The sequence below is a fragment of the Nocardia sp. NPDC024068 genome, from assembly GCF_040638875.1.
Lineage (GTDB): Bacteria > Actinomycetota > Actinomycetes > Mycobacteriales > Mycobacteriaceae > Nocardia.
Genome location: NZ_JBEZYU010000003.1, coordinates 342,708 through 400,378 on the forward strand (window position 1 = coordinate 342,708; position 57,671 = coordinate 400,378).

Annotated in this window: 54 protein-coding genes (2 of these 54 cut by a window edge); 36 read left to right on the top strand and 18 right to left on the bottom strand. The window is 67.6% G+C overall.

The genetic code is table 11. From position 1 onward, the window contains the following. The 6 genes in view from AB0F41_RS06655 to AB0F41_RS06680 are tightly spaced (at most 44 nt apart) and all read left to right on the top strand, a layout consistent with a single transcriptional unit that may run on beyond the window. Positions 1-583, top strand: the 3' portion of a protein-coding gene (locus AB0F41_RS06655) for a TauD/TfdA family dioxygenase (RefSeq protein ID WP_357421712.1). It extends 260 nt beyond the left edge of the window; only the last 583 of its 843 coding nucleotides appear in the window; the start codon falls outside the window, past its left edge; it ends in the stop codon at positions 581-583. A 44-nt stretch (positions 584-627) separates the two neighbouring features. Next, entirely contained in the window at positions 628-1,902 is a 1,275-nt protein-coding gene (locus AB0F41_RS06660; protein WP_357421713.1) for an aromatic ring-hydroxylating dioxygenase subunit alpha, read from the top strand. Continuing rightward, positions 1,899-2,228, top strand: a complete 330-nt coding sequence (locus AB0F41_RS06665) for a hypothetical protein (RefSeq protein WP_357421714.1) — start codon at positions 1,899-1,901, stop codon at positions 2,226-2,228. Before AB0F41_RS06660 ends, AB0F41_RS06665 begins: the two co-directional genes overlap by 4 nt. Beyond that, complete coding sequence (locus AB0F41_RS06670; protein ID WP_357421715.1) at positions 2,225-3,478, top strand: amidohydrolase family protein; 1,254 nt, start codon at positions 2,225-2,227, stop codon at positions 3,476-3,478. Before AB0F41_RS06665 ends, AB0F41_RS06670 begins: the two co-directional genes overlap by 4 nt. A 34-nt stretch (positions 3,479-3,512) precedes the next feature. Continuing rightward, a complete protein-coding gene (locus AB0F41_RS06675; protein WP_357421716.1) occupies positions 3,513-3,833 on the top strand; it encodes a hypothetical protein in 321 nt (106 codons plus the stop codon). A 12-nt stretch (positions 3,834-3,845) separates the two neighbouring features. After that, positions 3,846-5,291 carry an aldehyde dehydrogenase gene (locus tag AB0F41_RS06680; protein WP_357421717.1) on the top strand — a complete coding sequence of 482 codons (1,446 nt, stop codon included), beginning with the start codon at positions 3,846-3,848 and terminating at the stop codon, positions 5,289-5,291. Between the two features lie 96 nt (positions 5,292-5,387). On the opposite strand, the gene AB0F41_RS06685 is transcribed toward AB0F41_RS06680, so the two are convergent. Continuing rightward, a complete protein-coding gene (locus tag AB0F41_RS06685) occupies positions 5,388-6,188 on the bottom strand; it encodes an IclR family transcriptional regulator (protein WP_357421718.1) in 801 nt (266 codons plus the stop codon). Positions 6,189-6,236: 48 nt separating this feature from the next. On the opposite strand from AB0F41_RS06685, the gene AB0F41_RS06690 reads away from it, so the two are divergent. From AB0F41_RS06690 to AB0F41_RS06705, 4 genes are read left to right on the top strand one after another with little or no spacing between them, the layout of a single operon-like run. Further along, on the top strand, positions 6,237-7,454 hold the full coding sequence (locus AB0F41_RS06690; RefSeq protein WP_357421719.1) for an FAD-dependent monooxygenase: 1,218 nt from the start codon (positions 6,237-6,239) through the stop codon (positions 7,452-7,454). Between the two features lie 34 nt (positions 7,455-7,488). After that, positions 7,489-8,373, top strand: coding sequence for a fumarylacetoacetate hydrolase family protein (locus tag AB0F41_RS06695; protein ID WP_357421721.1), 885 nt, complete (start codon positions 7,489-7,491; stop codon positions 8,371-8,373). A 4-nt stretch (positions 8,374-8,377) separates the two neighbouring features. Continuing rightward, a complete protein-coding gene (locus tag AB0F41_RS06700; protein ID WP_357421722.1) occupies positions 8,378-9,745 on the top strand; it encodes an MFS transporter in 1,368 nt (455 codons plus the stop codon). Between the two features lie 46 nt (positions 9,746-9,791). After that, on the top strand, positions 9,792-10,859 hold the full coding sequence (locus AB0F41_RS06705) for a cupin domain-containing protein (protein ID WP_357421723.1): 1,068 nt from the start codon (positions 9,792-9,794) through the stop codon (positions 10,857-10,859). A gap of 87 nt (positions 10,860-10,946) precedes the next feature. Here AB0F41_RS06705 and AB0F41_RS06710 read toward each other — a convergent pair whose 3' ends face one another. Next, entirely contained in the window at positions 10,947-11,867 is a 921-nt protein-coding gene (locus AB0F41_RS06710; protein WP_357421724.1) for a LysR family transcriptional regulator, read from the bottom strand. A gap of 136 nt (positions 11,868-12,003) precedes the next feature. Between AB0F41_RS06710 and AB0F41_RS06715 the strand changes: the two genes are divergently transcribed. Genes AB0F41_RS06715 through AB0F41_RS06740 form a run of 6 tightly spaced genes read left to right on the top strand, consistent with a single transcriptional unit; the run spans position 12,004 to position 18,006 of the window. Further along, the gene (locus tag AB0F41_RS06715) at positions 12,004-13,134 is read left to right on the top strand and encodes an FAD-dependent monooxygenase (RefSeq protein ID WP_357421725.1); all 1,131 of its coding nucleotides are present in this window, start codon (positions 12,004-12,006) and stop codon (positions 13,132-13,134) included. A gap of 48 nt (positions 13,135-13,182) precedes the next feature. Beyond that, positions 13,183-14,121, top strand: a complete 939-nt coding sequence (locus AB0F41_RS06720; RefSeq protein WP_357421726.1) for a VOC family protein — start codon at positions 13,183-13,185, stop codon at positions 14,119-14,121. 8 nt (positions 14,122-14,129) lie between these two features. Continuing rightward, entirely contained in the window at positions 14,130-15,104 is a 975-nt protein-coding gene (locus AB0F41_RS06725) for a fumarylacetoacetate hydrolase family protein (protein ID WP_357421727.1), read from the top strand. Continuing rightward, positions 15,101-15,850: an SDR family oxidoreductase gene (locus AB0F41_RS06730; RefSeq protein ID WP_357421728.1), complete on the top strand. Its 750-nt coding sequence runs from the start codon at positions 15,101-15,103 to the stop codon at positions 15,848-15,850. The genes AB0F41_RS06725 and AB0F41_RS06730 overlap by 4 nt, the downstream gene beginning before the upstream one ends. A gap of 12 nt (positions 15,851-15,862) precedes the next feature. Then, a complete protein-coding gene (locus AB0F41_RS06735; protein ID WP_357421729.1) occupies positions 15,863-17,032 on the top strand; it encodes an alpha/beta hydrolase in 1,170 nt (389 codons plus the stop codon). After that, on the top strand, positions 17,029-18,006 hold the full coding sequence (locus tag AB0F41_RS06740; RefSeq protein WP_357421730.1) for a cyclase family protein: 978 nt from the start codon (positions 17,029-17,031) through the stop codon (positions 18,004-18,006). The genes AB0F41_RS06735 and AB0F41_RS06740 overlap by 4 nt, the downstream gene beginning before the upstream one ends. A gap of 28 nt (positions 18,007-18,034) precedes the next feature. On the opposite strand, the gene AB0F41_RS06745 is transcribed toward AB0F41_RS06740, so the two are convergent. After that, entirely contained in the window at positions 18,035-18,631 is a 597-nt protein-coding gene (locus AB0F41_RS06745) for a TetR family transcriptional regulator (protein WP_357421731.1), read from the bottom strand. Between the two features lie 70 nt (positions 18,632-18,701). Here AB0F41_RS06745 and asnB point away from each other — a divergent pair, with 70 nt between their 5' ends. Next, positions 18,702-20,546: an asparagine synthase (glutamine-hydrolyzing) gene (gene asnB, locus AB0F41_RS06750; protein ID WP_357421733.1), complete on the top strand. Its 1,845-nt coding sequence runs from the start codon at positions 18,702-18,704 to the stop codon at positions 20,544-20,546. Here asnB and AB0F41_RS06755 read toward each other — a convergent pair. After that, a complete protein-coding gene (locus tag AB0F41_RS06755) occupies positions 20,533-20,847 on the bottom strand; it encodes a hypothetical protein (RefSeq protein ID WP_357421734.1) in 315 nt (104 codons plus the stop codon). The two genes, asnB and AB0F41_RS06755, sit on opposite strands and share 14 nt — an antisense overlap. A 124-nt stretch (positions 20,848-20,971) precedes the next feature. Between AB0F41_RS06755 and AB0F41_RS06760 the strand changes: the two genes are divergently transcribed. From AB0F41_RS06760 to AB0F41_RS06770, 3 genes are read left to right on the top strand one after another with little or no spacing between them, the layout of a single operon-like run. After that, positions 20,972-21,805: an NAD(P)-binding domain-containing protein gene (locus tag AB0F41_RS06760; RefSeq protein ID WP_357421736.1), complete on the top strand. Its 834-nt coding sequence runs from the start codon at positions 20,972-20,974 to the stop codon at positions 21,803-21,805. Beyond that, positions 21,802-23,346, top strand: coding sequence for a coniferyl aldehyde dehydrogenase (locus AB0F41_RS06765; RefSeq protein ID WP_357421737.1), 1,545 nt, complete (start codon positions 21,802-21,804; stop codon positions 23,344-23,346). Before AB0F41_RS06760 ends, AB0F41_RS06765 begins: the two co-directional genes overlap by 4 nt. Before the next feature lie 43 nt (positions 23,347-23,389). Continuing rightward, a complete protein-coding gene (locus AB0F41_RS06770; RefSeq protein WP_357421738.1) occupies positions 23,390-25,063 on the top strand; it encodes an acyl-CoA synthetase in 1,674 nt (557 codons plus the stop codon). 245 nt (positions 25,064-25,308) lie between these two features. Here AB0F41_RS06770 and AB0F41_RS06775 read toward each other — a convergent pair whose 3' ends face one another. The 5 genes from AB0F41_RS06775 to AB0F41_RS06795 all read right to left on the bottom strand — a co-directional run bounded on the left by AB0F41_RS06775 (position 25,309) and on the right by AB0F41_RS06795 (position 33,495). Next, entirely contained in the window at positions 25,309-26,505 is a 1,197-nt protein-coding gene (locus AB0F41_RS06775) for an acyl-CoA dehydrogenase family protein (protein ID WP_357421740.1), read from the bottom strand. 316 nt (positions 26,506-26,821) lie between these two features. Further along, positions 26,822-28,492 (bottom strand): class I adenylate-forming enzyme family protein, encoded by a 1,671-nt coding sequence (locus AB0F41_RS06780; RefSeq protein ID WP_357421741.1) that lies wholly within the window; start codon positions 28,490-28,492, stop codon positions 26,822-26,824. After that, positions 28,485-31,781 (bottom strand): AMP-binding protein, encoded by a 3,297-nt coding sequence (locus AB0F41_RS06785; protein WP_357421742.1) that lies wholly within the window; start codon positions 31,779-31,781, stop codon positions 28,485-28,487. Before AB0F41_RS06785 ends, AB0F41_RS06780 begins: the two co-directional genes overlap by 8 nt. Continuing rightward, on the bottom strand, positions 31,781-32,608 hold the full coding sequence (locus AB0F41_RS06790; protein WP_357421743.1) for an enoyl-CoA hydratase/isomerase family protein: 828 nt from the start codon (positions 32,606-32,608) through the stop codon (positions 31,781-31,783). The genes AB0F41_RS06785 and AB0F41_RS06790 overlap by 1 nt, the downstream gene beginning before the upstream one ends. An 83-nt stretch (positions 32,609-32,691) precedes the next feature. Further along, entirely contained in the window at positions 32,692-33,495 is an 804-nt protein-coding gene (locus tag AB0F41_RS06795; protein ID WP_357421744.1) for an enoyl-CoA hydratase-related protein, read from the bottom strand. Between the two features lie 116 nt (positions 33,496-33,611). Here AB0F41_RS06795 and AB0F41_RS06800 point away from each other — a divergent pair, with 116 nt between their 5' ends. Both AB0F41_RS06800 and AB0F41_RS06805 read left to right on the top strand, forming a co-directional pair. Further along, positions 33,612-34,304: a hypothetical protein gene (locus tag AB0F41_RS06800; protein ID WP_357421745.1), complete on the top strand. Its 693-nt coding sequence runs from the start codon at positions 33,612-33,614 to the stop codon at positions 34,302-34,304. A gap of 59 nt (positions 34,305-34,363) precedes the next feature. Further along, entirely contained in the window at positions 34,364-35,269 is a 906-nt protein-coding gene (locus tag AB0F41_RS06805; protein ID WP_357421746.1) for an enoyl-CoA hydratase/isomerase family protein, read from the top strand. Between the two features lie 47 nt (positions 35,270-35,316). Here the strand turns inward: AB0F41_RS06805 and AB0F41_RS06810 are convergent, their stop codons facing one another. Beyond that, positions 35,317-36,198, bottom strand: a complete 882-nt coding sequence (locus tag AB0F41_RS06810; protein WP_357421747.1) for a sigma-70 family RNA polymerase sigma factor — start codon at positions 36,196-36,198, stop codon at positions 35,317-35,319. A 308-nt stretch (positions 36,199-36,506) separates the two neighbouring features. Between AB0F41_RS06810 and AB0F41_RS06815 the strand changes: the two genes are divergently transcribed. The 4 genes from AB0F41_RS06815 to AB0F41_RS06830 all read left to right on the top strand — a co-directional run bounded on the left by AB0F41_RS06815 (position 36,507) and on the right by AB0F41_RS06830 (position 38,973). Then, positions 36,507-37,670 (top strand): serine hydrolase domain-containing protein, encoded by a 1,164-nt coding sequence (locus AB0F41_RS06815; protein ID WP_357421843.1) that lies wholly within the window; start codon positions 36,507-36,509, stop codon positions 37,668-37,670. A gap of 38 nt (positions 37,671-37,708) precedes the next feature. Then, the gene (locus AB0F41_RS06820; RefSeq protein WP_357421749.1) at positions 37,709-38,152 is read left to right on the top strand and encodes a DoxX family protein; all 444 of its coding nucleotides are present in this window, start codon (positions 37,709-37,711) and stop codon (positions 38,150-38,152) included. A 46-nt stretch (positions 38,153-38,198) separates the two neighbouring features. After that, positions 38,199-38,711 carry a carboxymuconolactone decarboxylase family protein gene (locus AB0F41_RS06825; protein WP_357421750.1) on the top strand — a complete coding sequence of 171 codons (513 nt, stop codon included), beginning with the start codon at positions 38,199-38,201 and terminating at the stop codon, positions 38,709-38,711. 76 nt (positions 38,712-38,787) lie between these two features. Beyond that, complete coding sequence (locus AB0F41_RS06830) at positions 38,788-38,973, top strand: hypothetical protein (RefSeq protein WP_357421751.1); 186 nt, start codon at positions 38,788-38,790, stop codon at positions 38,971-38,973. 35 nt (positions 38,974-39,008) lie between these two features. Here the strand turns inward: AB0F41_RS06830 and AB0F41_RS06835 are convergent, their stop codons facing one another. The 4 genes from AB0F41_RS06835 to AB0F41_RS06850 form a co-directional block, all read right to left on the bottom strand. Further along, positions 39,009-39,713 carry a TetR/AcrR family transcriptional regulator C-terminal domain-containing protein gene (locus AB0F41_RS06835; protein WP_357421753.1) on the bottom strand — a complete coding sequence of 235 codons (705 nt, stop codon included), beginning with the start codon at positions 39,711-39,713 and terminating at the stop codon, positions 39,009-39,011. 25 nt (positions 39,714-39,738) lie between these two features. Continuing rightward, positions 39,739-40,539 carry an enoyl-CoA hydratase-related protein gene (locus tag AB0F41_RS06840; RefSeq protein ID WP_357421754.1) on the bottom strand — a complete coding sequence of 267 codons (801 nt, stop codon included), beginning with the start codon at positions 40,537-40,539 and terminating at the stop codon, positions 39,739-39,741. A gap of 47 nt (positions 40,540-40,586) precedes the next feature. Beyond that, entirely contained in the window at positions 40,587-41,798 is a 1,212-nt protein-coding gene (locus AB0F41_RS06845; protein WP_357421755.1) for a cytochrome P450, read from the bottom strand. 197 nt (positions 41,799-41,995) lie between these two features. After that, complete coding sequence (locus tag AB0F41_RS06850) at positions 41,996-42,781, bottom strand: coniferyl-alcohol dehydrogenase (RefSeq protein ID WP_357421756.1); 786 nt, start codon at positions 42,779-42,781, stop codon at positions 41,996-41,998. Positions 42,782-42,937: 156 nt separating this feature from the next. On the opposite strand from AB0F41_RS06850, the gene AB0F41_RS06855 reads away from it, so the two are divergent. After that, positions 42,938-44,173 (top strand): cytochrome P450, encoded by a 1,236-nt coding sequence (locus AB0F41_RS06855; protein ID WP_357421757.1) that lies wholly within the window; start codon positions 42,938-42,940, stop codon positions 44,171-44,173. Positions 44,174-44,193: 20 nt separating this feature from the next. On the opposite strand, the gene AB0F41_RS06860 is transcribed toward AB0F41_RS06855, so the two are convergent. After that, complete coding sequence (locus tag AB0F41_RS06860; RefSeq protein WP_357421759.1) at positions 44,194-45,012, bottom strand: enoyl-CoA hydratase-related protein; 819 nt, start codon at positions 45,010-45,012, stop codon at positions 44,194-44,196. 579 nt (positions 45,013-45,591) lie between these two features. Between AB0F41_RS06860 and AB0F41_RS06865 the strand changes: the two genes are divergently transcribed. From AB0F41_RS06865 to AB0F41_RS06890, 6 genes are all read left to right on the top strand, one after another. Next, the gene (locus AB0F41_RS06865) at positions 45,592-47,217 is read left to right on the top strand and encodes an AMP-binding protein (protein ID WP_357421760.1); all 1,626 of its coding nucleotides are present in this window, start codon (positions 45,592-45,594) and stop codon (positions 47,215-47,217) included. 5 nt (positions 47,218-47,222) lie between these two features. Further along, complete coding sequence (locus tag AB0F41_RS06870; RefSeq protein WP_357421761.1) at positions 47,223-48,056, top strand: amidohydrolase family protein; 834 nt, start codon at positions 47,223-47,225, stop codon at positions 48,054-48,056. Between the two features lie 27 nt (positions 48,057-48,083). Beyond that, a complete protein-coding gene (locus AB0F41_RS06875) occupies positions 48,084-49,130 on the top strand; it encodes an acyl-CoA dehydrogenase (RefSeq protein ID WP_357421762.1) in 1,047 nt (348 codons plus the stop codon). A gap of 14 nt (positions 49,131-49,144) precedes the next feature. Continuing rightward, positions 49,145-50,347, top strand: a complete 1,203-nt coding sequence (locus tag AB0F41_RS06880; RefSeq protein WP_357421763.1) for an acyl-CoA dehydrogenase family protein — start codon at positions 49,145-49,147, stop codon at positions 50,345-50,347. 216 nt (positions 50,348-50,563) lie between these two features. Then, positions 50,564-51,574, top strand: coding sequence for a Rieske 2Fe-2S domain-containing protein (locus tag AB0F41_RS06885; RefSeq protein ID WP_357421764.1), 1,011 nt, complete (start codon positions 50,564-50,566; stop codon positions 51,572-51,574). Positions 51,575-51,601: 27 nt separating this feature from the next. Further along, on the top strand, positions 51,602-52,222 hold the full coding sequence (locus AB0F41_RS06890) for a cysteine hydrolase (protein ID WP_357421766.1): 621 nt from the start codon (positions 51,602-51,604) through the stop codon (positions 52,220-52,222). Between the two features lie 101 nt (positions 52,223-52,323). On the opposite strand, the gene AB0F41_RS06895 is transcribed toward AB0F41_RS06890, so the two are convergent. Both AB0F41_RS06895 and AB0F41_RS06900 read right to left on the bottom strand, forming a co-directional pair. Then, positions 52,324-52,626 (bottom strand): hypothetical protein, encoded by a 303-nt coding sequence (locus AB0F41_RS06895; RefSeq protein WP_357421767.1) that lies wholly within the window; start codon positions 52,624-52,626, stop codon positions 52,324-52,326. A 70-nt stretch (positions 52,627-52,696) separates the two neighbouring features. Further along, a complete protein-coding gene (locus tag AB0F41_RS06900) occupies positions 52,697-53,917 on the bottom strand; it encodes a CoA transferase (protein ID WP_357421769.1) in 1,221 nt (406 codons plus the stop codon). 388 nt (positions 53,918-54,305) lie between these two features. On the opposite strand from AB0F41_RS06900, the gene AB0F41_RS06905 reads away from it, so the two are divergent. The 3 genes from AB0F41_RS06905 to AB0F41_RS06915 all read left to right on the top strand — a co-directional run bounded on the left by AB0F41_RS06905 (position 54,306) and on the right by AB0F41_RS06915 (position 57,177). Further along, on the top strand, positions 54,306-55,490 hold the full coding sequence (locus tag AB0F41_RS06905) for a thiolase family protein (protein ID WP_357421771.1): 1,185 nt from the start codon (positions 54,306-54,308) through the stop codon (positions 55,488-55,490). An 87-nt stretch (positions 55,491-55,577) separates the two neighbouring features. Beyond that, complete coding sequence (locus AB0F41_RS06910; protein WP_357421772.1) at positions 55,578-56,339, top strand: crotonase/enoyl-CoA hydratase family protein; 762 nt, start codon at positions 55,578-55,580, stop codon at positions 56,337-56,339. Positions 56,340-56,406: 67 nt separating this feature from the next. Further along, complete coding sequence (locus tag AB0F41_RS06915) at positions 56,407-57,177, top strand: SDR family NAD(P)-dependent oxidoreductase (protein ID WP_357421773.1); 771 nt, start codon at positions 56,407-56,409, stop codon at positions 57,175-57,177. Positions 57,178-57,296: 119 nt separating this feature from the next. Here the strand turns inward: AB0F41_RS06915 and AB0F41_RS06920 are convergent, their stop codons facing one another. Then, positions 57,297-57,671, bottom strand: the 3' end of a protein-coding gene (locus AB0F41_RS06920) for a TetR/AcrR family transcriptional regulator C-terminal domain-containing protein (RefSeq protein WP_357421774.1). Its footprint extends 420 nt past the window's final position; 375 of the gene's 795 nt are visible here — the last part of the coding sequence; its start codon lies beyond the right edge, outside the window; its stop codon occupies positions 57,297-57,299.

Consider the following 57,671-nt stretch of genomic DNA (forward strand, 5'->3'; position numbering starts at 1 on the left):
GAAGAACTCGTCGGCGAGCTACCTGCGTGGCACCTTCGACTGGCATATCGATGGATGCACTCCGAAAGACGACACCTACCCGCAGATGGCGACGGTCCTGTCCGCGAAAGCCGTCGCCGTGAGTGGTGGGGAGACCGAATTCGCCAGTACCTATCGCGCCTACGACCGGCTCGACGACGACGAGAAGAAGTATCTGGCGTCGCTTCGGGTTCTGCATACGCTCGAGGCGTCGCAGCGGCCGGTCACCGCCGATCCGACACCGCAACAGCTGGAGTTCTGGCGTCGCTGGCCGACCAGGGAGCATCCGCTGGTCTGGACACACAAGTCGGGCCGCCGCTCACTGGTGCTGGGTACCTCGACGGATCATGTGGTGGGGATGGACCGGGACGAGGGACGCGCGTTGCTCGACGACCTGCTCGCTCGCTGCACCGCACCGGCACATGTCTACCGGCACGAATGGACGGTCGGCGACACGGTGATCTGGGACAACCGCGGCGTCGTCCACCGAGCCGCACCGTATCCCGAGAATTCACCCCGGGAAATGCTGCGCACCACCGTCCTGGGCGACGAACCGATCCAGTAGCCGCCGGGCCCACCGAACCGAACCACACCGCAAGGAGCACCACCATGCCTCGATGGCCCAAACCCCCCGAAGGCAGCTGGACCGAACACTATTCGGAACTGGGTACCGAACCGATGTCCTACGAGGACTCCATCTCACCGGAAGTCTTCGAGTTGGAGCGGGAGGCGATCTTCAAGAAGGCCTGGCTGAACGTCGGCCGGGTGGAACAGGTCCCGCGGGTCGGCAGCTACTTCACCAAGGAGATCCACGCCGCATGGACCTCGGTGATCGTCGTACGCGACAAAGAGAAGCAAGTGCGAGCCTTTTTCAATATCTGCCGGCATCGCGGAAACAAGCTGGTGTGGAACGAACTTCCACGCGAGGAGGTTTCCGGAACCTGCCGTCAGTTCACCTGCAAATACCATGGGTGGCGGTACGGGCTCGACGGAGAACTGAATTTCGTGCAGCAGGAGGGCGAGTTCTTCGACCTCGACAAGAAGGACTACGGGCTGGCCCCGGTGCACTGCGAAGTGTGGGCGGGCTTCATCTTCGTGAACCTGGCGCCCGAACCCGAACAGTCGTTGCGCGAATTTCTCGGCCCGATGGTCACCGACCTCGAGGGCTACCCGTTCGATCAGCTCACCGAACGCTATTCCTACCGTTCCGAAGTGGGAGCGAACTGGAAGCTGTACATGGACGCGTTCGCCGAGTTCTACCACGCGGCCGTACTGCACGGTAACCAGTCGCCGGACAACTTCTCCGCGGCCGCGCAGGCCGCGGGTTTCGAAGCGCCGCACTATCAATTGCAGGGCCCGCACCGCCTGGTCAGCACCTCCGGGGTGGTGACCTGGGAACTCGACCCCTCCATGCGCAAACCCATGGAGGACATCACCCGCGGCGGGCTGTTCGGACCGTGGGACGTCCCCGATCTCGGCGAACTCCCCGCGGGGGTGAACCCGGGGAAATGCGAGCCGTGGGGCCTGGACTCCTTCCAGTTGTTCCCGAACTTCGTCATCCTCATCTGGTCGAGCGGCTGGTATCTCACCTACCACTACTGGCCGACGTCCTACAACACCCACATCTTCGAGGGGAACCTGTACTTCATGCCGGCCCGGACGCCACGCGATCGGGTCGCCCACGAAATGACGGCGGTGACCTTCAAGGAATACGGCCTGCAGGACGCCAGCACCCTGGAAGCCACCCAGATGATGCTCGAATCGCGCGCGGTGACCAGGTTCCCGCTGTGCGATCAGGAGATCCTGCTCCGGCACCTGCACAGAACCGCCGGCCAGTGGGTCGAGAACTACCGGAAAGAACGTGCGGAGGCGACGAACCGATGACCCTGCTGCCCGAACAATTCGCCGACCTGGAACCCTTCGCTGTCCACTGGTGCCTGGCCACCGAAGGCGAACGCTACAGCACGCGCATGGCCAGCAGTATGGACGATATGCAGCGGTTCTACGACGCCGTCACTCCGCGTGCCGAAGCCGCGATGACCTACCTCGACCACATCGGGCTCGACGATATGCCCGACGACGCCCTGAACCTGCTGCATCTGCTGTATTCGATGATCATGGTGTCGTTCCCGGTCGAGGTGTGGCGCCAGCCGTGGATACCCGACGCGAGCGAGGCCTCGATGGACTGCGTCATCGAGCCCGCGCCGTGAGCGCCGGGACAACGGTCCTGCGAGCGGCGCGCTGGATCGATATCGAGGCCGGCGTCGTCCGCTCGCCCGCGGTGGTCGTGGTGCGCGACGGGCTCATCGACGCGGTGAACCCGCCCGATACCCCCGCCGAGGCGACAGTGCTGGAGCTCGGTGACTGCACACTGCTGCCGGGGTTGATGGATATGGAACTGAACCTGCTCATCGGTGGCCCCGACAATCCGACGGGTCTGCCGAATCCGATGCACGGGGTCCAGGACGATCCCGTGTACCGGACACTGCGCGGCACAGTGAACGCGCGAGCCACGCTCATGGCCGGTTTCACCACGGTCCGCAACCTCGGGCTCATGGTGAAGACCGGTGGTTACCTGCTCGATGTCGATCTGAACCGGGGCATCGAGCAGGGCTGGTTCCCCGGCCCCCGGATCGTGTCCGCGGGGCACGCCATCACCCCGACCGGTGGGCATCTCGATCCGACCATGTTCCAGAAGCTGGCCCCGCACATCATGCCGATGTCGATACCGGAGGGAATGGCGGACGGCGTACCGGCAGTGCAGGCCGCGACCCGGTACCAGATCAAATATGGTGCGGGAGTCATCAAGATCTCCGCATCCGGCGGGGTGATGTCGCACAGCACCGCCCCCGGCACCCAGCAGTACTCCGACGCGGAACTCGCCGCCATCGTCGACGAGGCCCACCGCGCCGGTATCAAGGTCGCCGCGCACGCCCACGGCGACGCCGGAATCCGCGCCTGTATCCGCGCGGGCGTGGACTGCATCGAGCACGGATCCCTCGCCAGTGACGACACCGTGCAGATGATGGTCGACCATGGCACTTTCCTCGTGCCGACCAGCTACTTGTCCGAAGGTCTCGACACCTCGAAAGCCCCACCGGCGCTGCGCCGCAAGGCGGCCGAAGTCTTCCCGAAGGCCCGCCGGATGCTGAGCAGGGCGATCGAGGCCGGCGTGAAGATCGCCTGCGGTACCGATGCCCCGGCCGTACCCCACGGCCAGAACGCCAAGGAGCTCTGGGCCCTGGTGGACCGGGGTATGACCCCCATGCAGGCGCTGCGCGCCGCTACCGTCACCAGCGCAGAACTCATCGACGCCGACGATCGGGGCCGGCTCGCCCCCGGTCTGCTCGCCGATATCATCGCCGTCCCCGGCGACCCCTCGCAAGATATCACCGCCCTGGACACCGTGTGTTTGGTGATGAAGGACGGGGTCGTTCACAAGAACGAACCGCGCGCCTGACCGACCGCGTTCTCAGACCTACAGGAGCAGACGAATGCCCAAAGGAATTCTCTACGTCGAATCCCGGCCCAGCTCGCCGGAGGAAATCGCCGAATATCACCGCTGGTACGCCGACACCCATATCGGCGAAATGCTCGATATCGACGGGATCGTCTCGGCCCGACGGCTCGAACCCCTCGCCGGAGACGGTAGTTTCATCGCGCTCTACGAGATCGAAGCCGACGATCTCGAGGCGGTGCAGGCGAGGATGGGCGCACGGGCGAGGTCGGGGAAGATGTCGAAACCGGTCGCGGTCCAGTCGGACCCGCCACCCACCGTCCGGCTGCTCCGCGAAATGAGCACCCACACCCGCTGAAGGGCGGCACCCGTGTACGAATACGCGAAGCTCTTCATCGGCGGCGAGTGGTGGGTACCGAGTACCGGCGAGATGACCGAGGTGATCTCGCCGCATACCGAACAACCCATCGCGCGCGTCGCCGCACCCGCGCCCGCCGATGTCGACCGGGCCGTCGCGGCGGCGCGCCGGGCGTTCGACGAAGGACCGTGGCCCCGGCTCGATCCGGCCGAGCGGATCCGGATCGTCCGGGACCTCGCCCGGCGCTACCAGGAACGGGTGGACGAGGTCGCACAGGTGGTGACCGCGGAAATGGGCGCACCGATCACCTTCTCCCGTTCGGCGCACGCCCGGCTACCCGGAGTGATGATGCGTGCGCTGGCCGATCTCGCCGAAACCTATCCGTGGCAGGAGACCCGGCCGGGCTTCTACGGCACCGGCATCCTGGTGCGCAGTCACCCCGTCGGTGTCGTGGGGGCGGTGACGCCGTGGAACATGCCGATGCTCATGGTCGTCGCGAAACTGATCCCCGCCTTGCTCGCCGGCTGCACCATAGTGCTCAAACCGTCACCCGAGACGCCGCTGGACGCCTACCTCATGGCCGAACTGATCGAGCAGAGCGAGGTGCCGCCGGGTGTCGTCTCGATCCTGCCGGGTGACCGTGCGGTCGGGGAGTACCTCGTCGCCCACCCCGGAATCGACAAGGTCTCCTTCACCGGATCCACCGCGGCCGGTCGACAGGTCGCGGCCGCGTGCGGCGCCGCGCTCAAACGCGTCGGGCTGGAGCTCGGAGGAAAATCGGCGGCCGTTGTCCTCGATGACGCCGACCCGGCGGCAGTCGCCGCCGGTGTGCAGGTGGCGGGGCTGATGAACAGTGGTCAGGCCTGCGTGGCGCAGACGCGGATCCTGGTGCCGCGCCGCCGCGCGCCGGAGTTCGTGGACGCGTTGGCCGCCATGGTGGACGAGCTGTCGGTAGGGGATCCGTTCGACGAGGACACCCGCATCGGCCCGATGGTCTCCGACCGGCAGCGCGAGCGGGTCCGCGGATACATCGAGCAGGGGATCACCGCGGGCGCCCGGATCGTCACCGGCGGCGAAGCCCCTCCGGAGGGCCTGGACAAGGGCTGGTACGTGCGGCCTACTCTTTTCACCGAGGTCGAATCCGGTATGGGAATCGCCCAGGAGGAGATCTTCGGCCCGGTACTGACCGTGCTGGAATACGCCGATACAGACGACGCGGTGCGGCTCGCCGACGATACGGCCTACGGGCTGTCGGGCTCGGTATGGACAACGGATGCCGACCGCGGACTCGCCGTCGCGGGCCGGATCCGTGCCGGTACCTTCGGCATCAATCAGGCCTACAGTATGGATCCGCACGCTCCGTTCGGGGGCGTGAAGGCCAGTGGAATCGGGCGGGAATTCGGTCGCGAGGGCTTGGCGCAGTATCTGGAGACGCAGTCGATCTCGGGGTTCGACTGACAGCGTATGAGCGGTGGCAGCTCGACGATATCGACGCCCACGAGAGTCGATCCGCGCACTGGGTCCGCGCCGATCGGGAATCGGGGATCGAGTGCCTCAATGGTTCCCGATATCCAGGTCGATGATCATGAGGTCCTTTTCGATCTGGGTTCTGGTGTCGAGTAACAGCGGTATGAAGGTCCGATCGACCAGGCCGGTGAAGCGAGCGGCATGACTGGACAGCGAGACCGCGCCGACGGCGTGACCGGCGCGGTCGTTGATCGTGACCCCGACGGCCGCGACGCCGCGTTCGGTCTCCTCGAAGTTCACGGCGAAGCCGCGCGCCGACACCTGCATGAGAGTGCTCGTCAGAGCACGGAATTCGTCCTCGTCGAGGGCGGGGGTGCCGCCGGGACCCGAACGGCGGTACAGCTGGTGTAGTTCTTCCTCGGACAGTGTCGCAAGTAATGCCTTTCCGCCGGATGCCCGGTGTGCCGGCATCACCACACCGTCGCGATCATTGGTGGCGTACACGGACCGGGCACGGACGGTTCCGAGGAACCGGACGGTATCGCGGACCCGGATCATGAGGTTCGCCGATTCACCACTGCGCCGGGACAGCACCTCGAGGTGTGGCTGGCAGAGGGCGCGGAAGGTCTTGGTCCAGGCGAGCCGGGCCGGGGCGGCGTCGAGTGAGGGGCCGGGGAAGTAGACGTGGGATTCGTCCTGCACCGCGAAGCCCCGGTAGGCGAGGGTTTGCAGCAGCCGGTGGGCGCTGGAGCGGGAGATGTCCAAGTCGGCCGCGGCGTCCATCACCCGCAGACTGCCGTAGTCGCGTAGCAGTTGCAGCAGGCGGAGTCCGCGGTCGAGCGAGCCCACCGCACTGGGCGGGCGTTCGGGCAGTGGCGGGTTGCGCATAGCGGAATCTTATTCCGTCCACCGGATGATGCGCTTTAGCTTTTTCGCATGATTGAGTGTGACCTGGATAACGGTGTCCTGGTGGTCGGCGGAGGAATCGGCGGCCTCGCGACCGCACTGGGACTTGTGCGAGCCGGCCGGAAAGTCGTGGTAGTCGAGCAGGCCGGTGAATTCGGTGAAATCGGCGCGGGTCTGCAGCTCGGTCCGAACGCCACCCGGATCCTGGCGTCGTGGGGGTTGCTGGATCAGGTTCGGGCGGCCGGCGTGGCGCCGGAGAATATCGCTATGCGGGACGCGATCTCCGGTGCGGAGATCGCCAGGCTTCCGCTGGGGCCGGATTTCCGCGCCCGCTACGGCACTCCGTACGTGGTGATCCACCGGACCGATCTGCACGCGATCCTGCTGGACGCCTGCCGCCGGGCGGGCGTCGAACTGCTGACCGATGTGCGCATCGACCGGGTCGACACCACCGATACCGGGACCGTCGCCCACGCCGCGGACGGCCGGACCTTCGCCGCCGCGGCCACCATCGGGGCCGACGGACTGCGTTCGGTGCTGCGGCAGGCCATTGTCGGGGACGAACTCCAGCCGTCCGGGTACGTCGCCTACCGCGGCACCGTCCCCGTCGGCGAGGTGCCCGCGGGTGATCGCGAACTCGACGATGTACTGGTCTGGGCCGGGCCCGGCTGCCATCTGGTGCAGTACCGGCTGCGGTCCGGGGAGGTGCTCAACCAGGTCGCGGTCTTCGAATCACCGGGTTTCCTGCGCGGCGAGGCGGACTTCGGCGGCGTCGACGAACTCGAGGCCGCCTTCGCGGAATGCCATCCGCAGGTGCGGGCGGCGATCGGGCATATCGGCAAACAGCGCCGGTGGCCGCTCTACGACCGGTTGCCGGCCGACGACTGGGGGCACGACCGCCTGGTCCTGACCGGTGACGCCGCCCATCCCATGCTGCAGTATCTGGCCCAGGGCTGCTGCCAGGCGCTCGAGGATGCGAACACTCTCGAAACGCTGGTCCGCGACGGTACCGGCGCTGTCGAATGGCCGGAGGTGATCCGCCGCTTCACCGAAGCCCGGATTCCGCGCACGGCCGAGGTGCAGACCAAGGCGCGCATGTTCGGCGAGATCTGCCACGCCCGCGGCGTGCACCGCCACCTGCGCAACGAACTGCTCGACCGGCTGGATACCGCCGACCTCTACGAGCACGCGGATTGGGTCTACCGCGGCCCCCTTTTCGTACCGGTACCCGAACCGGTCCACTCCTGAGCCCGAACTCTCTCCCAGACAAGGTTTTTCGTTCATGCGCCTAGCAGTTCTCGACGGTGATCGCGCCGCCGTCGTCTCCGGTACCGACGTCTACGACGTCACCGAACACCTGCCCACCACGCCCGGCCCCTACGGCGGCCCCTGGCTGCCGTGGCTCGAACAGGGCGGCCGCGCGGCGGATCTCGCCGCCGTCGACCTGTCCGTCTGCCCCGTCCAACCGCTGGACCGCGCCGCGTTGCGGGCGCCGATCTCGCGTCCGGGCAAAATCGTCGCGGCGCCGGTCAACTACCTCGATCACAAGGTCGAGATGCACGAGCAGAAGACCATCGCCGAATACGGTGTCTTCCTCAAGGCCAACTCCTCGGTGATCGGGCCGGGGGAACAGGTCGTGCTCCCGTACAGCGATATGCGGACCGACCAGGAAGGCGAGCTCGCGATCGTCATCGGCCGCACGGCCCGCGATGTGAGTGTGGACGACGCGCTCGACCACGTCTTCGGTTACACCGGCGTCCTCGATATCACCGTGCGCTCCACCGAGGACCGGTCGACCCGGAAATCGTTCGACACCTTCACCCCACTCGGGCCGTGGATCGTGACCGCCGACGAGATCGGTGACCCCGGCAATCTGCCGCTGCGTTGCTGGGTCGGCGACGAACTGCGCCAGCAGACCGATACCGCCGAACTCATCTTCCCGGTCGCCGAACTCGTCGCCTACAGCAGTTCGGTGATGACACTGCACCCCGGCGACATCATCGCCACCGGCACACCCGCCGGTGTGGGCCCGCTGTACGACGGCGCGCGGATCCGCCTGGAGATCGGCGGTATCGGGACGCTGGAGGTCGGGGTCACCGGCCGGGACGCCATCGCCTACGCCGATCGCCCCGGCGCCCGGCACGACGCGCGCGCGGCAAGGGGATAGGACCATGGATATCAAGACCAGGATCGAATCGTCGCCCATGCGGCCGGTGCAGTATGCCGTCGTCGCGGTATGCGTGCTGCTGAACATGCTGGACGGATTCGATGTGCTCGCGCTGGCGTTCAGCGCCTCGCATATCTCCGACGAATGGGAGCTGTCCGGTTCCCAGCTGGGTGCGCTGCTCAGTGCCGCGTTGATCGGTATGGCGGTGGGGTCGATCGTGATCTCGCAGGTGGCCGATATCGTCGGCCGCCGCCGGACCATCGTGGTGTGCGCGTTCGTGGTCGCGGCCGGGATGGCACTGTCCGCGGTGGCGACCGGTTTCGCGATGCTGCTCGTGGTCCGGGTGCTCACCGGCCTGGCGATCGGCACCCTGCAGGCCTGCCTGAACGTCATGGTGGCCGAATACTCCTCGGCCCGCTCCCGATCGACCGCGATCAGTGTCTACACGGCCGGTCAGCCGATCGGCGGTACGGTCGGCGGGATCATCGCGGGTGTGCTGCTCGCGCAGTTCGATTGGCGGGCCGTGTTCCTGTTCGGCGCCGGGGCCACCCTGGTGACGGCGCTGGTCGCGCTGGCGGTGCTGCCGGAATCGCTCGACTACCTGCTCACCCGTCGCCCCGCCAAGGCGCTCGAACGGGCCAATGCCATCCTGGTGCGGCTCGGTCAGCCGGAACTCGGCACCCTGCCGCCGGCACCGGAGCGCGCCCGGGGATCCGCCGGACGCTGGAGAGAACTGGCCACCGGCGCCAACCCGGTCACAACCCTACTGCTGGGCTTCAGCTTCTTCGTGCTGATGGCGGGTTTCTATTTCGCCAACTCGTGGACCCCGAAACTCGTCACCAGCAGCGGGTTCACCGACGCCGACGGGGTGCAGGCGGGCGTGCTGTTCAGCGCGGGCGGTATCGCCGGTGCGCTGATCTTCGGCCCGCTCGCCGTCCGGTTCGGTGTCCGGCAGACCCTCACCGCGCTGTTCGTCCTGGCGGGCGCCGCCTTCGGGCTGTACGCGGTCTCGGTGGAATCGCTGAACGCGGCCTTCGTGACCGCCGCGCTGCTAGGCCTGACCACCAGCGCGGTGATGGCCGGCATGTTCTCGATCGGGCCCATGTACTACGGGTCGTCGGTCCGGGCGACGGCGGTCGGCCTGATCATCGGACTCGGCCGGGTGGGCGCGATCCTGTCGCCGATACTCGCCGGTGCGCTGCTCGATCTCGACTGGGCGCCGCGCAGTATCTACTTCCTATTCGTACTGCCCATGCTGGCCGGCGCCGTCGCGATCTACGCCATGCGCACCCGCCGCCCCGTACTCGCGGAAAACCGGCACAAGGCCGCTGAACCCGGGGCCGATCCGGACGCCGCGGTCGTCGTGCACTGACCGGCCCGCAGAAACCTGCCCACTCCCGTCTGTTGAGGAGTATTTCGTGACAAGCGAGAACATCACCACCGAGGAACCGACTGCCGAACTCGACCGTCTCTACGCCGATTTCGCGCGCAATTCGACGGCACCGCTGTGGACCCAGACCACCGATCTGATGCCCGCGGCCCCCGCACCCGCCGCCGTACCGTACGTGTGGAAATGGTCGGAGCTACTCGATATCGCCCGGCGCTCGGGCGAATTGGTGCCGGTGGGCCGCGGCGGCGAACGCCGGGCGATCGGATTGGCCAACCCCGGCCTGGCCCCCACCGCCTACGCCACTCCGACGCTGTGGTGCGCTATCCAGTGGCTCGGCCCGCGCGAGACCGCGCCGGAACATCGGCACGCCCAGAACGCTTTCCGTTTCGTGATCGAAGGCGAGGGCGTGTGGACGGTCGTCGACGGTGACCCGGTCGCCATGCGGCGCGGCGACCTGCTGATGACCCCGGGCTGGTGTTTCCATGGCCATCACAACGAAACCGACGAGCCGATGGCCTGGATCGACGGACTCGATGTCCCGCTCGCCCATGATCTCGATTTCGGGTTCTTCGAATTCGGCCCGGAAACGGTGACCGATACCAGCACACCACCGATCTCACGGTCCGAGCGGCTGTGGGCCCATCCCGGCCTCACGCCCCTCTCGGCGCAGGACCCCGCCGGTTCGACCCCGATCGCGGCCTACCGCTGGGAGCACACCGACCGCGCCCTCACCGAGCAGTTGCTGCTGGAGCGGGAAGGTCACGCGGCCACCGTCGAACCCGGTCACGCGGCGATCAAATACACCAACCCGACCACCGGCGGCGATGTGCTGCCGACCATCCGCTGCGAATTCCACCGGCTGCGCGCCGGAGCCGCCACCGCGCCGCGCCGCGAAGTCGGCTCCTCGATCTGGCAGGTGTTCCAGGGTGAGGGCCGCGTCACCTTGGGCGACGAGGAACGGACGCTGACCACGGGCGATCTCTTCGTCGTGCCGTCGTGGGTGCTCTGGTCGCTGGACGCGGAGACGGAATTGGACCTGTTCCGATTCTCCGACGCACCGGTGGTGGAAAAACTGCAGTACCACCGGCCCCGGTGAGCTCTGCGCGCATCCCGGCTCGATAGCCGGGGCGAACAGTTGCGCCCCACCGCCCGCACAGGGCAGTGGGGCGCAGCGCTGTTCCGGTCAGCGCGACACCTCCGCGCTCACTTCGGTGAGCACCGAACGCAACCATTGGTGGGCGGGGTCGGCGCGATGGGTGGGATGCCACCAGAACGCCTCCACCAGCGGCACCACCTCCCAGGGGCAAGGGAGAACCCGGACCTGCGCGGCGTCCGCCAGCCGGTCGGCGAGTCGACGTTGCAGTAGCGCGACGCAGCGCGTGCCGGTGACCATGAACGGCACCGCGAGGAAACTCTGCACCACCACCCGGATATCGGGTTCGATCCCGATCATCCGCAGCTGCCGGGCCGCGGGGGTGAAGGCGGTCGGCGCGTGATAGGTGACCACCCAGGGCAATTCGGCGAGCTGCTCCAGGGTCACCGTGTCCCCGACCTCGGTGTTGTCCGCCGACACGATGAGCACCCAGCTGTCGGTGAACACGTCGAGGGACGGCATATCGGTCAGGAAACCGTGCGGCAGGAAGGTGCCGTCGGCGGTGCGCAGCGATTCGGGGGCCTGGTCGATATGCGCGCCGGTCTGCTGGTCCAGGCGCAATCGCACGCCCGGGGCCTGTTCGGCGAGGACGGTCGCGAGTTGGTCGCAGAACACCGTCGCCGCGTAGTCGGAGACCAGCACGGTGAACTCCCGGCTGGAGGTGGCGGGGTCGAACACGGGAACCGCGTCGAAAACCCGCTGGATCCCTACGAGCGCCGCAGCGGCCGGTTCGCGGAGTTGCTCGGCCAAGGGGGTGAGTTCGTACCGGTTACCGCTGCGATGCAGCAGTTCGTCGTGGAAATGGCGGCGCAGCCGCCGCAGCGCCGCTGACACCGCGGGCTGGCTCAGGCCCAGATTTTCGGCGGCCCGGGTGACATTGCGTTCGGTGAGCAGCGCGTCGAGCGTCGTCAAGAGGTTCAGATCCAGATTTCGCAGCGAGTCGGCGGTCATACCTCGAACCATAAACCCCGTGGATGGTGAGCATAAGCGATCCGCTCTTCCGTGATGGTGATCTGGGTCGCAGAGTGGTCCCTACCACCTCGTCGCGGAGGACCAGGCGAGGTCACGAGAGCCACTGGAGTCTGTTGTGTCTGCTGTCCGGAATGTGTTGGTGATCGGCGCCGGTTCCGCCGGTACCGCCGCCGCGATCCTGCTCGCCGAGGCCGGGGTGTCGGTCGAAATCGTCGAGGTCAAACCCGATATCGCCGCCCTGGGATCCGGTATCACCCTGCAGGGCAATGCCTTACGTGTCCTGCGGCAGCTGGGGGTCTGGGACGAGGTGCGGGCGAAGGGCTACGCCTACGACACCCTGGGCCTGCGCGCCCCGGACGCCGCGGGCACCCTGCTGGTCGAACTGGACGAACTGCGCTCCGGCGGCCCGGACCTGCCGGCCAATATGGGGATGTTCCGGCCCGATCTGGCCCGCATTCTCGTGGACCGGGCCGTCGCGGCGGGTGCGAAGGTCCGCTTCGGTATCGCACCCACCGGCCTGGCGGCAGACGAGCAGGGTGTGACCATCGACTTCGCCGATGGATCCACCGGCCGCTACGACCTCGTCGTCGGCGCGGACGGTATCCATTCGTGGACACGGCGCACGCTCGGTATCGATATCGAGCCGCGGCCGACCGGGATGGGTATCTGGCGGTTGTTCGCCCCGCGCCCGGCCTCGATCACCCGGACCGATCTGTACTACGGCGGCCCGGCCTATATCGCCGGTTACTGCCCGACCGGCCCGGACACTCTCTACGCCTACCTGGTAGAAGATGCCCGTGACGATGCCCGGCCGACTCCGGAACACGGCCTGGCCGCGATGCTGGAACTGGCGGCGGCCTACCACGGACCGTGGGACGACGTGCGGGCGTCGATGACCGATCCGGATCGGATCAACTACGCGAAATTCGAAAGCCATGTGATCGACGGGCCGTGGAACCGCGGCCGGGTGGTGCTGATCGGCGACGCCGCCCACAGCTGCCCGCCGACCCTCGCGCAAGGCTGCGCCCAAGCGCTCGAGGACGCTGCCGTGCTGGCCGAACTGCTGATCGCCCACGCCGCGGTATCCGAGGACCTGTGGCGTGAGTTCACCGGCCGCCGGCTGCCCCGGGCGAAGGATGTCGTCGAATCCTCGGTCCAGCTCGGGCAGTGGCTGCTCGACGGTGCACAGGGCGACGTCGCCGGCTTGATGACCCGTATCTCGCACCTGGTCGCCGAGCCAGCCTGAACAGCGGATTTCTCCGGCGATCAGGGCATTCGAACGAAGGACGAGAGCATGAACGAACGATTGATCACTCATTTACGGCATGTCGACCTGGCCGTCCCCGACTACGACAAACAGTTCGAGTTCTATACGAATATGTGGGGGCTGGAACCACAGACGACCGAGAGCGGCCTCGCTTTCCTGGCCGCGGCCGGCTCGCCGGAACAGTATTCGGTGCGCCTGCGCAAGGCCGAGGAGAAGCGCCTCGACCTCATCGCGTTCGGTGCGGCGAGCCCCGCCGATGTGGACACCATGGCGGAACGGCTGGCCGCCGACGGCGTGAAACTGGTCGGCCCGCCCGGCGAATTGCAAACCCCCGGTGGTGGTTACGGCTTCCGGTTCTTCGACAACGACGGCCGCACGATCGAGATATCGGCGGATGTGGCCGTGCGGCAGCACCGCAAGGTCGAGGAGGGGGAGTCGGTGCCGGTGAAGCTGTCGCATGTCGTGATCAATTCGCCGAATCCCGAAGCGACCGTGGCCTTCTACCAGAAGCATCTGTCCTTCGCGCTGTCCGACACCCTCATGCACCCGCATATGGGCGAGATGATGTGGTTCCTGCGGACGAACCGGTTCCATCACAGCATCGCCATCGCACGGTGCCCGCATGTTTCGCTGCATCATGCGTCGTTCGAGATGCGGGGGATCGACGAATACATGCGCGGCACCGGCCGGTTGCTGCGCGGCGGGGTCGAGAAGGTGTGGGGTCCGGGTCGGCATATGGCCGGTAACAACACCTTCAGCTACTTCCTGGACCCGCACGGCAACACCGTCGAATACACCACCGAACTGGAGGAACTCGACGAGGACACCTGGCATCCACATCTGTACGACTTCTCCGACCCCACGGTGAGCGACCAGTGGGGCACCGCGAATCCGATGGAGGAATTCGTGGCGAAGAAATCGTTCAACGACCCCGACCGCGGCTGCTTCGTCGCGCCTCCGGTCTGATGCGGCTCGTGACCTTCACCGCGCCCGGCCTCGCGGAACCCCGCGTGGGAGTGGTCGACGGTGACACGGTGTTCCCATTCGCTCCGGGAGCGAGTATGCGCGATGTGATCGACGCCGGCCTGGCCGAAGCGCATCGGCTGGGCGAGCACGCTCGCGAGCAGGGCGCCGGGCGACCGCTGGACGAGGTGCGATTGCTGGCTCCGTTGCGGCCGGCTTCGGTGCGCGACAGCGTGGCGTTCGAAGAACATGTTGAAGGTGTGCGCCGCAGCGTCAATGGCGAATCAGGGGTGCCCGAGGCCTGGTACGACGCGCCGACCTTCTATTTCACCAACCCGCACGCCGTCCTCGGACCGGATGACGAGGCGCTGTTCCCGGCGACCTGTGCCGTGCGCGATTTCGAACTCGAGGTCGCCGTGGTGGTGGGCCGGGCCGGCCGGTCGCTCACCGAGGAGCAGGCGCGGCAGGCGGTCTTCGGGTACACAGTCATGAACGACTGGTCGGCGCGGGATCTGCAGAGCCGGGAGATGCAGGTCTCGCTGGGGCCTGCCAAGGGTAAGGATTTCGCGACCGGCCTGGGGCCGTGGATCGTCACCGCCGACGAACTCGACCCCTACCGCGACGCGGACGGGTTCCTCGACCTCGACTGCGCGGTGAGCGTCAACAATGTCGAAATCGGCCGCGATGTGCTGAGCAATGCGGGCTGGACCTTCGAATCGATGATCGCCTACGCCTCCCGCGACAGCGGGGTCGTGCCCGGTGATGTGATCGGCTCGGGCACCGTCGGCAACGGTGGCTGCCTCGGCGAGCTCTGGGGCCGGCGCGGCGAACAGGATCCGCCGCCCCTGCAACCGGGTGACGTTGTGACACTGACCGTCGAAGGGATCGGCGCGCTGAGCGGCCGGGTCGGCGTCGCCGATCCGGCGCCACCGCTGAGCCCGGTCCGGCGCCGCGACTATCCGGCCTTCCGGCGGGGTGCGGCATGAGCACGCTCGCCGGACGCACCGTCGTCGTCACCGGGGCCGGGTCGGGAATCGGTGCCGCGGTAACGGCCGCGGTCACCGCCGCCGGCGGCCGTGTGGTCGCGGTCGACCGGAATGCCGGGGACGGAATCCGCCGGCTCGATGTACGCGCGCCGCGGGACTGGTCGGCGCTGGCCACCGACCTCGCCGGAGAGCCGGTCCACGGCCTGGTCAACTGTGCGGGCGTCACCTGGCGGGCGCGGCTCGGGGACGTCACCCCGGACGCTCTTGCCGATACGCACGCGGTGAATGTCGGCGGTCCGTTGCAGGCGATCCAGACGCTGGCTCCGCTGATGCCGGCCGGCGGCTCGATCGTTCTCATCGGCTCCCTCGCCGGCTACCAGGGGCACTACCCGCTGGCCTATACGACCAGTAAATGGGCTGTCCGCGGGCTCACCGGTACGGCGGCGCTGGAACTCGGCGAACGCGGAATCCGGGTCAATACCGTGCATCCCGGTTTCATCGAGACCCCGATGACCGCCTCGGCACCCACGGAATTCCGCGACGCCTCGATCGCGGCCGCGCCGCTGGGCCGCGCGGGCAGCCCGGACGAGGTCGCGTCCGTTGTGGTGTTCCTGCTCGGCGACGGCGCGTCCTATGTGACCGGCGCCGAGATCCCCGTCGACGGCGGTGTCGCTTCCCACGCGGGCGCAAAACCCGTCTCCGACGCCCTGCGCCCGCTCTACCAGCCCCCACAATCCACCCACTGAGCAGAGGAAATCATGTTCGAATACTTCCCGGGCAATTACGTCTGGAACCTCGGCGTCGTCGCGACACTCAACAGCGGCGGCCTGATCGACGAGGTCGACCGCGCCTGCCGGCCCATTCGCGAACTCGCCGCCCAGGGCTCCGATGTGGGTACCGCCGAATTCATGGCGGCGTGGCGGGCCGTGGCCGACCGGCTCGAACAGCAGGCGGCGGACGCGGAGAAAGCGGGCCACCCGCGCACCGCCGGGCAGGCGTATTTCCGCGCCTCGGTGTACGTCGCGCAGGCCGAGCGCATGCAGCGCGCCGGGGATCCGAGTCGCAATGCCGAATATCAGCGCAGTGTCGATCTGCTGCTGAAGTCGTGCGCGCTGATCGATCCCGCGACCACGAAGGTCGCGATCCCCTACGAGGACACCACCCTTCCGGCGTACTTCCACAATGCCTCGGCCGACGGTTCCCCGACCCCGGTGATCATCATGTGGAACGGCCTGGACTCCACCAAGGAGATGATGGTCGGCGCCGGTATCCACCACGAACTCGCCGCCCGCGGAATCTCCACGCTGATGGTCGACTGCCCCGGCAGCGGGGAGGCACTGCGCCTGCAAGGGCTCACCGCCCGGATCGATACCGAGGTATGGGCCGCGGCCTGCGTCGACTGGCTCGAGGCCCGCGCCGATATCCGTGACGACCGGATCGGTCTGGCCGGCTGGTCGCTCGGCGGCTACTACGTCCCGCGGGCCGCGGCCTTCGAGAAGCGCCTCGCGCTGTGTGTGGCGTGGGGCGCCAATCACAACTGGGGGGCGGTGCAGAAGCGGCGCCTCGACCGCGAGGGCGAGAACCCGGTCCCGCACTATTGGGATCACGTGCTGTGGGTGTGGGGTCAGCCCGATATCCCGGCCTTCATCGAGTTCGCCGAGGACATCCACCTCGACGGCGTCGTCGAGAAGATCACCGTGCCGTTCCTGATCGCCCATGGGGAGAAGGACCGGCAGATCCCGCTCGAATACGCGCACCGGTCCTACGACCAGGCGGTCGCCAGCCCCAAGCGGGAACTGCGGATCTTCACCCCGGAAGAGGGCGCGACCGAACATATCGGCCTCGACCATCTACCGCATGTCACCACCTTCGTTGCCGACTGGGTGAGCGACACCTTCACCGAACTCGACGAGGGACGGCTGTCGTGAACCCGGACGAGCTGGACCGAACCGATCCCGAGGGCGCCATCGCCGCCGCGGCCGCCCGGGTCTCGAATTGGGGCCGCTGGGGTCCCGACGACGTCCTGGGCACCATGAACTACCTCGACGACGCCACTCGTCGCGCCGCGGCCGCCTCGATCCGCACCGGCCGATCTTTCTCGCTGTCACAGTCCTTCGATATGGACGGTCCGCAGAAAGGCTGGCGGCGTCGTACCAATCCCGTGCACACCATGCTCGACACCGGGACCGACGCCGTCGCCGGTATCCAGGGTTTCCCGCACGGGCTGGGTGGCGCCGACGATGTGATCGCCATGCCGCTGCAGTGCTCGACCCAGTGGGACGGGCTCGGCCATATCTTCGACCACGGACGCGCCTGGAACGGCCGTCCGGCCGACCGGGTCGTCACGAGTCTCGGCGACCAGGTCACCGGTATCGAAACCGTCGCCGACGTCATCTGCGGGCGTGGGGTCCTGCTCGACGTCGGATACGCGATCGGGGAGGACGGCGAACTCCCGGACGGTTTCGCGATCACCCGAGCGCATCTCGAACAGACCATCGCCGCACAAGGAATCACCTCGCAGATCCGCCGCGGCGATATCGTCCTCGTGCGCACCGGACGACTGACTCGTGCGCGACGTGACGGATGGGGTGAGTACGCCGGCGGGCCCGCACCGGGACTGTCTTTCACCACCGCCGACTGGCTGCATACCACCGAGATCGCCGCGATCGCCACGGACACCTGGGGTTTCGAGGTCCGGCCCAATGAATTCGATACCGCGTTCCAGCCACTGCATCAGGTCGCGATCCCGCAGATCGGGCTCTTCATCGGGGAGATGTGGGATCTCGACGCGCTCGCGCAGGCGTGCCGGGAGGACGGCAACTACGATTTCTTCCTCACCGCTGCCCCCATCAAGATCACCGGCGCGGTGGGCGCACCTGTCAACCCGGTCGCGGTCCGATGAGCGGCAGGCTCGCGGCGCCAGGAGCCGTTCAGCGAAAATGCGTTGCTACGAGGTGAATTGCCGACATCAGCGCGGGCATGAGCGGCTTGTCGCGGTCGGCCGCGGTGCGCACGGCCGCCATCCCCGCGCCCACGAATGCGCCGACGATCGTGGCCGCCGTCAGTTCGTCCAATTCCCCGGGGAAACTCGCCCGCAGCGCCTCCGCCATCCGTTCCTGGCTGACGAAGGTGCGCTGCAGCACGGCCCCGTAGAGGGTGGGCACGGTGAACAGCAGGCGGGCGCGGGACTGCCCGACCTCGTCGCCGGGATCGCCACCTCGCTCGGTCGCCAGCATCGCGTCGAACGCGCGTACCACGAGATCCGCGGGAACCTCGCCGGGGTCGCGTCGTCGTAGTACGCGTAACCCGGCCTCGATGATGTCGGTCCGGTCGCCGAGGACCAGTTCCTCCTTGGTGGCGAAGTAGTTGAAGAACGTGCCCGGGGATACCTCCGCGGCGCGGGAGATTTCGGCGGTCGTCGTCCTGTCGTAGCCCTTCTCCTCGAACAGCCGGTAGGCCGCCCGCAGTAGGGCGCGCCGGGTGCGCTCCTTCTTCAGTTCCCGCAATCCGACCTCGGTGTCACCCATGTCCACACTCTACTACAGCCGCTACAAGATTGTAGTTGCACTAATTTTATAGTGACTGCAAACTAGGGTCATGTGTGGAATCACCGGATGGGTATCCTTCGATCGAAACCTGGCCCGCGAGCGCGACACCGTCGAGGCGATGACCGCGACGATGGCCGCGCGCGGACCCGACGCCGGGGGTGTGTGGATCGAGGGCCCCGCCGCCCTCGGACACCGCCGTCTGGCCGTCATCGATATCGGCGGCGGCAGCCAGCCGATGACTGCCGAGACCCCGAACGGCGCTGTGGTGCTGGTGTATTCGGGCGAGGTCTACAATTTCAGCGAGCTGCGGTCCGAACTGGTCATGCGCGGGCACCGCTTCCGGAGCCGCTCGGATACCGAGGTCGTGCTGCGCGGCTATCTGGAATGGGGCGAAGCCGTCGCCGAGCGATTGGTGGGCATGTACGCGTTCGCGTTGTGGGACGCGCGGGATCGGCGGCTGGTGTTGATCCGAGACCGGCTGGGCATCAAACCGCTCTATCTGTGGCCGACGGCCGACGGGGTGCTGTTCGGCTCGGAACCCAAAGCGATCCTTGCCAATTCGCTGGCTCGTCCGGCGCTCGGGCTGGACGGGATGCGGGCACTGTTCACGATGATCGCCGACCCGCGGAGCGCGGTGTGGGACGGGATGGAGCAGGTCGATCCGGGCACGGTGGTGACGGTGAGCCGGGAAGGGATACGCCGGCGCCGCTACTGGGAGCTGACGAGGGCCGAGCACACCGATGACCTGCAGACCACGATCGCTAAGGTGCGTGGACTGTTGCAGGACAGCGTGGCTCAGCAGCTGGTTGCCGATGTGCCGTTGTGCGCGCTGCTGTCCGGTGGGCTGGACTCCTCGGCGATCACCGCACTGGCCGCTGCGCGGTTGCGTGCGGAGAACGAATCGGTGCGGGCGTTCACCGTCGACTTCGCCGACCAGGAGCGCGATTTCGTTGCCGACGAATGGCGTGCGACGCTCGATTCCCCGTTCGCGCGGGAGGTGGCCGGCCACGTGGGAGCGCGGCACAGCAGTGTCGTCATCGGGCCCGCCGCGCTGGCCGACCCCGAGGTGCGCGCCGCGGTTGTCGCCGCGCGGGACCTGCCGTACGGATTCGGCGACTCCGATGCCTCGCTGTATCTGCTGTCGCGGGCGGTGCGCGAGCATTCCACGGTCGCGCTGTCGGGCGAATCGGCCGATGAGATCTTCGCCGGATACCGCTGGTTTCATGAACCGGCGCTGCGCGATGCCACCACCTTTCCTTGGATGGCGGCGATGCCGCAGGAGATGACGCGCCGCACCGGGCTGCTGCGGCCGGAGCTGGTGCGCGAACTCGACCTCGACAGGTATGTGCAGGATCAGTACCAGGAGGCCGTCGGGTCGGTGGAGTCCGCGCCCGGCGACAGCGAACTCGAGGTCAGGGCGCGGCAGCTGTCGTATCTGCATCTCACCCGTTTCCTGCGCGCGATGCTCGACCGCAAGGACCGGGTGAGCATGGCGGCGGGCCTCGAGGTGCGGGTGCCGTTGTGTGATCACCGGCTGATCGAGTACGTCTACAACGTGCCGTGGACGATGCGCTCCTACGATGGCCGTGAGAAGAGCCTGTTGCGCGGTGCAACCGCCGACCTGCTGCCGCGGTCCGTGGCGGAACGCAAGAAGTCGCACTATCCGCTGGCATCGGACAGTGTGTATCTGATTGCGCTGCAACAGCAGGCGGCGCAGGTGCTCGGCGACGACCCCGCGCATCGGGTATTCGAACTGGTCGACGCCGACGCGGTGGCCCGGCTTACCGGCCGTCCGGCGGGCGGGATGGATCTGCCCGAGCGGATCGGGCTCGAACAGTTCCTGGACTTGGTGGTGTGGCTGGACCGTTATGAACCGGCGGTCACCACTGTGTGATCCGGTCGAGCGGCGATATGGTGCCGGGGCGGCGAACCCCGGCACCGGCCGGTCCGGCGGCGCTCAGCTGTCGGCGGGGTTCTCCCCGGTAGACGAGGAGCTGGTAACCGGGCACGTCGGTGACCTCGAAGGCGTGGAAATCGATGGTCGGCAAGCGCCTTGTGGGGTGCCGCAACAACTTCGTCTCATGGGTTTCGGGCCGCACGTCATGGCGTGCCCATAGACCCGGGAACTCCGGGCTCTCGGCCTCCAACTCTTCGAAACCGGCGAACGGTGTCCGCGCCGCGGCGACGGAATTCACGAACGGGTCACCCCGTCTGGCGGCCAATGTTACTGTTGCCATTACTGGATATATCTCTGTTCGTAGGTTGCCCCGCTGGACCGCGCGGCGGCGAGTTCGGGCCGACCGCGAGTGAGGAGTGTCGATGTCGCAGGTCGTCGGGTTTGTCGGAGCGGGCCGGATGGGCGAGCCGATGGTGTACCGGCTGGTCGCCGCCGGCTGCCGCGTGCAGGTGTACGCCCGGCGGGAATCGGTACGGGAACGGCTGCGCACCGGCGGGGCGAAGGTGGTGGACTCCATCGCCGCGGCCACCGCCTCCGCCGATATCGTGATCCTCTGCCTGTTCTCCGACGCTCAGCTCGTCGAGGTACTCGGCGGGCCCGACGGAGTCTTCGCCGCGGCGCGGCCGGACACCGTCGTCGTCTCGCACACCACCGGCACCGTCACCACCGTCACGGGCCTGGCCGCGGGCAACCCCGGCGGGCCGACGCTGCTGGACGGCCCGGTGAGTGGTTCCGCCGAGGATATCGCCGCCGGAGAACTCACCGTATTGCTCGGCGGAGCCGCGGGCGCCGTCGCGCGGGCGCGACCGGTCCTCGAATCCTATGCGAGCACCGTCATCACCACCGGTGCGCTCGGCACCGCATTGAGCGTGAAGCTGGTGAACAACGCCCTGTTCGCGGCGAATGCCCAGATGGCGGCGTCCGCGCTGGAACTGGGCAAACGCCTCGGTATCGGGGAGGAACAGTTGCTGGATGCGCTGGCCGTGTCCAGCGGCCGCAGTTTCGCCGCCGGTTCCATCGGCCGTACCGGGGGGCTGGTGAAGTTCGAACAGCTGGCCGCCCCGTTTCTGCGTAAAGATGTGGCGGCCTGCCGGGCGGCCACGGCCGACCTCGGTATCGATATCGGCCGGCTCGGCGCGGTCATCGACGGCGGTCCCTTCGACCTCGGCCGGCCCATCGGAAAGCGCGCACGATGAACGGCAGTACCCCGGACACGTCCGCGGGAAGGGCAGGCACCGGCCCGGCTTCGGCCGACGGCCGTGATCTCGCGGCGATCCTGGAGAGCCAGCGGCAGGCGTTTCTACGCGAGGGTCCGCCGAGCGCCGCCCTACGCCGGGAGCGTATCGACCGGTTGCTCGCCATGGTCCTGGACAACACCGACGCCTACGTCGAGGCGCTCACCGCAGATTTCGGAACCCGCTCGCGGACCGGCACCCTGTTCGCCGAGATCACCGGCATGCTCACCGCCGTCGAATACGTTCGTTCCCATCTCACCGGCTGGATGCGGCCGCGACGACCGGATCGGGCGGCCCGCCTGTACGGCGTCCGCGCGGAGGTCCGGCCGTGTCCGCTCGGGGTGGTCGGCATCATCGGACCCTGGAACTTCCCGGTCAACCTGGTGATCCTGCCCGCCGCGACCGCGTTTGCCGCCGGGAACCGGGTGATGATCAAGATGTCCGAGATCACCGCGCATACGGCGGAACTCACGCGGCGGCTGGCGGAGCGGTACTTCGACGAAACCGAGCTCGCGGTCGTCACCGGCGGCCCCGAGGTGGGGGCGGCCTTCACCGAATTACCGTTCGACCACCTGTTCTTCACCGGTTCCACCCGGGTCGGCCGGCTGGTGCAGCGCGCCGCCGCGGCGAATCTGGTCCCGATCACGCTGGAACTCGGGGGAAAGAACCCGGTGGTCGTGGCCGCGGACGCCGATCTGTCCCGGGCCGCCGACCGGATCGCCCGGGCGCGGATGGTCAACGGCGGACAGGTCTGCGTATGCCCGGACTACGTGCTGGTACCGCAGGATCGGATGGACGACTTCACCGCTGCCCTGGCCGGTGCCTGGCGCCGGATGTTCCCCGCGATACTCGGCAACGACGACTACACCGCCCTGGTGAACACGGCGAACTACGTACGCGTTGTCGGACTGATCGACGATGCCCGCGAGCGCGGCGCCCGAGTGGAGACGATCGCTCCCGCCGGTGAAGTACTGCCCGACCCGGGTCTGCGCAAGATCGCGCCGACGATCATCCGTGACGTGACCGACGATATGGCCATCGCCTCGGAAGAGGTGTTCGGGCCCGTTCTGACCGTGTTGCCCTACCGGGAGCCGAGTGAGGTCATCGACTACATCAACCGGCGTCCCGCGCCCCTGGTCGCCTACTGGTTCGGGCCCGACCGGGCCGATTTCCGGACTTTCGTCGCCGGCACCCGCAGCGGCGGTGTGGCCCGCAACGAATTCGCCATGCAGATGTTTCCCGACGATGCGCCCTTCGGCGGGGTCGGGGAAAGCGGGATGGGCGCGTACCACGGTAAGGCCGGGTTCGACACCTTCAGCCACCACCGCACGGTGGTCGGTACCGACCTGCCCGTGCCGATCACCAGCCTGGCCGCCCCGCCCTTCGGCCGGTGGACCGAGCGTCTCACCGGATTCGCGCTGCGCATCGCGCGCCGGCGCACCCACCGGCGGTTGCGTGGGGCCCCGGCCGCCGGCGGCCCAGCAGAATTCCCCCGGACCTGATCCGGCCCGCACCACTGTGCAGCAGACGAACGAGGAGTCACCGTTGTCCGCTTCTTCCGCGACCGGATCCGAACCGGTGTTCACCCTCGTATCCGCCGCCGATGCCGCCGCCGCCGTGATCCCGGACCGGGATCTGATCGTGCAGGGCGAGCGGCGGCACACCTATGCGCAGGTCGCCGAGCGTTCCCGGCGGCTGGCCGCCTATCTGCACGCCCAGGGCCTGGGATGCCACACCGAACGGCCGGACCTGGGCGGTCATGAGGTCGGGCAGGACCTGCTGGGGATCTACGCCTACAACGGGACCGAATACGTCGAGAGCATGATCGGCGCTTTTCGCGCGCGGGTGGCCCCGTTCAACGTCAACTACCGATACGTCGAGAACGAATTGCATTATCTGCTGGCCGATTCGGGTGCCACCGCACTGGTCTACCACGCCGCGTTCGCGCCGACGCTCGCCGAAGTACTGCCGGAGCTGCCCGGGCTGCGGGTGCTGATCCAGATCGCCGATTCCTCCGGTAACGAACTGCTCGACGGCGCCGTCGACTACGAAACGGTGCTCGCCACCACCGAACCGAAACCGCTCCCGGTCGAACCCTCGCCCGACGATCTCTACGTGCTCTACACCGGCGGCACCACCGGGATGCCGAAGGGTGTCCTGTGGCGTCAGCACGATATCTATATGGGGGCCTGCGGCGGCCGGGACGCGACCAGTGGCGCCACCGTCGCGTCCCATGAGGAGATCGCGGAACGGACGCGGGCCAATCCCGGGATGAAACTGCTGCTCATCCCGCCGCTGATCCACGGTGCCGCGCAGTGGGCCGTGCTGACGGCCATGACCAGCGGGCAAACCATCGTGATGTCCCCGGTCGCCGACCGGATCGATGCCGACGAGATCGTGTGCACCCTCGAGCGGGAGAAGGTGTCGGTCGTCATCGTGGTCGGCGACGCGATGGCGCGCCCGGTCCTGGCCGCCGTGGAGGCCGCCGCAACCGCGGATATGTCCTCGCTGGTGGCGCTGGCGAACGGCGGCGCGGTGCTCAGCCCGGCGGTCAAAGAACGCTGGATCGCGGCGGTGCCCGGGCTGGCCGTGCTCGACGGTGTCGGTTCCTCGGAGACCGGGGCGCAGTTGCATCATGTGTCCGCGGCGGGATTCGTCTCGACCGGGAAGTTCGCCGCGGGTGCCGATACCCGCGTGGTCGCCGAGGATTTCGGCACCGTGCTCGAACCCGGCCACGACGGGATCGGCTGGCTCGCGCAACGCCGGTTCACCCCGCTCGGCTACAAGGGCGACGCGCAGAAGACCGCGGCGACGTTCCCGATGATCGATGGTGTGCGCTACGTCCTGCCCGGCGACCGCGCCCGCCTCCTTGCCGATGGTTCCATCGAACTGCTGGGCCGCGACGCCGTCACCATCAACTCGGGTGGTGAGAAGATCTTCGCCGAGGAGGTGGAGGTCGCGATCTCCTCGCATCCGGCTGTCGCCGATGTGCTGGTGGTGGGCCGCCCCAGCGAGCGCTGGGGTCAGGAGGTGGTGGCCGTGGTCGAACTCGTCGACGGTGCCACCGCGGATTTCGACGAGCTGGTCGCCCATGCCGCGCAATCCCTCGCGCGCTACAAACTGCCGAAAGCGGTGGTGTTCCGGCCCGGGATCATGCGCAGTCCCGCGGGTAAAGCTGATTACCGCTGGGCCCGCGAACAGGTCGCCGCCGGGTCATGACACCCGCCGACTCGGCGGCCGCCGGCCGGGCGACAGCCGAGACGGCCGGCCTCGCGACCGATGCCGCTCACGCCGGTGCCCGCGGAAGCCTGGAGAAACTTCGTCGACAGCGCCGGTGGTCGGATGCGAGATGAACGCCGTTCACGCCGATTCAGTTGTCGGTGACCGAGTGTTGCGGAGTTCCGGTGGGCGCCCCGCCGGGCCCGGTACCTGCCCGGCGGGCCGGTGGCTGCTCGCGGTGATCCTCAGGCGGGTGGTGTGCCCTCGCGGCGGGCGTTCTTGACCAGGCCGCCGCCGATGATCAGCCGCTGGATTTCACTGGTGCCCTCGTACAGGCGCAGCAGCCGGACATCCCGATAGATCCGCTCCACCGGCACATCACGCATATACCCCGTTCCGCCGTGGACCTGGACCGCGAGATCCGCGACCTTACCCACCATCTCGGTGCAGTACAGTTTCGCCACCGACGGCGCGGTGCGCCGGTCCTCGCCGGACACCCAGCGCCGGGCGGCGTCGCGGACCAGTGCCCGCCCTGCCATTACGCCGGTTTGCATATCGGCCAGCATGGCCTGTACCAGCTGGAATTCGCCGATCGGCGTACCGCCCTGGGTCGCCGTGGCCGCGTAGGTGACCGATTCGTCGAGGGCGCGCTGGGCGGCGCCGACGGCCAGCGCGGCGATATGGACGCGACCACGGGCCAGCGAGGTCATGGCGGCGCGGTAGCCGATGTCCTCGCTCCCGCCGACGAGCGCGTCGGGCCCGACCCGGACATCCTGGAACCGCACCTCCGCCGTCCAGGCGCCTTCCTGCCCCATTTTGCGGTCCTTCGGCCCGACTTCCACACCGGGCGAGTCGGCCGGGACGAGGAAGACGGCGATGCCCGCGCCCGACTCATCGGCGGGGCGGGTCCGGGCGAAGACCACGAACAGGTTCGCCACCGGGGCATTGGTGATGAACCGCTTCTCACCGTCGATCACCCAGTCCGCACCGTCGCGCCGCGCTGTGGTCCGCAGCGAGGCCGGATTGGATCCGGCCCCCGATTCGGTGAGCGCGAACGAGGCCACCACGGCACCCGAGGCGATGGATTCGAGCCACCGCGATTTCTGTTCGCGGGTACCGAAACCCACCAGCACCTGTCCGGCGATTCCGTTGTTGGTTCCGAACAAGGACCGCAGGGCGAGGGTGGTGTAGCCGAACTCCATGGCCAGCTCGACGTCCTGGGCCAGATCCAGGCCCAGCCCGCCCCATTCCTGCGGAATCGCGTAGCCGAACAGGCCCATGGCCTTGGCCTGGTCGACGATATCGCCGGGCATCCGGTTCTCCTCGGCGATATCGCGTTCCCGCTTCATGACGACGCCGCGGACGAAGGTCCGGGTCTGGGCCAGGATCTCCCGGAAATCTTCCTCGGTGACCGGTTCGGCTCCGGTGGACGCGCTCGTCATGGCAGGGCCTCCTTGTACCGGCGGTGCGCCGGTGTCGTCTCGCGTTCGATCGTCCGCGCCACGAACGCGCGGATTCGAGATACTGTAACTACAACGGTATTTAGTACGGGAAGCATGCCGAAGGCTTCGGTCCCGATTCGACAGTATCCCGCGACGGAGTGCGCTGAACGACCGGTCGCCCTCCTGTCGCGCGTGGCCTCGGCTGCCGTCGCGCATAGTGGTTCCCTGTCGAGTTGTGCCGACACGCACAACCGGTTCCGGGTGCGGGGGTCGATATGCCGGTGCCGTGGCCCGGTGCGGCGCCGGCCGTAGGTGTTCAGCGGGGTGGTCCGGTCGCCGTGTCGGGGTCGATACCCCGGTCGGACAGCAGCTTTCGCAGCGCGGCGATATCGACCTTGCCCGTGGTGCCGCGCGGAATATCGGTATCGGAGTCCAGTAGTAGCCAGATGGTCGGCACTTTGAACGAACTCAGGATTTCCCTGGCCGCGTGACATAGCCGACCGATATCCGGGCGGCCGGTGACAACCAGGGCCGCGGCCACCCGGTCGCCGGCACCGCGTTCGACATCGGTGACGAACGCGCCGGTGACACCGGCCAGCGACCGCAGTGCCTTTTCGACTTCGCCGGGATAGACGGTGGCGCCGTTGACCTTGAACATATCGTCGCGGCGCCCGTGGTAGAAGAGGAACCCTTCCTCGTCGAGGCGTCCGAGATCACCGGTGGGGTAGTAGCCGTCGGCGGTGAACAGGTCCTCGCGGGCGCGGCGGCAGATACCGCGCAGGATATGCGGTCCGCGCAGCTGGATCTCCCCGATGGTTCCGGTGGGTACCCCCTCGCCCGCGGGGCCGGCGATACGCACCTCCATTCCCTCGAAGGGCCGGCCGCAGCTGCCGTGCGCGGAATCGGGCATATCCCTATCGGCGGGGTAGCCGCAATACGGTCCGAAGGATTCGGTCATCCCGAACAGGTTCGCGCGGGCGCCGGGCCGCGAACGCCGGCCGGGAGGCAGCAGTGCCTCGAGACTGCCGGGCCGCAGGGCGGACAGATCGGTGCCGAGTTCCGCCGCCCGGCGTGCGAGAGCCGCGGCCTGGTCGGGCCACCCTCGGAACAGCGTGACCCGCTCGCGTTCGAGCAGTTCCAGCGTCGATTCCGGCCGCGGTATCTCCTCGGTGACCAGGGTGGCGCCGGCGGTGAGCGCGGACAGGATACCGCCGCCGAATCCGCCCACCCAGAAGAAAGGCATCGGAAGATAGAGCCGGGTATCGGTGTCGATGCAGCGGGCGGTGAGCCCGGAGCGGACGGCGGCCAGTGCATTGCCGTGCGAATGGATCACGCCCTTGGGCAGGCCCCGGCTGCCGGAGGTGAACATGATGAGCATGGGGTCGGCCGGGCGGACGGTAGCGGCCAGCGCTCCGGCAACCGCGCTCGCGGCCGGGGTCGCCGCGAGCTCTGCGTGAGCGGGTCGAGTGCGGCGGGGCGTGCGCGTGAGTGCGGAGGAGGTGGGCGTCTCGCCGAGGCCGGTGACGTCCTCGGCGATGTAAATATGCCGGAGAGAGGGTAATTCGGGATGGTGGATCGGCACGGTGTCGATCGATTCGCCGAGAATGGCTCGGAGGCCGTCGAGGTAGCGGTGGCCGCGGAATTCCTCGGAGGCGAAGAGTACTTCGACGGCGGCGGTGCGGAGTTGGGCGATGAGTTCCGGTGGTTTCAGCAATGTGCTCATCGGGACCAGGACCGCGCCGATCCGGGTGAGCGCGAGCGCGATCCGCACCCAGCCGACGCTGTTGGGGGCCACCAGTCCCACCCGGGTTCCTTTGGTGATTCCGGCTGCCACGAGTGCGGCGGCGATCCGGCGGGTCGTGGCGTCGAGGTCGGCGTAGGTCGTGCGGGTGCGGGGGTCGATCACCGCCGGGTGGTGTCCGCGTTCGGCGGCGTGCCGGCGTAACAGTGTGTCGATGGTGTCCGTCGCCGCGGTCTGGTCAGGCATGGAAGATCTTTCCGAGTTGCCGGCTGTCCACTTTCCCGCCGGCCAGCAGCGGGACGTCGGCGGGCCGTAGCGCCGCGAATAGCCGGGGAACCTTGTAGGCCGACAACTCCTGCCGGAGCCTTTCGCGCAGCGCGGTTTCGTCGAGGGTCGCGTCGGAAGTCACGATGACGGCCGCCACGATCTGCCCGCGCTCGGGGTCGGGCAGTCCGAGCACATACGCTGTCGCACCGGTGATTTTCGTAATGGCCTTCTCGACCTCGGCGGGGGAGACGTTCGCGCCCGCGGTCTTGATCCTGGCGCCGCGGCGGCCGAGGAAGTAGACGAAACCTTCGTCGTCCGCACGCACCAGATCGCCGGTGTGGAACCAGCCGTCGGCGTCGAAGCACTCTTCCCGGCCGCGCCGATAGTAGCCCTGCATCACATACGGCCCGCGGATGTACAGCTCGCCGATCTCACCGATCGCGGTATCGGCGCCGGTGTCGGGATCCACGATCCGGGTGTCGAATCCGGGTGCGGGCCTGCCGAACGAACCGCGGCGGTATTCGGGCTGGTCGGAGTCGTCGCCGCTGAGCAGCACCACGCTGCCCGCCTCGGTCATACCGAGCATATTGTGCCGCAGTTCCGGGTCGGCGGGCCGCGCGTCGGCGGGCATGATCGCGTACAGGTTGCCGCGGCGCATCGAGGACAGATCTCGTCCGGCGAAACTCGGATGCCGGGCGAGATGGGCGACGCCGGCGGCGAAACCATTCGTCACAGTGGGCTTTTCGGCCTCCAAGAGGTCCAGCGTGGCGCTCGCATCGGTGGCGTTGGAACAGATCAGCGTCGAACCGGCCAGCACGCTCGCCAGCAAGGCGTAACCGAAGCCGCCGATCCAGTAGAACGGGGAGTTGCAGAACAGCCGGTCGCCGGGGGTGAGGCGGCGGATCTCGTTGAGATTGCGCTGATGTCCGAGCAGGCCGCCGTGGGTGAGCACGACGCCCTTCGGGGCGCTGGTCGAACCGGAGGTGTGGATGATCGCCAGCGGATCGGCGGCGTCGACCTCGCGCTCCATCGCCGCGAGGAGCTCCTCGCCGACGATATCGGCGAGAGGGTCGAGTTCGCCGATATCGCGGATACGTCGTCCGGTGCCGGAGAGACCGATCCGGCCGTTGCGCGGTTCCGGGCCGTCCGGAAGCGCCGGGCGAGTTGCCGCCGACACATGGGTGCGCGGGTGTGCGGGGGCATAGTCGATCGCAATATGCCGGAGTTGTGGGGCGGCCGGGCACAGCACACGATCTGCGGCGCGAGCAGCATCCGAATCGAATGCGCCGGGCAGCAACTCGGACAATCGCGCAACGTAATCGTGCGTGCGGTAACCGGCCGTGGCCAGCAGGATCCGGATATCGCTGCCCACCAATTGCGTACCCAACTCCCGCGGGGTCGAGAAGGTGGAAAAAGGCACCACGACGGCACCGATCCGGGCCGCGGCGAAGGCTCCGACCACGAAATCCGCGCCGTTGGGGTACAGCAACCCGATATGCGTACCCTTGCCCGCACCGAGGGCTATGAGGGCGCGGGCGAGGCGGGCGGATCGCGACTCCGCGTCGGCGTAGCTGATCCGCTCCTGATCGCAGACCAGCAAAGGGTGCTCGCCACGCTCGTTTGCTTGCTTGCGGAGCACGCCGACCAAGATATTGTCGTCAGCCGGCACGGCCGGCTCCCGTGGGACGCCTGTGATGTCGGCGGGCTCGTCACCGGTGGGATTGCGGGGTTCGCCGGACTCGGGTCGAGCGGCTTCGTCGCTGTCAGGGTGTATCTGTGCGTTGGCTGTCGCCGCGACTTCTTCGAAGTGGCGCCGTACCGCGCGGAGGTCGGGTTTGCCCGAGGGGGTGCGGGGAATCGTGTGGACCACGGCCAATTCCGTCGGAATCTCATAGCGTGCCAGCCGGGTTCGCAGGTGGTCGGTCAATTCGCCGTCCGAAGCCGTCGTGCCCTCGCGCAGTTCCACCAGCGCCACCGGTGTCTCGCCGAGTCGCGGATCCGGCCGGCCGACCACGGCGGCGCCGCGCACCGCCGGATGGCTTTCCAGAGCGCTGCGCACATCGTCGGGCATGATCTTGAAACCGCCGCGGATGATGGCCTGGTCTGCCCGGCCCAGGATCCATAGGAATCCGTCCGCGTCTATCCGCGCCAGGTCGGTGGTGTGGATCCAGTCGGCCCCGGGCCCCAGCTGGCCGGGGATCACCTCGAGTATTCCCGGTTCGCCGGAGCCGAGGACTGCGCCGTGCTCGTCGACCACCCGCAGCCGGGCGCCGCCGCTGGCCCGGCCCACACTGCCCCGTTTCGCCGTCCAGTACCGCTCGTGGTCGGGCAGGGTCCAGCCGGCCACGCCGCCGCCGAATTCGGTGGCGGCGTAGGAGGTCAGCACCGGGATACCGAATTTCTCGGAGAAGGCGTCGGCGTCGTCGGCCGACAGTGGTGCCGTTCCGGAGGTGACGACGCGGATTCCGGCGAGATCCTCGCGCCGCAGCTCCGAATGCAGCACCATCCGCAGCGCCGCCGGGACCAGCGACACCGCGCCCGGCCGGTGCGCGCGCACGGCCCGCACCCAGGGTTTCAGCTCGAACCGGGGCAGCAGGACGAACGGCCGGGCCTGGGTAACGCATTGCAGCACCCGGAACACCCCACCGATATGCACCAGCGGCGCATTGACGATGGCCACCCCCTTACGGGGCTGCGCCGGTGCCGCTGCCGGGTCGGTGCCCATCACGCTGCGGGCCAGCATGTCGTAGGTGATGTCAACCCGCTTCGGTGGTCCGGTGGTGCCGCTGGTCAGCATGCGGACGGCCGCGCCCGGCCGCGCCGCTTCAGTGTTCGTGGTGGCCGTGACGCGGATCTCGGGTAGCGCATCCGGACCCGGGATCGAGACAACCGTGGTCTCCGCGCCCGGTGTCACCAGTGAGTCGAGGTCGCCGGGTGCGCCGATGAGCACCGGCAGCCGTAAGGCGGCGATATCGTCGCGGGTCCGGTCGTCTCCGCGCGACGGGTTGATCACCACCACGGTCCCGCCGGATTGCAGTACCGCCATCAGCGCGGCCACGTGTTCGGGACGGTTCCGCAGCAGGATCCCGACGGAACGCGCCTCCACGTCCGGCTCGAGGACCGCCCCGATGCGCTGCGCCAGCCCGCCGATGCGCCCCCACGAGTACCAGTGCTCGTCGAATTCCAGGGCGGGTGAATCCGGTTGCAAGGCCAGCACATGGGCTATCCGGCGGCTCAGCGGATGGGCGTGTACCGCGGGCTCTGTCATCAGCGGATCCTCGGTTCGGTCGCGGTGGGCGGCTCGGCGGCCAGTTCGGACTTGCCGATCGGATTGCCCAGGCGGGTATAGATGAGTCCGTGGTCGAGCGCCGCCCGGTAGGGCTTGTCGAGTGATTCCCAGATCGCTTTGACGGTGCCCTGGGTGGCCGCGGGTGGTTTGGCGGCGATCGACGCGGCGATCTCGTGGGCGCGGGCCCACAGCTGCTCGCGGGCGACGACCTCCGATACCAGGCCGATCCGCAGCGCGGTCGGCGCGGCGACCCGTTCGTCATTGCCCATCAGCGCCATCCGCAAGGTCTCACCGAGTCCGATCCGGCGCATGAGCCCGATCGGTTCCAGCGCCGAGACCAGGCCCGCGGAAACGTGCGAGTCGAAGAAGGTCGCCTCGTCCGAGCAGATCACGACATCGGATTCGTTGACGAAGTAGAACGCTCCCGCGGTGCACATCCCGTGCACCGCGCACACGACCGGCTTCCACAGCTTCTGCCATTTGGGACCGAGTGCCTCGCCGGGATCCTCGTGATGCCAGACACTGGTCGGCTGCCCGTAGGGGGCTTTGACATCGAGTCCGGCGCTGAAGGCCCGGTCACCCGCTGCGCGAATGACGACCGCATTGACCGAGTCGTCGAGTTTGATCGCGCGCCACGCGCGTTCGACTTCCTCGCACATCGTCCGGTTGAACGCGTTGAGTCGCTCGGGACGATTCAGCGTGAGTGTCGCGACACGGTCGGCCGAATCGACCTCGAGCAGAATCGTTTCGAATTCGCCGTTGTCTCCGTGAGTTGCCGCTGCGGCGGTAGGGCCGGTGTCGGGCATACCGGCTGTCTTCGCCCGGTGGTCGATCGGACCGCGGGTCGGCCGCCCGGGCTCCTCGGGCGTGGGGTTCGTCGGTGCGGGGCTCATCGGCACTGCCAGTCGGGGGTGCGCTTCTCGATGAACGCTTTGGGGCCTTCGAGTGCGTCCTCGGTCCGGGTGACGCGTTCCCGGAACGATTCGGCGAGCATCTCCGCTTCGTGCAGCGGGATGTTCAGGCCTTTGACAATGGCCAGCCGGGTACCGCGGACCGCCAGCGGGGCGTTGGAATTGACGATCGCGGCGATGTCGTGGGCGCGTTCGAGCAACCGGTCGTGCTCGACCACCTCGGTGATCATGCCCAGTTCGTAGGCACGCTGGGCGCTCATCCGCTCGTGTTTGCCCATCAGGGCCATCCGCAGCGCGACCGTACGCGGCAGCACGCGGGCCAGGCGGACGACCTCGCGTCCGGCGACCAGGCCGATACTGACGTGCGGATCGAAGAACGTCGCCCGGTCCGAGGCGATGACGATATCGCCGGTGGTCACCCAGTCCAGTCCCGCCCCGCAGCACACGCCGTTGACGGCGGTCAGCACCGGTTTGGTCATGGTCCGGAACGGGGGCGTGCCTTCCTGTGGCGCCTCCCACTGTTCGTAGGTGGACAGATACGGCCGTTCGTTGATGACCTTGCCGTCGCCGGGGATGGCCTTGACATCGGCGCCGGTGCAGAACGCACGACCCGCACCGGTGACGATGAGCAACCACACCGTGTCGTCGCTCTCGGCCTCGTCGTAGGCGGCGCGCAGTTCGGTGATCATATGCGGGCTGAGCGCGTTGAGGGCGTCGGGCCGATCCAGCGTGATGGTGGCCGTGTGTCCGTCGACCGTGTAGTCGATGGTGTCGAACGGCATGGTTCCCTCCTGGGCGGCCGGGGGACAGGGTGCATACTGATATAGATACAGTAGACAATACCGTTGATCTTCTGCCAAGGTTTGTGAAGACATCTCGGCAACGAAAGCAGGGTTCGATGGCCGCGAACGAGATATCCGACCCCGAGTCCGTGGCAACTGCCACGGCCCCCCTCCGCTTCGGTGAAAAGCCTCTCGCGCAGACGGTGGCCGCGGCCGCGGCGCTGCGCCGGATCACCGGATTGCTGGTTTCCCTCGAACATCCGCACCCGGCGGTGGACACGATGATCGAACGGCTCGGCCGGTGGGAGCGGGAACTGGCCGTCGCGGCACCCGCGGACCCCGCGCCCCGGGTGGGGCCGGACGCGGCCGATACCCAGCGTGTCTACCTGGACCACGCCTTCGATATCGGCGCCTACAACCCGTGCTTTCCCCAGTACATTTTCGACCTGCTCGGCCCTGATCACGCAACCGGCCGGATCATTTTCCCGCTGGTGCACGAGGGGCCGCCCGGGCTCGTACACGGCGGTTTTCTCGGAGTGTTCTTCGACGCGGTGGTCCAGCACCACAGTTGCGCGATCGGCGTCACCGGGAAAACGCGTTCGATGACCATCACCTATCGCCGGCCGACGCCGCTGCTGGTGGAATTGCGTTTCGAGATCGAGCGTGCCGTGCACGAGACCGGAATTCGATCGACGGCTCGGCTCCTGCGCGACGACGTCCTGCTGTGCGCGGCGGATGTGGAGACCGGCGCGGCGTCTCCGGCGAAATCGGCCGGAACCCGGTTCGGCCGCCGCCGGGTGCGTGACTGATCCGCAGTCCCGGAATCCGGCCGCGACTTCGATCCCGTGAAGAGAAGAGGAAGATCACGATGACCAGCCCCAGTGCCGCCGCCGGCCGAGTTCACTACGAGGTGGACCCCGGTGGCCGGATCGCCACCGTGACCCTGGACAACCCTGCGCGGCGCAATTCCTACGACGCGGCCATGCGCGACGAGCTGGCCCGGCACCTGGACCGCGCCGCCGAGGACGACGACATCACCGTGGTCCTGCTGCGCGGCGCCGAGGGGGTTTTCAGCACGGGCGCCGATATGAACAACGCCTACGGCTGGTACGGCGAGCGTCCGGGCGCCGGCGGCGGCAACGGGAAACCTGCGAAGAATCGCCCGAGCCAGCGTCGGCGGCTGACCGTGGACCGGAAATCGTTCGGCTTCTACCACGAGTTCATGGGCTATCCGAAGGTCACCGTGGGCGAGCTCAGCGGTTATGCGTTGGGTGGCGGGTTCGAGATGGCGCTGATGACCGATATCTCGGTGATCGCCCGCGACACCAGGATCGGTATGCCGGCCACCCGCTTCCTCGGCCCGGCTCTCGGCAGCCTGCATATGTTCTTCCACCGGCTCGGCCCGGTACTCGCCCGGCGGTTGCTGCTGACCGGCGACATCATCGAAGCGGGCGAGGTCGAACACCGGGGTGTCTTCACCGAGACCTGCGCCCCCGCCGCGGTCACCGCCCGGGCCCGCTACTGGGCCGAGAAGGCGGCGAAGATGCCCGCAGACGGCGTGGTGATGGCCAAAGAGGCGTTCCGGTTGGTCGAACAGAGCCAGGCGTATCAGGGGGAGGAGGTCGCCGGCTATCTGTTCCACGCCTTCGGTACCAACCTCCAGTTCGCCCCGGGCGAATTCAACTTCGTCAAAGCCCGTGCCGAACACGGCACCCGGGAAGCCTTCCGGTTGCGGGACGAGCACTTCCACGTCCCGGAACCGGATGTCTTCTGAGCCCGTGCGGCCGGGGTCCGGGGACACGGCAACTGTTCCGGGGAGGCCTATCCGAGGATGGCGGTGAGGTCGAGGCGGGTGAGCCGGTCGCGGTCGGAGAGGATGTCGATCGCGGTGATGCGATCGTCGGCGATGGAGAAGCCGATAACGGAGAAAGGAGCGTCCTCGACGGTGTTGACCAGTCCCGCTCGGCCGTTGACCAGGGCGGGGTGAATAGTGCAGAGGGTGGCCATGCGCCGGAAGGTCTCGGCTTGGCCGGCGACGGCGGCCGCGCCGCGGATCACGCGCATCGCTTCGCCTGCGTCGGCGCGCAACACCACCTCGGGATCGAGCAGCCGCAGGAGTTCGTCGAAGTCGCCGCCGCGAGCGGCGGTGAGGAAAGCATCGACGATGCGGCGCCGACCGGCCGGGTTCGGATGTGGGCCCGGGGTTGTCTCCTGGACTCGGCGCCGGGCCTGGCTCGCCAGTTTCTTGGCGGTCTGTGGAGTGCGGTCCACGATGGGCGCGATCTGCTCATACGGCAGGGCGAACATATCGTGCAGGACGAAAGCGAGCCGTTGGGCCGGACTCAGCGATTCCAGTACGACGAGTAACGCGAGACCCACCGAGTCGGCGAGCAGCGCTTCGTGTTCCGGGTCGGGGGTGGACTCACTGGTGATCACCGGATCGGGCAGATGCTCGGCTTCGAGGGCTTCTTCGCCGCGGGACCTGCGGGTCCGCAGCATATCCAGGCAGACCCGTCCGACCACGGTGGTCAGCCAGCCGCCGAGGTTGCCGACATCGCTGGTGTCGGTGCGGGCCAGCCGCAGCCACGCCTCCTGCACGGCGTCGTCGGCGTCGGTGAGCGAGCCGAGCATCCGGTAGGCGACCGCCCGCAGGTGCGTGCGGTGCTCTTGGAATCGGTCGGCCAGGAATTGCTCATCGTGCACAGGGTCCTCCTCGATCTCGTCCCGCACCGATGACGAACGGGCGGCGGGAAACGTGACCCATAAATCTTCGCCGGTTCTTCCCACCGCCGATTCGGTGCGCGCGACCCCCCGAACCGGCTGCCGGGAGCTCCGCTCGCGCAGGAGCAGACTTCTGGGGGTCTACCTGCTCTTTTGCGTGTCCCGGTCACGTTTTCTCGCTGCCGTTCGTCAGTGCACCAGAACACCGGCCACGCCGGGCTTCGGAGCGAGATCCTCCCAGCGCGTGAGCCACCTCGGCTGCTATCGAGAGGAACAACACTGTGAACGCGATGGAAGTACACGGCACCGTCGCCGCCGGATACGAAGAAGTGCGCGCCGAGTTCACCGCCGTCGTCACCGAGGAGGACGGGGAATCAGGGCCGCAGCTCGCCGCTTTCGTCCGCGGCCGGAAAGTGGTGGACCTCTGGGCCGGTCGGGAGGTCAACGGTACCTCGCTGACCGGGTTGCATTCCACGAGCAAGGGGGCCGCCGGGCTCGTGGTGGCCCTGCTGATCCAAGACGGCGCCCTCGACGTCGACCGGCCGGTCGCCCACTACTGGCCACGGTTCGCCGCGGCCGGCAAGGAGCGCATCACCGTACGGGACGTGCTCGTGCACCGATCCGGGATCGTCGGAGTCGACGGCGGTTTCACCGTCGCCGAGCTCGCCGATGAGCAGGTCATCGCCGAACGGCTGATAGGGCAGCGACCGTTCTTCGAACCGGGCGCGGTGCACGGCTACGGCGGGTTCGTCACCTACGCCATCCTCGGTGAGGTGGTGCGAGCGGTGACCGGCCGCACCATCCAGGAGCTGTTCGAGCAGCGGATCCGCGCCCCCTACGCGCTGGATGTCCACCTCGGGCTGCCTGCCGAACTCGACCACCGATACCTGCCGATCCTGCCGTGGCGAGCGAGCCGGGAGAGGGAAGCGGCTTTCGCCGCCCACTCGCCCAACCCGCACGGAATCGCGGGAATCTCCTACAACCTCAACGCACGCGGTTTCACGGCCGCCGATGTGATGGCTCTTCCCAATGACCCCGCCCTCCGGCGCCTGGGCCAGGGCTCTGCCGGTGGCGTCGGGAGCGCGCACGGCGTGGCAGCGATGTACGCGGCAGCCACCACCGGCCTCGACGGCCGAGAACCACTGCTGTCTTTGGAAACCATCGCCACCATCTCCGCGATCCACTCCAGCGGTGCGGACCTGGTGCGTGGCGTGCAGGCGCCGTACACGCTGGGTTTCGAAGCCAAGAGCCTGCTGTATCCGTTCCTCGGCGCCCACGCCTTCGGGCACACCGGCTCCGCCGGCTCGGACGGATTCGCCGATCCGCACAGCGGACTCGCCTACGGCTACACCCGCCGCCGCGCCGCATTCGCGTTCAACGCACCCGAGAACGCCCGGCTCGCCGCCGTCGTACACCACGCAGCGACCGCCATCCCTACGGCCTCGGCCGCCTGATCCGCTACCGGACGACCGACACTTCAGGAGCACCGAACATGTCCACTCGCACCACTTCGTCGATCTCTCGCGGTCTGAAACTTGCCCGCTGGGTTCCCGTGACCGCCGTCGTCGCCGAAACCGCCGTCGGCGCCTACTGGGATCTGGCCCGGATCTCGTATGTCCGCGACTCTTTCGAGCACCTCGGCTACCCGATGTACTTCGCCACCATCCTCGGTGTCGCCAAAACCGCCGCACTCGCCGCGATCCTGACTCCCGGCCACCCGCAGACGAAGGAATGGGCCTACGCCGGGTTGGTCTTCGTCTACGGCGGGGCCGCCAGTTCGCATATGGCGGCGGGTGACGGTCCTGACAAGTGGGCGATGCCGCTGTTCTTCGCGGCTGCCACCTTCGCCGCCCGCGCCTGGTTGCCCCAAGGCATCTCCACCGCCGCTGCGTGGCGCGCACTCGGCACTGCCGTACCCGGGCCCCGGCCCGCCTGACCTGACCGATGCACCACGAATTCACCACAACAGAGAAGGAACAACGATGAACGCGAACTCCACCACTGCGCAGCGCAGCGGCTCCCGGCTGCCCAACCCTCAGCAGCTCGTCCCCGAACTCGGCGAGATCGGCGCGGCGCTGTTCAAGGCCACCGGCAACGGAGCGATCCCGCGGACCACGATCGGGCTGGTGCAGCTGCGTGCCGGTCAGATCGTAGGCAGTACCTACCTCGCTATCCTGCACGCCGGCAACCTGCGCAACGCCGGCGAATCAGAAGAACGCATCGCCGCGGTCGCGACCTGGCGCGACGCCCCCTACTTCACCGAACCCGAACGCGCCGCCCTCGCCCTGGTAGAGGCTGTCCTGCAACCGTCTTCGCAGGGGGAACGGGTGCCCGAAGAGCTCTACGCCCGGGTGTCCGAGCACTACGACGATATCGCCCTGGCCACCCTCGCGATGGCCATCGGCCAGGTGAACTTCTTCGTCCCGCTGGCCCTCATCGGCAAACCGCTGCCCGGCCGCCCGCAGGCCGAACAGTGGACACCTGTGTCGGCCTGACCATACGACACCGCGCTACGACCTCGACGGTCAGCGGGTGGCTCGACGGCGGACTGTGCGCTCGAGGATCCCGAGGGTGGCTTTGAGGGCGGACCGGGGAACCACCCGCCGCTGGTCTGCCCGCCGCAACCCCGAACGCGACGGCGCCGACGAACACCGCCGGCTGGAAGAGGCGGCACTGGCCCGTGACATCGACACCGACACCGCCACCGCCACATTGACCCGGCACCTCACCCTGACCGCGGCCGGACTGGAGCCGTGAAACCCCGGTCCCGAGGGATACCACCCCCGGGACCACTACCGATTCGCCACGATCAGCCGGCTCACGTGGTCGAGGATGCATTGCAGACCGTACTCGAAATTGTGTTCGTCCGGTGCACCCGATTTCCGGCCTTTCGACATCGCCTGGGAGAGCAGCGGTGTCTTCTCCGGGTCGATCTGGATCTCTTCGTAGTAGGCGCGGGCCGCGGTATCGAGTTCTTTGTTCTTGTCGTAGAGCCGTTGCAGTACCACCGAACCCCGGATGTGCAGATTGACCGCCGAATAGGTGTCGAAAGCCTGGTCGACGGTCAGTCCGGCTTCGACCAGCGCCGCCACCGCATGTTCCATCCCACGGGCCCCGAGGCGGGCGGCGGGTGGGCTCAACGACGACCGGATGAGGACCAGATCGCACAGAATCGGGTTGCCGAGAAAGGCGTAGCGCATGGTCCGGGCGTGATGGGACAGCGAATCGCGCCAGTGGGCGGGATCGATGAACGGGGTGTCGAAGACGTGCCGGCTCAGCGCGCGGTCGGTCATGGCGTTGAGCAGATCGTCCTTCTTGCGGAAATACCAGTAGATACTGGTGACACCCACATCGAGGTGTTTCCCGAGCAGCGGCATGCTCAGCCCGTCGATCGATACCTGCTCGGCGAGTTCGAAGGCCCCGTCGATGATGTCCTCCGGATTCAGCGAGCCACGTTCCCGCCGTCGGCGTTTCACCCCGGTAGCTTTTCTGTTCACAGGGAATCTCGATTCTTCCGGAGGGTTACGCACCCGCACCGCGCGCCGCGCTGTACACCGGATCGCGCTTCTCGCTGAACGCGGCGAATGCCTCGAGGACATCCGGGCAGGTCAGGTTGATCCGCTGCGCGTGACCTTCATTGAGCAGCGCTTCGCGCATGGTGCGATCGGCGCCATCGTTGAGCAGGGATTTCGTCTGCGCGAGGGCAGTGGGCGGCCCGGCGGCCAGGCGCGCCGCCGCGTCGGCGACGAATTCGTCGATGGTGTCCTCGGGGCGAACCCAGGTGACCAGTCCGAGCGACCGGGCTTCCGCGGCATCGATGGTGTCGGCGAACATCGCGAGCCGTTTGGCCTGCTGGAGTCCGACGAGTTTGGGCAGCAGCCAGGAACCCCCGCAATCCAGCGACAGGGCGCGGCGGGTGAAGATCTGGCAGAACTTCGCTTCCGGGGTCGCGACGACGAAATCGCAGCCGAGCGCGAGATTCCAGCCGGCGCCGACCGCGACACCGCGCACCTTCGCGATCGTGGGCACCGGCAGATCGTGTAACTGCAGCACCGCCTCGTTGATCGCGCGAATCTCGGCGGCGGGGTCGGGGAACTCTTCCATACCGGACGCGTCGGCGATATCGGCGCCGGAACAGAACGAACCACCCGCGCCGGTGAGCACGACCGCGCGGACCTTGCCGCCGTAGGTGACGTCACGGAGTTGGTCGCGCAGCGCCGACCACATGGCACGGGTGATGGCGTTCTTGCGGTGCGGCCGGTTGAACGTCAGCGTGCGCACGCTCCCGTTCTGGTGGCTGAGCAGTCCGGGTTCGTCGGTCACGGTCTGGTCCTTTCGCCCATCGGCGGGTTGTTGTGCTGCTCCGTGGTTCAGGCGACGGCATCGAAGGTCACCGGGAGCACATTCGGCGAACGAAAGGGCTGGCCGAAGATATGCGGATCGCCGGAGTCCTGCAGTTCGAAACCGGTCAGCCGGGTGAACAGGCGGTCCAGGGCGACGCGGGTCTCCATCCGGGCCAGGTGCAGGCCCAAGCAGGTGTGGGCGCCCGCGGTGAAGGTGATGTGCGGGATGCGGCGCCGGTGGATATCGAATTCCTCCGGGCGTTCCCATCGGTTCTCGTCCCGGTTGGCCGAACCCAGGCAGAGATCCAGTACCGCGCCGCGGGGGATCGCGACGCCGTCGAGTTCGGTGTCCTCGGTGACGTAACGCTGCACCAGGGTGAGCGGGGTCTCGTAGCGCAACCCCTCCTCGATCGCCGGGGGCAGCAGGCGGCGATCGGCCTGCACGGCCGCGAACTGCTCCGGATGCTTCAGCAGCAGGTAGAGCAGATTGCCGGCGGAACGGTAGGTGGTTTCCAGGCCGGCCGGCAGCAGGAGCCGCAGGAACGAGTAGATCGCCTCGTCGGTGAGCTTCTCGCCGTCGATCTCCGCACTCACCAGATCACTGATGATGTCGTCGGTGGGGGAGCTGCGGCGCCGTTCGATATGCCCGAGGAAATACTCCTGCAGGTCCTTCGACGCCTGGAGTGCGCGACCCACGTTCCCGGCGTAGCTGATGATCGATACCGCGGCCTTGCGGAAGAACGGCAGGTCCTCCTCGGGCAGGCCGAGCAGGCGGGCGATGACCCGGGTCGGGAATTCGAAGGTGAAGTCGCGGACCAGATCGGCGTGGCCGCGCTCGGCGAACTCGTCGATGAGCGCATCGCAGATCGGCCGGACGACCTCGGGCTCCCAGGTGAGCAGCGATTGCGGTTTGAATGCCGCCGAGACGAGACCGCGGTGCGCTCTGTGCCGGGCGCCGTCCATCGCGAGGATGGTCGGTCCCATGAACACACCGATCGTGGAGTCGTACAGCGCGGTGCTGAACACCCGGCTGTTGCGCAGGGCGGAGTTGACGGCGTCGTAGGAGAACGCGGCATAGGTGTCCGAGGGTCGCAGCGACTCCGGGGTTTTGGAGTAGTCCATCACCGTGCCGTGCGAAACACCTGCCTCGGCGCGCCGGGCGGCGAAGTACGGGTAGGGGTCGCGTAGGTCGAGGGTGTCCCCGACTGGGGTCGATTCGTCCTGAACGGGGCTGTTCACAGCTCACCTCTAGTGTCGTCGGGACCTTGCGGAATCCGCGATACCCAACATACTGTAATGTATACAGTATGCGAAATCATTCGCATCGGCAATCTTCGTCGGCGCAACGGCTTCCGGTATCGGTCCGGTGGGCCCCGGAAGTCGCGAGGAAATCGCGACCGGCCGGTGGTGGTCGCTGAGCGTCCGGGGAAGTGGTTTCAGAGTCGTATCGGCGCACCCGCCGACATCGGCGCCACGAAACCGCCGTCTACATGGACGTCCTGACCGTTGATCCAGCGAGCCGCCGGTGAGGCCAGGAAGGCGATCACCGGCACGATATCGTCGACGCTCGCGTGCCGCCCCACCGTGGCCTTGACCATGTCGAGGACATCTTTGCCCATGCTGGTCTCGAAATCGGCGAGGATCGGGGTCTCCGTCGGCCCCGGGCTCACCGTGTTGATCCGGACGCCGTACTTCTGCAGGGCGGCCGGTGCCAGACGCTTGGCGTAGATGATCGAGGCCTGCTTCGAGGTGCTGTACACCGGGTAGTTCGGATCCTGGGTGTCCTGCCAGCGCCGGACCGTCTCGATATCGGTCGCGTCGAGCAGGCCCGAAAGGGCCTCGAGTCGCTGGTCCCAGCCGAGCGCCGCGACCGAGGCCACGGTCACGATCGAGCCGCCCTCCCGCAGGCGCGGGAGCATTCCTTCGGTCATCAGGCGCATGCCGAGATAGTTCACTGCGAGAACGTCGTACGCCGGAGCGGTGCCGGGTACGCCTGCGACGTAGGCCAGTACGTCCCAATCCGAGCCGATGCGCTTCAGGAGTTCGTCGATCGCCGCGGCATCACGCAGATCGCACTGTTCATGCCGGGAGGCCGGGGTATCGCCCGGGCGCAGGTCCACCGCGAGGATGAAATCGCCCGCTCGGTGGTAGTGCGCGGCGGTTGCCGCGCCGATTCCCGATCCGGCTCCGACGACCACGATCTTGCGTTGCTCAGGGGGCATGACTACCACCGCTCCATAGCCCGTAGGAGTTATAGAATGCTTGACAGTAAGCCTGACTATAAATCACTCTGGTGGGCGGCACAACGTGCCGGGCCGGCCCCCGGTCGCCGGGTCCGACCAGGATTGACACGAAGATACGGAACGGAAGAACCGCATATGAGCATGCCGATCGTCGACGATGCCGCGAAGGTACTTGCGGACCCGGCCGCCTACACCGATGAGGAGCGGTTGCACGGCGCGCTGAGTGCGCTGCGGGCGAATGCCCCGGTATCGCTGGTGGACGTACCGTCCTACAAACCGTTCTGGGCGATCACCAAACACGCCGATGTGATGGCCGTCGAGCGGGCCAACCGGGTGTTCACGAACTGGCCGCGGCCGGTACTGATGCCTGCCGCGTCGGACGAGATGCAGGCGGCGGTCGGCATCCGGACACTGATCCATATGGACGACCCGCAGCACCGGATCGTGCGTGCGATCGCCGCGGACTGGTTCGGCCCCAAGTCCATGCGCGCGATGGGGGAGCGGATCGACCAGCTCGCCGTGCGCTTCGTCGACCGGATGCGCGAGACGGGTGGTGAATGCGATTTCGTCCAGGAGGTCGCGGTCAACTACCCGCTGTACGTGATCATGTCGCTGCTCGGCGTCCCCGAATCCGATTTCCCCCTCATGCTGAAACTCACCCAAGAGCTGATCGGCAGCGACGACGACGAGTACAAGCGCACGATGTCGGAAACCGAGACGATGAACGCGCTGGCGGAGATGTTCGCCTATTTCAAGACCTTGACCGATTCGCGGCGGGAAAACCCCACCGATGATCTCGCGTCGGCAATCGCCAACGCGACGATCGACGGTGAACCACTGTCGGATATCGACACCATGTCCTACTACGCGATCATCGCCATCGCCGGGCACGACACCACCAGCGCCACGATCGCGGGCGGAATGCGCGCACTGATCGAAAATCCCGGGCAGCGCGCGGAACTGCGCGCCGACCTCGGTCTCATGCCGCAGGCCACCGAGGAGATGATCCGCTGGGTCACCCCGGTGAAAGCGTTCATGCGCACGGCGGCACAGGACACCACGGTCAACGGTGTACCGATCGCTGCGGGGGAATCGCTGCTGCTGTCCTACGTCTCGGCGAACCGGGACGAAGAGGTCTTCGACGACCCCTTCCGGTTCGATATCCACCGCGAACCCAACAAGCATGTGGCCTTCGGGTTCGGTGTCCACTTCTGTCTGGGTGCGGCCCTGGCCCGGATGGAGGTCGGGAAATTCTTCACCGAGCTGCTGCCGCGCCTGAAATCGGTCGAATCAACCAGTGCACCCGAACTGATCGCGACCACCTTCGTCGGCGGACTGAAGCATCTCCCGATCCGCTACTCACTGACCTGAGTCAGGCCGCCGCCGGATGGTCAGCGTCCCCGGAATTCCGGGTCCCGGCGCTCCCGGAACGCGGCCAGCCCCTCCTTGAAGTCCGCGGTGCGGCAGGCGAGTTCGAGGGTCAGCAGTTCGCGGGTCAGCGCCTGGGGCAGGCTCGCGTCCAGGTTGTCGTGGACGGCCTGTTTGCTCAGCCCCAGCGCGACGGTGGGTGCGGTGGCGAGCCGGTCCAGGAGTGCCGCGGTGCGGCGGTCGAGTTCGCCGGGTTCGGTGGCCTCGTGGATGAGCCCCCAGTCGGCGGCCTCGCTGCCGCCGACCTTTTCGCCGAGCAGCAGGATGCGTTTGGCGCGGGCGAGGCCCACGAGTCGGGGCAGCAGCCAGGTCGACCCGGTGTCGGGGCTGAATCCGCGGCTCAGGAACGGCTCCCAGAACACGGCGTCGGCCGCGGCGACGGTGAAATCGGCCGCCAAGGCGAGGTTGCAGCCCATCCCGGCCGCCCAGCCGCGCACCGTAGACACCACGGGCAGGTGGATGGTGTGGATGAGCTCGATCAGCCGATTGGCGGTATGGGGGATTCGGCGCACCAGGTCGCCGGTGCGGGGGCGGCGGCCGTCACTGTTGGTGGCCACCCAGTCGACCCCGGAGCAGAAATCGGCGCCGGCGCCCACGATATGCACCACCCGCAGGCTCTCGTCGGTCGCCGCCCGGGTGAGTGCGCCGATCAGCTCCGTGAGCATTCCCGGTGCCAATGCGTTACGACGCCCCGGCCGGTCGATGGTCAGCCGCAGTACCGGACCGTCCTGGTCGCGGTGGATTGTTCCACTCGAGGGTGGGGCCTGGGTGTTGTCGCTCACTGTTATCCCCGCATCTTCCTGGCCATCTGCTCGGTAACCGACTATACCGTTGAACATACCGTAAGCAATATCGGAGTTGGATCGGTGAATTGCTCCCACGGGGCGCGCGGCCGACTGTGGGGCGCTCGGGCGACTGTCGCTGCGGATCGGGCAGGTCAACTGCGTCCCGTCGGGTTCGAAGTCGCCGCCGGGGCGTGATAACGGTCCCGGCCGATCCGGCGGTGCCGGATCATCGGGTATCCGGTAAACCTTGCACCAAGTGATACCGATAGCTATACAGTAGACACGACTATCCAGTGTGCGACGGGTCGCGCGGCAGTGGAGGTGGCACGTGGACGAACCTGCCCACCTGCGGCCCCGATCAGGTCGTGGACCCGGTATCGGCGCCGACCGGCGGACCCGCTCACCGGCCGCCCGAGGTGCGGGACGAAACGAGAGGATCCGCGACGATTCGACACCTCTGCCGATGCTCCGGCCTCCGCCGCCCGCAGGTAATCGTTTCCGAGGAGGCACAGTGATCACTATCGACTCCGCCCGCGCACCCGCGCGCCGGTCGGTCTCCGAATCCGGAGGCCTCCGTTGACCGAATGGAGTATCGGGCCCGTATTCGACGCGGTCGCGGCGGCGGCCCCGGACCGCACCATGACCATCTGCGGTGACCGCCGGACAACCTTCGCCGACTCCGCCCTGCTGACCCGCCGGTTCGCCGCCTTCCTGGCGGCCCGCGGACTCGGCGCCCGCACCCCCCGCGACCGGCTGCAGCGCTGGGAATGTGGCCAGGACCGGGTCGCGCTCATCATGCGCAACGACCGGTACCTCGACGTGATGATCGGCTGTATCAAGGCACGCACGGTGCCGGTGAACATCAATTATCACTACACCGCGCACGAGATAGCCGACCTGCTCGCCTATATCCGGCCGAGCGCCGTCGTCTACCACCGCGCGTTCGGCGACGTGGTCGCCGCCGCCGCGCCCGAGAGCGTGGAACTGCTCGTCTCGGTGGACGACGGCAGCGACGCCGCCGAGCAACCGGGCGCGGTGCGGTTCGAGGAGTCGGTGGCCTCCGGTGCCGCCGATCGGGTGATCGAGACGTCACCGGACGACGTGGTGATGCTGTGCACCGGCGGAACCACCGGGCGCCCGAAGGGCGTGCTGTGGCGGCAGAGCGATATGTACGTGTCCTCGATGAACGGCGCCGATCACGAATCGTTGGAACCACTGCGGCAACTCGTCGCGGCGACCGGATACGTATGGTTCGCGGTTTCACCGTTGTCGCATGCCGCCGGTATCTGGACCTCGTTCGCGGGGCTGCTGGCCGGTCAGACGATTCTGCTCTACGACGACCGGGCGAAATTCGACGCCCGGACCGCGCTGGCGGCCGCGGAACGCGAGCGGGCCGCGCTGATGACCATTGTCGGCGACGCCTACGCCGGACCGCTGGTTCGTGCACTGCGAACGCGGCGTTACGATCTCACCTCGCTCATGGCCATCGGGACGGGCGGGGCCGCGACGAACCCGGTCCATCGGCACGAGCTGCTCGAATTGCTTCCACATGCCACGGTCGTCGAGGGATACGGTTCCTCGGAGACCGGCGGTATGGGGTACGGCCGCAGTAGTAAAGGCGCGGAGGTGGACACCTTCGCCCCGATGCCGGGCGGAACCGCGGTCTCCCAGGACCGCAGCCGCTTCCTGGAACCCGGCGACACCGAGGTCGGGTGGGCGGCGCGCACCGGCCGCGTGCCGCTCGGGTACTTCGACGACCCGGACGCGACGATGCGCACCTTCCCGGTGATCGACGGGCGGCGCCTGGCGATCCCCGGCGACCGGGCCACGGTCGCCGCCGACGGGAGCCTGCGCCTGCTGGGCCGGGATTCGCTGGTGGTCAACACCGGCGGCGAGAAGGTTTTCGTCGAAGAGGTCGAACAGGTACTGCGGGCCCAGGCCGGTGTGCACGACGCACTGGTTGTCGGGCGGCAGAGCCCGCACTGGGGGCAGGAAGTCGTGGCGCTGGTCTGCGCGACCGACGGCTCGGAGGTCACCGAGGCCGCCGTGCGGGAAGCCTGCAGGCGGCGCCTGGCCGGATTCAAAGTGCCCAAGGAAATCATCTTCGTCGCCGAGATCAGAAGGCTCGGCAACGGTAAACCGGATTACCGCTGGGCGGCGCACCGCGTGACCGTGCGGGTCACGGCAGAAAACGAGGTCTGAAGAAGATGCGCAAGGTCATCGACTGCCTGGTCAATGTGCATTTCGGCGAGCAGGAGCAGCCGGCGTGGATGCTGAAGGTCCGCGACGACTACTTCAAGGGCCCGAAATCCCTGTACGAGCAGGTGGAACTCGGTGCGCTGCTGGACGAGATGGACGAACAGGGCGTCGAGAAAGCCGTCCTGATGTATTCGATGAAGAAGCCGTCGGCCACCGCGCTGAAATTCGTCGAAGCGCACCCGGAACGGTTCGCCCTCGCGCTCAACGGTGTGGATCTGCTGCACCCGGTGTCCTCGTTGCGGGAACTCGAGGTACTGGTGCAAGATCTCCCGGTCGCCTACACCACCATGGGTCCCAGTTTCTGGGGTGACGGGCAGTATCCGCCGACCGACGCGGTCTATTATCCGCTGTACTACAAATGCGCCGAAATGGGCCTGCCGCTGTGTATGAACACGGGACTGCCCGGTCCGCCGATTCCCGGTGAAGTACAGAACCCGATCTACCTCGATCGTGTCTGCTATCGCTTTCCGGAACTGCGCCTGTGCATGATCCACGGTGCCGACCCCTGGTGGGACGTCGCTATCCGGCTGCTCATGAAATACCGGAACCTGCGGCTGATGACCTCGGCCTGGTCGCCGAAACGCCTGCCCGGCAACCTGCTCCATTTCATGTGCACCCGGGGCAAGGACAAGGTGATCTACGGTTCCGACTGGCCGGTGCTCACCATGCGCCGGGTGGTGCCCGAAGCCGCGGCCCTCGATCTTCCCGGCGACGTCCTCGAGAACTACCTCTACCAGAACGCGCAGGACTTCTTTTTCGGCGACCGAGCAGCCGACGACTGAGTCCCGCGATATCAAGGAGCACGCAGAATGGATCGCTACGAATTGCGCCGGCAGGACTACAGCCTTTCCGGGGACCAGTCCGAATTGCAGGCCGCCTATGCGAAATTCTTCAGAACCCGCTGCCCGCTGGAGGTCGTCCGGTCCGCCGAACCGACAGGTTTCGACAAGTTCCTGTGGGAGCAGTTGTGCGGTACCGGTGCGACCACCATGGCGTTGCCCGAATCCGCAGGCGGCGACGGTGCGACGCTGGTCGATCTGACCCTGGTCGCCGAGGAGCTCGGCCGTGTCGTCGCCCCGGTACCGTGGATCGACCATGTCTGTGCGTCCCGGTTGCTGGCGCGGTTGGGCGCGCTGGACACCGACGGTGACTCCGCGGTGGTCGAGGGGCGGCGGCTGGTCGGGCTCGAATCGCGGATCGGGACGGCCCCCGGCGTCCGGCTGGTACCGGCCGGGGCGATCGCCGACCAGATCGTGATCCGGGAAGGCGACGAGATCGTGCGCCTGGGTTTCGATACCCGCCCGGCCCTGGCCGACAATATCGGCCGACTGCCGATGGCATGGATCGATCCGGCGGCGGCCGACCGGCGGACCGTCCTGGCCTCCGGCGCCGAGGCGGTCGCCCACCACGACCGGGCACTCGACGAATGGCGGGTGCTGACGGCAGCTGCCCTGGTGGGGCTTGTCGAGGAAACACTGCGTATCGCCGCGGAATTCGCGACCACTCGTTACACGATGGGGGTCCCGATCTCCACGCTGCAGGGGATTTCGCATCCGCTGGCCAATATCGCCATCACCGTGGAGGCGGCGCGCAATCTGGCCCGGCGCGCGGCCTGGTTCCTCGAATTCGAGCCCGATGTCCAACCGGCTCTCCCGGCGGCGGCATTCGTGTACATGGCGGAAGAGGCACCCCGGGCCGCCACCATGGCGGTCCATGTCCAGGGCGGACTCGGTGTCGCCGCGGAGTCGGCGGCCAGTGCCTACCTGCTCCGCGCGAAGGGATGGCCGCTGGCCGCGGGCGATGCCGCCGCCAGCGCGGTGCGCGCCGCCGAACTGTTCGCCGCGGCCCAGAGCTAGAACGGAGTACATCGATGGATTTTTCACTGGTCGAACTGTCCGATGCGGACCAGGCCTTTCAGGATCGCGCCCGGGCGTTTCTCGACATCCATGTCACCGACGAGGTCCGGCGCCGGGATCGCGAAACCGGCGACAACTTCGACGAAGGCGTGCACCTGGCGATGGGTGCGGAGGGCTGGCTGGCCGGGGAACTGAACAGGCCGGACGAGGGTGGGCTGAACCGGCTGCACCGCCGGATCTGGGACCTGGAGAAGCGGCGGGCCCGCACCCCGTGGGTGACCTGGGGCACCACCGCGATCGTGGTTGCTTCGGTACGGGATCACGGCTCGCCGGAACTGAAGGAAGAAGTACTGCCCGGGATCGCCGCCGGCGAGGTGCGATTGTGCCTGGGCTACACCGAACCCGAGGGCGGCTCCGATGTCGCGACCTGTAAGACGCGTGCGGTGCGCGACGGCGATCAGTGGGTGATCAACGGTTCGAAGATGTTCACCACCGGCGCGCACAACTGCCAGTACGTCTTCCTGATCACCAATACCGATCCGGAAGCCCGGAAACACAAGAGCCTCACCATGTTCCTCGTGCCGCTCGACACCCCCGGTATCGAGATCCAGGGCATCCGCACCGTCGACGGTGACCGCACCAATATCGTCTACTACAGCGATGTCCGGGTCGACGACAAATACCGGCTGGGCGAGGTGAACGACGGCTGGTCGGTGCTGATGGGTCCGCTCAACACCGAGCACGGTGTCGTCGACGCCGCGGGCGACGGCCTGCAGGATGTATCGATCATGACCCACCAGGGCGCCACGATGGCTGTGGCGGTCGACAGGCTCGCCGCAGCGGCGGCGCAACCGCGTCCGGACGGCAGCCGGCTGCTCGACGACACCTCCGTGGCGTACCGGCTCGGACGCAGCGTCGCCCGGATGGAGGCGGCGCTGGCCGCGCCGCATATGTTCGGCCGGGTCGCCATCGCGCAGGCGATGCGTGATATCGCGCCGGATCTGATGGACCTGCTGGGTCCGGCGGCGGCGCTGCCGGTGGAGACCGAGGGCGCCGCCGACGACGGGGGAGCGGAATACCTGTACCGCTGGGCTCCGCTGTGCGGTATCTACGGCGGGACGCTCGAAGTCTTCCGCAACATGATCGCCCAGCATGTGCTCGGACTGGGCCGGCCCAACTACTCCCCGCCGGCCAAGCCGAAGACCACGGCGGTCTGACCGGTTCGGCGGGAACCTACGGATGGCAACCGCGTCGCAGACCGCGGGTCGGTCCGTGCCGCCCGGGACTTCCTCGACGGTCTCGAACGACGCAACGCCACCTCTGCGGTGGTGCACGTGGACGGTTCGAACCCCTGGGCCGCCAGGGAGTTCATCGACGGCTTCGGTGCGGCATGCGTTCAACGGTAGGTATCTCGTAGACATCGGAGGTGTCACGTGAAGGTCCCCTTCACCTGGAAGGTCACCGGCTGGTTCATGGTCGGCTGGTCGGCCGAGTTCCCCCTGGGCGAGGCGCGGCCCCTGCGCTACTTCGGTGCGGATCTGGTCGCCTATCGCGACGAAGCCGGCGAGCTGCATATCCTCACCGGCCACTGCCGCCATCTCGGCGCGCATATCGGTCACGGCGGCAAGGTGGTCGGCGACTGCGTCGAATGCCCGTTCCACGGCTGGCGGTGGGGCCCGGACGGGCGCAACCGCAAGATACCCGGTGAGGACCGGGTCAACCGCGGCCTGCGGTTGCGGGTGTATCCGGTGAACGAGCAGAACGGCTGCGTGTTCATGTGGCACCATCCAGACGGGAAGGAACCGCAGTGGGAGATGCCGGATATCCTCCGGATGTTCCCCGAACTCGGCAGCGGCCCGGACGGCTACTACCGCCCCTACCCGGAATTCTCCCGCAAGACCGAGCAGGAGCCGGTACATCCGCAGGTCGTATTGGAGAACGGCCCGGACAGCCTGCACTTCGAATACGTCCACGGCGCCACCGTGACCCCGCGGATGCTGGACTACAGCGCCGAGGGGCACACCTGGTCGTTTCTCACCGGCTGGCCCGATGCCCGCAGCGACGACCCGGACGAGATGGCGCTGAAGATCCACGCTCGGATGTTCGGCCTCGGTGGCTCCATCAGCGCCTTCGAGGGGTCCTCCAACCACCGGCTCATCTTCGCCACGACACCCGTCGACGACGAGTGCTCGGACCTGTTCTATTCGATCTGGTGGCCCAGGAAACCCGGCGACGAGTCCGACGTTGCGCCACCCGAGGTCCGGGAGCGGGTGGAGCGGCAGTTCCTGGTCACGGTGTGGGAGGATCTGAGCATCTGGCGGTACCAGAAATACGTCGAACACCCCCCGCTTTCACCGAAGGATGCGAAACCGTATCTGTCGCTGCGCAAGTGGGCGAAGCAGTTCTACGATGTTCCGCCCGCGGAAGCGGGGACCCCGGTATGAATCCGGCTCGCGGCCGAGGAGCCGGCCTTGGGTAGGCGGGCGCTGAGCGATCTCGCCGACCCGGCGCGCACCGCACTGGTCACCCAGGAATGCCAGGGCGCGGTGGTGGGGCCCGGCGCGGGCCTGGCCGCGCTCGCCGACGAGGCGCGACGAGAGGCACTGCCCAATATCGGCGCGCTGCTGCACGCAGCCCGAGCCGCGGGCGTCCACGTGGTGCACTGCCTGGTCACGCGCCGGGCCGACAACCTGGGGTCGAACCACAACGCGAAACTCTTCGCGCTCGGGCGCCGCGGAGTCGCGGTCACCCCGGGCAGTCCGGGGGCGCGGTTACTCCCCGAATTCGGGCCCGAGCCGGCCGATCTGGTACTGACCCGCGGCCACGGGCTGGGCCCCATGAGTGGTACCGATCTCGACCCGGTCCTGCGCAATCTCGGGGTATCGACGATTGTCGCCGTGGGGGTCTCACTGAACGTGGCCATACCCAATCTCGTCATGGACGCGGTGAACGCGGCCTACACGGTGGTCCTGCCCCGTGACGCCGTGGCCGGAGTCCCGGCCGAATACGGCGCGGCGATGATCGACAACACCCTGTCGCTGCTGGCGACGGTCACCACGACCCGGGAGTTGCTCGAGATATGGAAGGCGTGACGGCCCCGCGGACCCGGACCCGGTGACCCGCCGGGCCGGCCGCCTTCCGCGCCGGCCTGCCGGTGGATTCACACTGCGGCCGGACCGTGGGCCGCGATCGGTCAGTCGCTCGCGGGAAGCGGTTTCGCGTTCTTGACTCCGAGAGGAGCCCCGTCCACGGCGAGTGTGCCGGCCCCACCCCGGGTGACGAGTATTTCGGCGCCACTGTCGTGGACATACCTCTTGCCGAGTGTGGCGCCGGCCGCGAAGCCGGGATCGAGTACCGCGCCGGCGGATTTCTCGTCGCCGAGCGCGACCATGGGCGCGCCGCCGCAGCACAACCCGGCCAGCGCGTCGGTGGCGCGGATGACGATCACCTGGGTATCGCAGACCTGACTCTCCAAACGGCTGCCGCTCTTCATCACGGTAACTCCTCGCTGTTCGGCTGCACCGGGGTGAGCTCGTCGACGGGTACGCGCCGCAGCACCTTTCCGGTCACAGAATGGCTCCCGCGTCCTTGGCGGTGATGATCTCGTCCCAGTCCATACCGAGTTCCAGCAGGATGGTTTCGGTGTGCTCGCCGTAGGCCGGTGCTCTGGTCGCCGGGGGTGGAGTTTCGTCGAACTGCACCGGTGCCGCGACGGTCCGGTAGGTGTTTCCGGCATCGTCGTCGAGCGACATCAGGTAGCCGTTGGCCGCGACCTGGACGTCGTCCAGGACTTCCCGCGGGCTGGCGATCGTGGACCAGACCCCGGGTTCGTCGGCGAGCACCTGCTGCCATTCGGCCAGGTCACGCTCGGCGAAGATCTTGCGGAGTTCGACGGTGGCGGCCTCCTGGTTCAGTACCAGGTTCGCCAGCGGTACGAATCGTTCGTCGGTGCCGAGATCGGGTCGGCCGATTCGTTCGCAGAATCCCTTCCAGTAGCGGTCGGTCTGCAGGAACATCAGCTGGACCCAGCGATCGTCGCGAGTGCGGTACCGGTTCACCGCGGGGTTGAGGGCCGAACCCGCCGGACCGGCGGGGATCCGATCGATTCCGTAGTAGTCCGCGGCCGAGATATCCGGGGCCACGGCCCACATGCCCTGGGCGAGTAGCGAACTGTCCACGATCGAGGCGTGCCCGGTGCGTTCGCGGTGGAACAGCGCGGCCGTAACGCCGCCGGCCAGGGTGATACCCCCTTGGAGATCGCCGAAAGCCGGTCCCTGGGCCACCGGGAACTCGGTGGCAGGCGGGCTCAGCGCGTAGGCGACGCCGGCGCGGGCGAGGTAGCTGGCTCCGTCGAATCCGCCTCGATCCTTTTCCGGGCCGCGGCTGCCGTGGCCGCTGCCCCGGGCGATGATCAGGGCCGGATTCACCGCGCGCAGGCCCTCCACCGTGAGACCTGCGCGTTCGAGCGGGCCCGGCAGCCAGTTGGTGAGGAAGACATCGGCCTGCGCGAGCAGCTTCGCCAGGATCTCCCGGCCGCGCTCGGATTTGATGTCCACGCCGATACTGCGCTTGCCGTGATTGCCGACCTCCATCATGAAACTGGCTTGCACCGGACAATCGTCGACGGTCAGCCCGCCGACGACCAGATTCCGGCACGGGTCGCCACCACGGGTGTCCTCGATCTTGATCACATCGGCACCCCAGTCCGCCAACGCGGCACCCGCACTGGGCACATAGGTCCACGAGGCCAGTTCGACCACCCTGACGCCGTTGAGCAGGCCAGTCATCGGTGCTCCCTTCCTGAACGATCAGCTGTCTTGAAGTATTATACGGTAATGATTACAGTTGAGTATCCAGGACGAGATCCCGAGATGAAGTGGGGCGCCGTGCGGAGGTCGCCTCGGTGCCCGCCTCGACCTGCCGGGGGGCCGATGAGCGAGCCAACGGCCCGTATCTGCCCGCATCGGCGCTCCGGGGCGCGACGGCCGATCGGGTCTCCTGGGTGGCGGATGCGGCGCGCTATGCGGCGCCGTCGGCGGTGACGGGCCGGTAGTCGACCGGCGGATCCGGCGCGCAGCCATTCCGGATGGCAATACTGTATGTAATACTGTTGAAAAAAATTGTACGGTGCAAGCCGCTACACCCCGAGTGTGGCTCGAGCAGAGGTTGAGAGATATGGCCGAACCCGTCATCGTCGGTGCCGTCAGAACAGCGATCGGGCGATCGTTCAAGGGCGCGCTGGCGAATGTGCCGACCGAGACCCTCGCGACCACCGTGCTGCCGGAGGTGGTCCGCCGAGCCGGCCTCGAGCCGGGCGCGGTCGACGACGTGGTGTTTGCCGAATTGAACTACGGCGGTGGTGATCTGGCGCGGCACGCCGCGGTGGCCTGCGGGATGGAAACCGTGCCGGGCCAGGCGGTCAACCGGCACTGCGCGGGCAGTCTCACCGCGATCGCCAACGCCTCCGCGCATATCCGCTCCGATATGGAGCGGGTGCTCGTCGCCGGTGGAGTGCAGTCGCTGTCCACGGCACCGCTGATGAAATGGCGCGTACCGGATTCGGGGCCGGAGACGAAGTTCATCGAACCCTGGATCCCGCCGTCGCATCCGGAGACTCCCGACGCCCCGACCATGGATATGTCGGTCACAGTGGGCTGGAACACCGCGAAGGCGGTGGGCATCACCCGGGCGGAGATGGACGCGTGGGCGCTGCGGTCGCACCAGCGGGCCTGTGACGCCATCGAGGCCGGAAAGTTCCTGGACGAGATCGTGCCGCTGAAGGTGACCCGGGCCGACGGTACGGTGATCGACTTCGCGGTGGACGAACATCCGCGTCGCGACACCACCCTGGAGCGTCTCGCCGCCCTGCCGGTGCTGCATCCCGAGATCGACGGTTTCTCGATCACCGCCGGAAACAGCAGCGGGATCAACGATGCCGCGGCCGCGGTGGCGCTGGTCGGCGACGATTACGCCGCCGCGGAAGGACTCGAGGTGATGGGTACCGTCCGTGCCTGGGCCAATGCGGCTGTGGCGCCCAGGGATACCGGCCTGGGCGCGGTGAAGGTCATCGGCAAAGTGCTGGAGCGGGCAGGTCTGGGCGCGGCGGATGTGGCGCTGTGGGAAATCAACGAAGCGTTCGCGTCGGTGCCGATCGCCGCCTGCCGGGAATACGGACTCGACGAGGAGCGGGTGAACTTCTCCGGCAGTGGATGCAGTCTGGGCCATCCGATCTCGGCCAGCGGCGCACGCATGGTGACCACGCTGATCTACGAGTTGCGCCGCCGCGGTGGTGGTGGTATCGGCGTCGCCGCGATGTGCGCGGGTGGTGGTATGGGCGGTGCCCTGGTGATCGAGGTCTGATACCGCCGGTACGGCAGCGCCGGATGCCCCGCGCACCCGGACACAACACAATCCCCTGTTCAACACATGACGAGTAGTAGGTGACTGGTGCCGGACGAAGTTCTGGTGGAGCGCCGTGGGCGCACGCTGGTGATCACGATCAATCGACCGGATGCGCGCAACGCCGCCAACCTGGCGGTGAGCCGCGGCCTGGCCGATGCGATGGATGAACTCGACGACAGCCCCGAACTGTCGGTCGCTGTCCTCACCGGCAGTGGTGGGAATTTCTGTGCCGGTATGGATCTGAAGGCATTCGCGGCCGGTGAATATCCCTATATCCCGGGCCGGGGGATGGGTTTCACCGAACGGCCGCCGCGCAAGCCGATCATCTCGGCGGTCGAGGGCTTCGCCCTGGCCGGCGGCACCGAACTGGTCCTGGCCACGGACCTGGTGGTCGCGTCGCGGACCGCGCAGTTCGGCATTCCGGAAGTCAAGCGCGGCCTGGTGGCCGCGGGCGGCGGACTGCTGCGCCTGCAGCAGCGGATCCCGTATCAGAAGGCACTCGAACTCGCGCTCACCGGTGAGAACTTCACCGCCGAACAGGGCGCGGCGCTGGGTTTCGTGAATGTGCTCGCCGAACCCGGCGACGCGCTGGCCGAAGCTCTGCGGTTGGCCGACCGGATCACCGCCAACGGCCCGCTGGCGGTCGCGGTGACCAAGGAGATTCTCGTCAGGTCCCGGTACTGGGGCGAGGACGAGATGTGGCAGAAGCAGATGGAGCTCATCGGACCGGTATTCGGTTCGAAGGACGCGCAGGAGGGCGCCCAGGCGTTCGCGGAGAAGAGAGCTCCCGAATGGACCGGCTCCTGACCGGTGCGTTCATCCGTCCGATGCGCCGGATCCCGATCTGTCGATCATGAAGAGTGAGGAGAACTCCGTGTCTTTCGAGGGAGAAGTCGTCCTGGTCACCGGTGGTGCCGGCGGACTCGGTGCCGCCACCGTGCGCCGGTTGCACGGTGCCGGAGCCGCCGTCGTCATCGCCGACGTCGCCGACGAGAAGGCGCAGGAACTGGCCGACGAGCTCGGCAACAAAGCGGTCTATGTCCGGACCGATGTGCTCGATGAGGATGCGGTGAATGCGGCGCTGGACGCCGCGGCGAAGCTGGGCGAATTGCGGTACTCGGTGATCGCGCACGGCGGCTTCGGGGTGCTGGAGAAGGTGGTGAACCGTGACGGCAGCCCGCACACGCTGAAGGGTTTCACCGATACCATCGGGCTCTATCTCACCGGAACATACAACGTCCTGCGGCTGGCCGCGGCGCGGATGGCGCAGCTCGAGCCGAAACCCAGCGGTGAACGCGGCGCGATAGTGATGACGAGTTCGATCGCCGGGTACGAGGGCCAGATCGGGCAGTCGGCATACTCGGCGGCCAAAGGCGGAGTGATCGCCTTGACCCTTACCGGCGCCCGCGATCTGAGCTCGGTCGGGGTCCGGCTCAACAGCATCGCCCCCGGCACCATGCTGACACCGATCATGGAGCTCATCGGGGAGGAAGGCCTGGCGAAATTCGCCTCGACCGTGCCGTTTCCGAAACGACTGGGTACGCCGGACGAATACGCGAATCTCGCCCAGCACCTGCTGGAGAACCCCTACATGAACGGCGAAGTCGTGCGGATCGACGGTGCGCAGCGTTTCCAGCCCCGTTAGCCCCGCCCGGCCGGCGCCCCCGGCTTCGGCGCGGATCTCATACCGTTGTGAATGCGGGGCCGGTGATCAGCTCTGGGCTCGGGGAAACGGCAACGGGTGTCGAGTTGCCGGGTGGTGCGTTATTTGGCCGCCGCGCGAGTACGGGGCTTGCTGGCTTTCGTGGCCGTCGACCGGGTCGACCGCCGCGCCGGGGCGGGCTTCGCATCCTTCGGCCCGGCGCCCGGGAGCAACCGGGAAGAATGGTCGAGGATGGAATCCAGCCCGTGCTCGAAGTTCCGGTCGTCGGGCGCGCCCGAGTGGTAGCCCTTGGCGGCGGCCTGCGCCAGCAGGGGCGTGGTCTCCGGGTCGATGATCACGTTCTCGTAATACGCCGTGGACTCGGGGCTGAGTTCGCGGTTCTTATCCGAAAGACGTTGTAGTACAACGAAACCGTGCACGTGCAATTGGACTCGGGAATACGTCTCGACGGCGTCCTCCAGGGAGAACCCCGCCTC

Excerpts from the sequence above, each read along its gene's own strand:
- AB0F41_RS06900 (WP_357421769.1), bottom strand. The coding sequence starts at position 53,917 with ATGACTGGCCTGCTCAACGGCGTCAGGGTGGTCGAACTGGCCTCGTGG.
- AB0F41_RS06785 (WP_357421742.1), bottom strand. The coding sequence starts at position 31,781 with ATGACAGAGCCCGCGGTACACGCCCATCCGCTGAGCCGCCGGATAGCC.
- AB0F41_RS06745 (WP_357421731.1), bottom strand. The coding sequence starts at position 18,631 with ATGGGTGACACCGAGGTCGGATTGCGGGAACTGAAGAAGGAGCGCACC.
- AB0F41_RS06690 (WP_357421719.1), top strand. The coding sequence starts at position 6,237 with ATGATTGAGTGTGACCTGGATAACGGTGTCCTGGTGGTCGGCGGAGGA.
- AB0F41_RS06820 (WP_357421749.1), top strand. The coding sequence starts at position 37,709 with ATGTCCACTCGCACCACTTCGTCGATCTCTCGCGGTCTGAAACTTGCC.
- AB0F41_RS06720 (WP_357421726.1), top strand. The coding sequence starts at position 13,183 with ATGAACGAACGATTGATCACTCATTTACGGCATGTCGACCTGGCCGTC.
- AB0F41_RS06695 (WP_357421721.1), top strand. The coding sequence starts at position 7,489 with ATGCGCCTAGCAGTTCTCGACGGTGATCGCGCCGCCGTCGTCTCCGGT.
- AB0F41_RS06880 (WP_357421763.1), top strand. The coding sequence starts at position 49,145 with ATGGATTTTTCACTGGTCGAACTGTCCGATGCGGACCAGGCCTTTCAG.
- AB0F41_RS06850 (WP_357421756.1), bottom strand. The coding sequence starts at position 42,781 with ATGCCCCCTGAGCAACGCAAGATCGTGGTCGTCGGAGCCGGATCGGGA.
- AB0F41_RS06710 (WP_357421724.1), bottom strand. The coding sequence starts at position 11,867 with ATGACCGCCGACTCGCTGCGAAATCTGGATCTGAACCTCTTGACGACG.
- AB0F41_RS06870 (WP_357421761.1), top strand. The coding sequence starts at position 47,223 with ATGCGCAAGGTCATCGACTGCCTGGTCAATGTGCATTTCGGCGAGCAG.
- AB0F41_RS06790 (WP_357421743.1), bottom strand. The coding sequence starts at position 32,608 with ATGCCCGACACCGGCCCTACCGCCGCAGCGGCAACTCACGGAGACAAC.
- AB0F41_RS06735 (WP_357421729.1), top strand. The coding sequence starts at position 15,863 with ATGTTCGAATACTTCCCGGGCAATTACGTCTGGAACCTCGGCGTCGTC.
- AB0F41_RS06815 (WP_357421843.1), top strand. The coding sequence starts at position 36,507 with ATGGAAGTACACGGCACCGTCGCCGCCGGATACGAAGAAGTGCGCGCC.
- AB0F41_RS06675 (WP_357421716.1), top strand. The coding sequence starts at position 3,513 with ATGCCCAAAGGAATTCTCTACGTCGAATCCCGGCCCAGCTCGCCGGAG.
- AB0F41_RS06805 (WP_357421746.1), top strand. The coding sequence starts at position 34,364 with ATGACCAGCCCCAGTGCCGCCGCCGGCCGAGTTCACTACGAGGTGGAC.
- AB0F41_RS06700 (WP_357421722.1), top strand. The coding sequence starts at position 8,378 with ATGGATATCAAGACCAGGATCGAATCGTCGCCCATGCGGCCGGTGCAG.
- AB0F41_RS06780 (WP_357421741.1), bottom strand. The coding sequence starts at position 28,492 with ATGCCTGACCAGACCGCGGCGACGGACACCATCGACACACTGTTACGC.
- asnB (WP_357421733.1), top strand. The coding sequence starts at position 18,702 with ATGTGTGGAATCACCGGATGGGTATCCTTCGATCGAAACCTGGCCCGC.
- AB0F41_RS06665 (WP_357421714.1), top strand. The coding sequence starts at position 1,899 with ATGACCCTGCTGCCCGAACAATTCGCCGACCTGGAACCCTTCGCTGTC.
- AB0F41_RS06765 (WP_357421737.1), top strand. The coding sequence starts at position 21,802 with ATGAACGGCAGTACCCCGGACACGTCCGCGGGAAGGGCAGGCACCGGC.
- AB0F41_RS06775 (WP_357421740.1), bottom strand. The coding sequence starts at position 26,505 with ATGACGAGCGCGTCCACCGGAGCCGAACCGGTCACCGAGGAAGATTTC.
- AB0F41_RS06660 (WP_357421713.1), top strand. The coding sequence starts at position 628 with ATGCCTCGATGGCCCAAACCCCCCGAAGGCAGCTGGACCGAACACTAT.
- AB0F41_RS06825 (WP_357421750.1), top strand. The coding sequence starts at position 38,199 with ATGAACGCGAACTCCACCACTGCGCAGCGCAGCGGCTCCCGGCTGCCC.
- AB0F41_RS06800 (WP_357421745.1), top strand. The coding sequence starts at position 33,612 with ATGGCCGCGAACGAGATATCCGACCCCGAGTCCGTGGCAACTGCCACG.
- AB0F41_RS06855 (WP_357421757.1), top strand. The coding sequence starts at position 42,938 with ATGAGCATGCCGATCGTCGACGATGCCGCGAAGGTACTTGCGGACCCG.
- AB0F41_RS06875 (WP_357421762.1), top strand. The coding sequence starts at position 48,084 with ATGGATCGCTACGAATTGCGCCGGCAGGACTACAGCCTTTCCGGGGAC.
- AB0F41_RS06685 (WP_357421718.1), bottom strand. The coding sequence starts at position 6,188 with ATGCGCAACCCGCCACTGCCCGAACGCCCGCCCAGTGCGGTGGGCTCG.
- AB0F41_RS06730 (WP_357421728.1), top strand. The coding sequence starts at position 15,101 with ATGAGCACGCTCGCCGGACGCACCGTCGTCGTCACCGGGGCCGGGTCG.
- AB0F41_RS06760 (WP_357421736.1), top strand. The coding sequence starts at position 20,972 with ATGTCGCAGGTCGTCGGGTTTGTCGGAGCGGGCCGGATGGGCGAGCCG.
- AB0F41_RS06905 (WP_357421771.1), top strand. The coding sequence starts at position 54,306 with ATGGCCGAACCCGTCATCGTCGGTGCCGTCAGAACAGCGATCGGGCGA.
- AB0F41_RS06795 (WP_357421744.1), bottom strand. The coding sequence starts at position 33,495 with ATGCCGTTCGACACCATCGACTACACGGTCGACGGACACACGGCCACC.